At 70.2% G+C, this 55,029-nt stretch carries 53 protein-coding genes and 2 pseudogenes (1 of these 55 cut by a window edge); 25 read left to right on the top strand and 30 right to left on the bottom strand.

Annotation, left to right across the window (positions count from 1 at the left end; translation table 11 throughout):
• The 4 genes and pseudogenes from ACZ6SQ_RS01950 to ACZ6SQ_RS01935 all read right to left on the bottom strand — a co-directional run.
• Positions 1–879 carry the start of a lasso peptide isopeptide bond-forming cyclase gene (locus tag ACZ6SQ_RS01950; RefSeq protein WP_469555637.1) on the bottom strand. 978 nt of this gene lie to the left of the window's left edge, so only the first 879 of its 1,857 coding nucleotides appear in the window; the start codon lies at positions 877–879; the stop codon falls past the left edge of the window.
• A 27-nt stretch (positions 880–906) separates the two neighbouring features.
• The gene (locus ACZ6SQ_RS01945) at positions 907–1,017 is read right to left on the bottom strand and encodes a keywimysin-related RiPP (RefSeq protein ID WP_469555634.1); all 111 of its coding nucleotides are present in this window, start codon (positions 1,015–1,017) and stop codon (positions 907–909) included.
• A gap of 521 nt (positions 1,018–1,538) precedes the next feature.
• The gene (locus ACZ6SQ_RS01940) at positions 1,539–1,742 is read right to left on the bottom strand and encodes a hypothetical protein (protein ID WP_469555781.1); all 204 of its coding nucleotides are present in this window, start codon (positions 1,740–1,742) and stop codon (positions 1,539–1,541) included.
• A 217-nt stretch (positions 1,743–1,959) separates the two neighbouring features.
• Positions 1,960–2,121: pseudogene (locus ACZ6SQ_RS01935) on the bottom strand (SMI1/KNR4 family protein); the annotation flags it as partial.
• 409 nt (positions 2,122–2,530) lie between these two features.
• Between ACZ6SQ_RS01935 and ACZ6SQ_RS01930 the strand changes: the two are divergent.
• The 3 genes from ACZ6SQ_RS01930 to ACZ6SQ_RS01920 all read left to right on the top strand — a co-directional run bounded on the left by ACZ6SQ_RS01930 (position 2,531) and on the right by ACZ6SQ_RS01920 (position 4,692).
• A complete protein-coding gene (locus tag ACZ6SQ_RS01930) occupies positions 2,531–3,529 on the top strand; it encodes an RNA polymerase subunit sigma-70 (RefSeq protein ID WP_469555766.1) in 999 nt (332 codons plus the stop codon).
• A gap of 3 nt (positions 3,530–3,532) precedes the next feature.
• Complete coding sequence (locus tag ACZ6SQ_RS01925) at positions 3,533–4,291, top strand: DUF6069 family protein (protein WP_469555632.1); 759 nt, start codon at positions 3,533–3,535, stop codon at positions 4,289–4,291.
• 86 nt (positions 4,292–4,377) lie between these two features.
• The gene (locus tag ACZ6SQ_RS01920) at positions 4,378–4,692 is read left to right on the top strand and encodes a hypothetical protein (protein WP_469555629.1); all 315 of its coding nucleotides are present in this window, start codon (positions 4,378–4,380) and stop codon (positions 4,690–4,692) included.
• A gap of 197 nt (positions 4,693–4,889) precedes the next feature.
• Here the strand turns inward: ACZ6SQ_RS01920 and ACZ6SQ_RS01915 are convergent, their stop codons facing one another.
• The 3 genes from ACZ6SQ_RS01915 to ACZ6SQ_RS01905 all read right to left on the bottom strand — a co-directional run bounded on the left by ACZ6SQ_RS01915 (position 4,890) and on the right by ACZ6SQ_RS01905 (position 7,643).
• A complete protein-coding gene (locus ACZ6SQ_RS01915; RefSeq protein ID WP_469555626.1) occupies positions 4,890–5,141 on the bottom strand; it encodes a DUF5302 domain-containing protein in 252 nt (83 codons plus the stop codon).
• Between the two features lie 130 nt (positions 5,142–5,271).
• On the bottom strand, positions 5,272–7,053 hold the full coding sequence (locus ACZ6SQ_RS01910) for an alpha/beta fold hydrolase (RefSeq protein WP_469555625.1): 1,782 nt from the start codon (positions 7,051–7,053) through the stop codon (positions 5,272–5,274).
• On the bottom strand, positions 7,050–7,643 hold the full coding sequence (locus ACZ6SQ_RS01905; RefSeq protein ID WP_469555622.1) for a TetR/AcrR family transcriptional regulator: 594 nt from the start codon (positions 7,641–7,643) through the stop codon (positions 7,050–7,052). Before ACZ6SQ_RS01905 ends, ACZ6SQ_RS01910 begins: the two co-directional genes overlap by 4 nt.
• Before the next feature lie 185 nt (positions 7,644–7,828).
• Between ACZ6SQ_RS01905 and ACZ6SQ_RS01900 the strand changes: the two genes are divergently transcribed.
• The 4 genes from ACZ6SQ_RS01900 (at position 7,829) to ACZ6SQ_RS01885 (ending at position 11,973) form a co-directional block, all read left to right on the top strand.
• Positions 7,829–8,161 carry a dihydrofolate reductase family protein gene (locus tag ACZ6SQ_RS01900; RefSeq protein ID WP_469555619.1) on the top strand — a complete coding sequence of 111 codons (333 nt, stop codon included), beginning with the start codon at positions 7,829–7,831 and terminating at the stop codon, positions 8,159–8,161.
• A gap of 421 nt (positions 8,162–8,582) precedes the next feature.
• Positions 8,583–9,638: a M48 family metallopeptidase gene (locus ACZ6SQ_RS01895; RefSeq protein WP_469555616.1), complete on the top strand. Its 1,056-nt coding sequence runs from the start codon at positions 8,583–8,585 to the stop codon at positions 9,636–9,638.
• A 419-nt stretch (positions 9,639–10,057) separates the two neighbouring features.
• Complete coding sequence (locus ACZ6SQ_RS01890) at positions 10,058–11,554, top strand: APC family permease (protein ID WP_469555614.1); 1,497 nt, start codon at positions 10,058–10,060, stop codon at positions 11,552–11,554.
• A gap of 2 nt (positions 11,555–11,556) precedes the next feature.
• Positions 11,557–11,973 carry a universal stress protein gene (locus ACZ6SQ_RS01885; RefSeq protein ID WP_389325037.1) on the top strand — a complete coding sequence of 139 codons (417 nt, stop codon included), beginning with the start codon at positions 11,557–11,559 and terminating at the stop codon, positions 11,971–11,973.
• Between the two features lie 86 nt (positions 11,974–12,059).
• Here the strand turns inward: ACZ6SQ_RS01885 and ACZ6SQ_RS01880 are convergent, their stop codons facing one another.
• Positions 12,060–12,512 (bottom strand): carboxypeptidase regulatory-like domain-containing protein, encoded by a 453-nt coding sequence (locus ACZ6SQ_RS01880; RefSeq protein ID WP_469555611.1) that lies wholly within the window; start codon positions 12,510–12,512, stop codon positions 12,060–12,062.
• 150 nt (positions 12,513–12,662) lie between these two features.
• Positions 12,663–13,166, bottom strand: a complete 504-nt coding sequence (locus ACZ6SQ_RS01875) for a hypothetical protein (protein ID WP_469555609.1) — start codon at positions 13,164–13,166, stop codon at positions 12,663–12,665.
• A 112-nt stretch (positions 13,167–13,278) separates the two neighbouring features.
• Here ACZ6SQ_RS01875 and ACZ6SQ_RS01870 point away from each other — a divergent pair, with 112 nt between their 5' ends.
• Positions 13,279–13,584 carry a hypothetical protein gene (locus ACZ6SQ_RS01870; protein WP_469555607.1) on the top strand — a complete coding sequence of 102 codons (306 nt, stop codon included), beginning with the start codon at positions 13,279–13,281 and terminating at the stop codon, positions 13,582–13,584.
• Positions 13,585–13,725: 141 nt separating this feature from the next.
• On the opposite strand, the gene ACZ6SQ_RS01865 is transcribed toward ACZ6SQ_RS01870, so the two are convergent.
• From ACZ6SQ_RS01865 to ACZ6SQ_RS01855, 3 genes are all read right to left on the bottom strand, one after another.
• Positions 13,726–15,102, bottom strand: coding sequence for an outer membrane protein assembly factor BamB family protein (locus tag ACZ6SQ_RS01865; protein WP_469555604.1), 1,377 nt, complete (start codon positions 15,100–15,102; stop codon positions 13,726–13,728).
• On the bottom strand, positions 15,099–15,650 hold the full coding sequence (locus tag ACZ6SQ_RS01860; RefSeq protein WP_469555602.1) for a SigE family RNA polymerase sigma factor: 552 nt from the start codon (positions 15,648–15,650) through the stop codon (positions 15,099–15,101). Before ACZ6SQ_RS01860 ends, ACZ6SQ_RS01865 begins: the two co-directional genes overlap by 4 nt.
• 168 nt (positions 15,651–15,818) lie before the next feature.
• Positions 15,819–16,721 carry a LysR family transcriptional regulator gene (locus ACZ6SQ_RS01855; RefSeq protein WP_469555600.1) on the bottom strand — a complete coding sequence of 301 codons (903 nt, stop codon included), beginning with the start codon at positions 16,719–16,721 and terminating at the stop codon, positions 15,819–15,821.
• Positions 16,722–16,792: 71 nt separating this feature from the next.
• Between ACZ6SQ_RS01855 and ACZ6SQ_RS01850 the strand changes: the two genes are divergently transcribed.
• Entirely contained in the window at positions 16,793–17,740 is a 948-nt protein-coding gene (locus tag ACZ6SQ_RS01850) for a DMT family transporter (protein WP_469555597.1), read from the top strand.
• Positions 17,741–17,936: 196 nt separating this feature from the next.
• Here the strand turns inward: ACZ6SQ_RS01850 and ACZ6SQ_RS01845 are convergent, their stop codons facing one another.
• Together ACZ6SQ_RS01845 and ACZ6SQ_RS01840 are read right to left on the bottom strand one after the other, a co-directional pair.
• Entirely contained in the window at positions 17,937–19,409 is a 1,473-nt protein-coding gene (locus tag ACZ6SQ_RS01845; RefSeq protein WP_469555596.1) for an MFS transporter, read from the bottom strand.
• A 111-nt stretch (positions 19,410–19,520) separates the two neighbouring features.
• On the bottom strand, positions 19,521–20,006 hold the full coding sequence (locus ACZ6SQ_RS01840) for a MarR family winged helix-turn-helix transcriptional regulator (RefSeq protein WP_469555594.1): 486 nt from the start codon (positions 20,004–20,006) through the stop codon (positions 19,521–19,523).
• Between the two features lie 169 nt (positions 20,007–20,175).
• Here ACZ6SQ_RS01840 and ACZ6SQ_RS01835 point away from each other — a divergent pair, with 169 nt between their 5' ends.
• Positions 20,176–21,378: a low temperature requirement protein A gene (locus tag ACZ6SQ_RS01835; RefSeq protein ID WP_469555591.1), complete on the top strand. Its 1,203-nt coding sequence runs from the start codon at positions 20,176–20,178 to the stop codon at positions 21,376–21,378.
• Positions 21,379–21,545: 167 nt separating this feature from the next.
• Positions 21,546–22,970, top strand: a complete 1,425-nt coding sequence (locus tag ACZ6SQ_RS01830) for a DEAD/DEAH box helicase (protein WP_469555589.1) — start codon at positions 21,546–21,548, stop codon at positions 22,968–22,970.
• A 99-nt stretch (positions 22,971–23,069) separates the two neighbouring features.
• On the opposite strand, the gene ACZ6SQ_RS01825 is transcribed toward ACZ6SQ_RS01830, so the two are convergent.
• Together ACZ6SQ_RS01825 and ACZ6SQ_RS01820 are read right to left on the bottom strand one after the other, a co-directional pair.
• The gene (locus ACZ6SQ_RS01825; RefSeq protein ID WP_469555586.1) at positions 23,070–23,333 is read right to left on the bottom strand and encodes a hypothetical protein; all 264 of its coding nucleotides are present in this window, start codon (positions 23,331–23,333) and stop codon (positions 23,070–23,072) included.
• Positions 23,334–23,579: 246 nt separating this feature from the next.
• Entirely contained in the window at positions 23,580–25,040 is a 1,461-nt protein-coding gene (locus ACZ6SQ_RS01820; protein WP_469555583.1) for a hypothetical protein, read from the bottom strand.
• A gap of 268 nt (positions 25,041–25,308) precedes the next feature.
• Between ACZ6SQ_RS01820 and ACZ6SQ_RS01815 the strand changes: the two genes are divergently transcribed.
• From ACZ6SQ_RS01815 to ACZ6SQ_RS01805, 3 genes are read left to right on the top strand one after another with little or no spacing between them, the layout of a single operon-like run.
• Positions 25,309–25,782 carry a hypothetical protein gene (locus tag ACZ6SQ_RS01815; RefSeq protein WP_469555580.1) on the top strand — a complete coding sequence of 158 codons (474 nt, stop codon included), beginning with the start codon at positions 25,309–25,311 and terminating at the stop codon, positions 25,780–25,782.
• On the top strand, positions 25,779–26,516 hold the full coding sequence (locus ACZ6SQ_RS01810; protein ID WP_469555577.1) for a hypothetical protein: 738 nt from the start codon (positions 25,779–25,781) through the stop codon (positions 26,514–26,516). Before ACZ6SQ_RS01815 ends, ACZ6SQ_RS01810 begins: the two co-directional genes overlap by 4 nt.
• Positions 26,517–26,525: 9 nt before the next feature.
• Positions 26,526–27,434, top strand: coding sequence for a transporter substrate-binding domain-containing protein (locus tag ACZ6SQ_RS01805; protein ID WP_469555573.1), 909 nt, complete (start codon positions 26,526–26,528; stop codon positions 27,432–27,434).
• A 99-nt stretch (positions 27,435–27,533) separates the two neighbouring features.
• Here the strand turns inward: ACZ6SQ_RS01805 and ACZ6SQ_RS01800 are convergent, their stop codons facing one another.
• Both ACZ6SQ_RS01800 and ACZ6SQ_RS01795 read right to left on the bottom strand, forming a co-directional pair.
• Positions 27,534–28,727 (bottom strand): lipase family protein, encoded by a 1,194-nt coding sequence (locus tag ACZ6SQ_RS01800; RefSeq protein WP_469555572.1) that lies wholly within the window; start codon positions 28,725–28,727, stop codon positions 27,534–27,536.
• 148 nt (positions 28,728–28,875) lie between these two features.
• Positions 28,876–29,034: an Arc family DNA-binding protein gene (locus tag ACZ6SQ_RS01795; RefSeq protein ID WP_469555570.1), complete on the bottom strand. Its 159-nt coding sequence runs from the start codon at positions 29,032–29,034 to the stop codon at positions 28,876–28,878.
• A gap of 50 nt (positions 29,035–29,084) precedes the next feature.
• Between ACZ6SQ_RS01795 and ACZ6SQ_RS01790 the strand changes: the two genes are divergently transcribed.
• Positions 29,085–30,368, top strand: coding sequence for an RNA-guided endonuclease InsQ/TnpB family protein (locus tag ACZ6SQ_RS01790; protein WP_469555567.1), 1,284 nt, complete (start codon positions 29,085–29,087; stop codon positions 30,366–30,368).
• On the opposite strand, the gene ACZ6SQ_RS01785 is transcribed toward ACZ6SQ_RS01790, so the two are convergent.
• Positions 30,343–33,957, bottom strand: a complete 3,615-nt coding sequence (locus ACZ6SQ_RS01785) for a CHAT domain-containing protein (protein ID WP_469555563.1) — start codon at positions 33,955–33,957, stop codon at positions 30,343–30,345. The genes ACZ6SQ_RS01790 and ACZ6SQ_RS01785 overlap by 26 nt on opposite strands.
• Before the next feature lie 220 nt (positions 33,958–34,177).
• On the opposite strand from ACZ6SQ_RS01785, the gene ACZ6SQ_RS01780 reads away from it, so the two are divergent.
• Positions 34,178–34,417, top strand: coding sequence for a hypothetical protein (locus ACZ6SQ_RS01780; RefSeq protein WP_469555561.1), 240 nt, complete (start codon positions 34,178–34,180; stop codon positions 34,415–34,417).
• The gene (locus ACZ6SQ_RS01775; RefSeq protein WP_469555558.1) at positions 34,417–34,794 is read left to right on the top strand and encodes a fic family toxin-antitoxin system, toxin component; all 378 of its coding nucleotides are present in this window, start codon (positions 34,417–34,419) and stop codon (positions 34,792–34,794) included. The genes ACZ6SQ_RS01780 and ACZ6SQ_RS01775 overlap by 1 nt, the downstream gene beginning before the upstream one ends.
• A gap of 54 nt (positions 34,795–34,848) precedes the next feature.
• Here the strand turns inward: ACZ6SQ_RS01775 and ACZ6SQ_RS01770 are convergent, their stop codons facing one another.
• Positions 34,849–35,859, bottom strand: a complete 1,011-nt coding sequence (locus ACZ6SQ_RS01770) for an NADP-dependent oxidoreductase (protein ID WP_469555554.1) — start codon at positions 35,857–35,859, stop codon at positions 34,849–34,851.
• 101 nt (positions 35,860–35,960) lie between these two features.
• Here ACZ6SQ_RS01770 and ACZ6SQ_RS01765 point away from each other — a divergent pair, with 101 nt between their 5' ends.
• Positions 35,961–36,932 carry a LysR family transcriptional regulator gene (locus tag ACZ6SQ_RS01765; protein ID WP_469555551.1) on the top strand — a complete coding sequence of 324 codons (972 nt, stop codon included), beginning with the start codon at positions 35,961–35,963 and terminating at the stop codon, positions 36,930–36,932.
• On the opposite strand, the gene ACZ6SQ_RS01760 is transcribed toward ACZ6SQ_RS01765, so the two are convergent.
• Positions 36,908–38,275 carry a glycosyltransferase family 39 protein gene (locus ACZ6SQ_RS01760; protein ID WP_469555549.1) on the bottom strand — a complete coding sequence of 456 codons (1,368 nt, stop codon included), beginning with the start codon at positions 38,273–38,275 and terminating at the stop codon, positions 36,908–36,910. The genes ACZ6SQ_RS01765 and ACZ6SQ_RS01760 overlap by 25 nt on opposite strands.
• Before the next feature lie 359 nt (positions 38,276–38,634).
• On the opposite strand from ACZ6SQ_RS01760, the gene ACZ6SQ_RS01755 reads away from it, so the two are divergent.
• Both ACZ6SQ_RS01755 and ACZ6SQ_RS01750 read left to right on the top strand, forming a co-directional pair.
• Positions 38,635–40,257: a helix-turn-helix domain-containing protein gene (locus ACZ6SQ_RS01755; RefSeq protein ID WP_469555546.1), complete on the top strand. Its 1,623-nt coding sequence runs from the start codon at positions 38,635–38,637 to the stop codon at positions 40,255–40,257.
• Between the two features lie 92 nt (positions 40,258–40,349).
• On the top strand, positions 40,350–41,234 hold the full coding sequence (locus tag ACZ6SQ_RS01750) for a DUF817 domain-containing protein (RefSeq protein WP_469555763.1): 885 nt from the start codon (positions 40,350–40,352) through the stop codon (positions 41,232–41,234).
• 33 nt (positions 41,235–41,267) lie between these two features.
• On the opposite strand, the gene ACZ6SQ_RS01745 is transcribed toward ACZ6SQ_RS01750, so the two are convergent.
• Together ACZ6SQ_RS01745 and ACZ6SQ_RS01740 are read right to left on the bottom strand one after the other, a co-directional pair.
• Positions 41,268–42,872, bottom strand: a complete 1,605-nt coding sequence (locus tag ACZ6SQ_RS01745) for an alpha/beta fold hydrolase (RefSeq protein ID WP_469555543.1) — start codon at positions 42,870–42,872, stop codon at positions 41,268–41,270.
• Between the two features lie 14 nt (positions 42,873–42,886).
• Complete coding sequence (locus tag ACZ6SQ_RS01740; protein WP_469555540.1) at positions 42,887–44,290, bottom strand: alpha/beta fold hydrolase; 1,404 nt, start codon at positions 44,288–44,290, stop codon at positions 42,887–42,889.
• A gap of 789 nt (positions 44,291–45,079) precedes the next feature.
• Here ACZ6SQ_RS01740 and ACZ6SQ_RS01735 point away from each other — a divergent pair.
• Positions 45,080–45,208 carry a hypothetical protein gene (locus tag ACZ6SQ_RS01735; protein ID WP_469555538.1) on the top strand — a complete coding sequence of 43 codons (129 nt, stop codon included), beginning with the start codon at positions 45,080–45,082 and terminating at the stop codon, positions 45,206–45,208.
• Between the two features lie 40 nt (positions 45,209–45,248).
• Here the strand turns inward: ACZ6SQ_RS01735 and ACZ6SQ_RS01730 are convergent, their stop codons facing one another.
• The 6 genes from ACZ6SQ_RS01730 to ACZ6SQ_RS01705 all read right to left on the bottom strand — a co-directional run bounded on the left by ACZ6SQ_RS01730 (position 45,249) and on the right by ACZ6SQ_RS01705 (position 50,881).
• Positions 45,249–45,596: a PRC-barrel domain containing protein gene (locus ACZ6SQ_RS01730; protein WP_469555536.1), complete on the bottom strand. Its 348-nt coding sequence runs from the start codon at positions 45,594–45,596 to the stop codon at positions 45,249–45,251.
• A gap of 182 nt (positions 45,597–45,778) precedes the next feature.
• Entirely contained in the window at positions 45,779–46,165 is a 387-nt protein-coding gene (locus tag ACZ6SQ_RS01725; protein WP_469555534.1) for a hypothetical protein, read from the bottom strand.
• Positions 46,166–46,257: 92 nt separating this feature from the next.
• Positions 46,258–46,758, bottom strand: a complete 501-nt coding sequence (locus ACZ6SQ_RS01720) for a hypothetical protein (RefSeq protein ID WP_469555531.1) — start codon at positions 46,756–46,758, stop codon at positions 46,258–46,260.
• Between the two features lie 276 nt (positions 46,759–47,034).
• Positions 47,035–48,840, bottom strand: a complete 1,806-nt coding sequence (locus ACZ6SQ_RS01715) for a trypsin-like serine protease (protein WP_469555761.1) — start codon at positions 48,838–48,840, stop codon at positions 47,035–47,037.
• A gap of 211 nt (positions 48,841–49,051) precedes the next feature.
• Complete coding sequence (locus tag ACZ6SQ_RS01710) at positions 49,052–49,582, bottom strand: GNAT family N-acetyltransferase (RefSeq protein WP_469555529.1); 531 nt, start codon at positions 49,580–49,582, stop codon at positions 49,052–49,054.
• An 81-nt stretch (positions 49,583–49,663) separates the two neighbouring features.
• Positions 49,664–50,881 (bottom strand): GNAT family N-acetyltransferase, encoded by a 1,218-nt coding sequence (locus ACZ6SQ_RS01705; RefSeq protein ID WP_469555527.1) that lies wholly within the window; start codon positions 50,879–50,881, stop codon positions 49,664–49,666.
• An 81-nt stretch (positions 50,882–50,962) separates the two neighbouring features.
• Here ACZ6SQ_RS01705 and ACZ6SQ_RS01700 point away from each other — a divergent pair, with 81 nt between their 5' ends.
• From ACZ6SQ_RS01700 to ACZ6SQ_RS01685, 4 genes and pseudogenes are all read left to right on the top strand, one after another.
• Complete coding sequence (locus ACZ6SQ_RS01700; protein ID WP_469555524.1) at positions 50,963–51,745, top strand: SCO2525 family SAM-dependent methyltransferase; 783 nt, start codon at positions 50,963–50,965, stop codon at positions 51,743–51,745.
• Positions 51,736–52,044, top strand: a pseudogene (locus ACZ6SQ_RS01695) (SCO2524 family protein); the annotation flags it as partial. The gene ACZ6SQ_RS01700 and the pseudogene ACZ6SQ_RS01695, both read left to right, overlap by 10 nt.
• A 338-nt stretch (positions 52,045–52,382) precedes the next feature.
• The gene (locus ACZ6SQ_RS01690; protein WP_469555521.1) at positions 52,383–53,348 is read left to right on the top strand and encodes an SCO2522 family protein; all 966 of its coding nucleotides are present in this window, start codon (positions 52,383–52,385) and stop codon (positions 53,346–53,348) included.
• A 1-nt stretch (position 53,349) separates the two neighbouring features.
• A complete protein-coding gene (locus ACZ6SQ_RS01685) occupies positions 53,350–54,312 on the top strand; it encodes an SCO2521 family protein (RefSeq protein ID WP_469555518.1) in 963 nt (320 codons plus the stop codon).
• A gap of 113 nt (positions 54,313–54,425) precedes the next feature.
• On the opposite strand, the gene ACZ6SQ_RS01680 is transcribed toward ACZ6SQ_RS01685, so the two are convergent.
• Positions 54,426–54,992: a DUF4291 domain-containing protein gene (locus ACZ6SQ_RS01680; RefSeq protein WP_469555515.1), complete on the bottom strand. Its 567-nt coding sequence runs from the start codon at positions 54,990–54,992 to the stop codon at positions 54,426–54,428.
• Positions 54,993–55,029 lie beyond the last annotated feature (37 nt).

Genomic DNA, 55,029 nt, shown 5'->3' with positions numbered 1-55,029 from the left:
GACATGTTCCACCTCGGGCAGCGAGCCGGCCGCCTGCTCGGCCCAGTACAGGTCGGTGTCCGCGGGGTCACGCCCGGGCCATGTGGAGGCCACGACGCGGGCCGGCGAACGATCGGCGAGGAAGCAGATCGATGTGGAGTCCAGGCCTCCCGAGAGATCGCAGCTGACCACTCCGCCCTGCCGGGTGCGCGCCGCGACCGCCTCCACCAGGGCCTCACGCACGCGAGGCGCGCCCGTCTGAAGCGGCACGACCGGTTCCGGCGGAGTCCACCAGCGTACGTGGCGCGCTCGGCGGCCGTCCGCGGACAGCTCCAGGGCGTCGTGCGGTGCGACGGCGCTGACGCCGCGCCACATCGGGGCCTGGTACAGCGGATGGGGCACCGGCCACAGCAGCCGAACGGCGACCTGCTCCGGGTCGGGCTCCGTTCCCAGCGCCGCGGCCAGGACGTCGGCACGTGTGGCCGCCACCTGTACCCCGTCGACAGGGGCATGGAAGACCAGACGCAGCCCGGAAGCCGTACCGCGGGCATGGATTCTGCCGTCGACACAGGCGAGTAGATGGAAGCTGCCGGGCAGCGAGGACGCCCAGGCGTCGAGGTCCCCGAGGTGGCGCACACGGGCCGCCGTACGCTCCAGGTCCGCCCTCTGCACGGCGCTGCAGCCGATGAGGACCAGGTCGACCGGGCCGACGCGCGCGTGAACCATGTCGTCGTCGTGCCAGTGGCCGATGAGCCAGGGGCGTCCCGAGGCGTGTTCCAGGGTGCGGGTACCGGGGCGGGAGAACGAGCGGGCCACGGCCGCCGCGTCCGCACAGTCCGCGAAGACCGTGCAGTACGCGTCGCCGGGGCCCGCCCCCGCACTCTCGTGCAGTTCAGTCATGGCGTCGGATCAGAGACCGTCGCGCCGTCAGTTCTTGCTGAGGATCAGCCGGTCGTTGCCCGAGCGGCCCAGGAGCCCGGTCTGCTTGCGGAACGAGCCCAGCCGCACCAGCGTCGGCACCTCATAGGCCTTCTTCATAGCATTTCCTCCTCGACGGTGAATTCCTCACCCGTTTCCTTTCCGGGAACGGGTCGTACCCATTCCCTCGAATCGACGGAATCGATTTCCGAGCCGCAGATCCGGGGCGGTACGGCAATCACTATCAGGCAGTCGGGGGGCGACTACAAGCCCTCCAGGGAAAGTCCTACTAATCCTTAATCGCAGGCCAAAGGTGCCGTGCGTGGCCCCTTGGGTCCCGGTCTCGTTCCGGGTGGTCGCTGATTCGAACGGCACCCCGCACTCCCGAAAACTCCGGGCGGATGAGGGCGTTTCGATTCATGGAATTCAAACATCTGTATCGAGTTTCGTCTTCCGCCCTAATTTCAGCGTGGTAGATCCGTGCCCTTGGAAGATGTCCTGGTTTAACGGCGAGGGATTCCGGAAAGCTCTGTTCGTCTATGGGGAGGTGCGGACGGGGTGCCGGCGTGGTGCGTGACGTGAGCTCGATGAAGGGTGAGTGACGGATTCTCTGAGCGCCTGACGCCGTCGGTACACGAGGACTAGCCGTTGGTGTCGGCCGTGCGGCGGGTCGTTTCAAGTGTCTTCTCGGCCGTGTCGAAGCGGTGTATCACCGGCTTCAGCACTTCGTGGAGGCAGCCGAAGTACTCGGTCTCCAACGTGCTGGTGAGCACCGCCAGCAGGAAGGCGACACACCCCATGTCGTGGTGCTCCCACAGGGGGCCGCGTCCCTCGTTGTAGAACACGGTCCAGTCGTCTGGGTGTTGACCGGGCCGCGCGAGCCAGTACAGGAATGCCCCCGTGCCCTCCTCGAACGCCCAGGGGATGACTCTCGCCCCCCGCCTCCAGCAGACTGGCGGGCCTGTCCTCGAACTCCCACAATTCGACCAGGATTTCGGCCCGCTCCCTCGTCTGCGTGTGCAGGTCGCAGTCGCGGTAGGCCGAGTCGGGGACGATCAGCCAGACCGTCTCGTCGAAGACGCCGTCGCCGTATGTCTCGACGAACCGCTTGTAGTCGGTGGGCAGAGGCGCGCCGAGGGCGAGTTCGGCCTGCGCCCAGTCCGCCGCGGGTGGCGGATCAACGGGCGGCGGGCAGAGGCGGACGAGCGCGTCTAGGGCGATCATGGAGCGGACGCTACCGGACGACCCCGGTACGCCGAGTCGTGAGTTCGCCGGGTGGTCGATGAGCGCGCACGTGACGCTGGTGCCTTCAGTGCTCGTCGGCTGGGCTGATCAGCTCGGTGCCGGGCCGGTCCAGCCCGCCACCTGCGCCGCGGACGCTTCGTCGAACGCATGACGGGCGGGGTCCACCTCGTCCCACCTCGGGAATCAAGGGGACAACTCAATGATCACCGCGCAGGCCTGCCATGCCCACCCGGCACCGGTGCCCACGCTCACGGCTCGCAGCCGGTCCCTGCTGAGAGCACGGCCGCACTTGGCGGACAGCCTCAGTGATGAGTTTTCGCGCCCCCGCCCGTCACACGTACGAAGGGACACGACGAGGCGGAAGGATGACGTGATGAGTGCGGAGCCGATGAGCGCGGAGACGTTGCTGGAGGAGCTGGGCGTGAGCGGTCTGGGCGAGGTCGACGAGTCGGCGTTCTCGGGGCTGGCGGAGCGGCACCGGCGGGAGCTGCATGTGCACTGCTACCGGATGCTCGGGTCGTTCGAGGACGCCGAGGACACCGTGCAGGAGACGTTCCTGAGGGCCTGGCGGAGGCGGGAGACGTTCGAGGGGCGGTCGACGTTCCGGGCCTGGCTGTACCGGATCGCCACCAACGCCTGTCTGGACCTGCTCGCCAAATGCCGTCCGGAGCCCGCGACCGGCGGCGAGGTGCTGTGGCTCCAGCCCTACCCGGACCGGCTGCTCGACGAGCTGCCCGCGGGCGACGCGGACGAGCCGGAGACCCTCGCCGTCGCACGGGAGACGATCGAACTGGCGTACCTGGTCGCGGTCCAGCACCTCGCGCCGCGCCCGCGGGCCGTGCTGATCATGAGGGACGTGCTCGGCTGGCCGGCGAAGGAGGTCGCAGAGCTCCTCGGGGACTCCGTCAACTCAGTGAACAGCGCGCTGCAGAGGGCCCGAGCCGGAATGCGGGAACACCTGCCCGCCGAACGGCAGGACTGGACCGGCGGCGAACAGGACGCGGGGACGCGTGAGCTGGTGCGCCGCTACACCGACGCCAGCGTGGCCACCGACGTCCCGACGCTCGCCGCGATGCTGCGGGACGACATCCGGAGCTCGATGCCGCCCACGCCGGGCCTGCACATCGGCCGCGACGCGGTGGTGAACGACTGGGTCGAGGGCGGCTTCGAAGGCATGAAGGGCCTGCGCGGCATCCCCACCTCCGTGAACCGGCAGCCCGCCGTCGCCTTCTACCTCTGGCAGGAGCGGGAGCGCGCGTACCTGCCGCTGACGATCGACGTCCTGCGCGTCACCGGCGGGGCGATCACGGAGATCGTCACGTTCCACGACGACCGGTTCCCGCGGCTCGGGCTGCCGGAGCGCCTGCCCGCGGACGGTACGGAGTAGCCGGTGCGGACGCTCGCGCTGCGCGGCGGCGAGCGTGTGGCGGTGGGCGCGGCGGAGTGGTGCGACGCGTTCGGTGTCGTCACCCACGGGCGGGTGCAGCTGGAGCTGCGCGACGGCTCGCCCGGGCCGGTCCTGGGACGCGACGCGGGGTTCTGGCTCCGCGGCACGGGCGTTCGCGCTCTGCGCAACCCCGGCCGTCGCACGGCGAGGGTGCGCGTCGTCACCCCCGGTGCCAGGACCGTCACCCGTGGGCCGTCACCTCGTACGCCAGTCGCCCAAGGACGGAGGAACGACATGTTCGACATGAACGACACCGGCGTCGCCGCAGGCCAGGCATCGGGCCGGACCATCCGCCGCCAACGCCAACGCCAACGCCTCCGCGGGCTCGTCGGCGCCGGCCTGGTCGCCACACTCGCGGCGATGGTGGCCACCACCCTCGCTGCGGTGCTTGCCCGGGCCGTCGGCGTCGACTTCGAGGTCCCCGACGGCGGCGAGACGATTCCGTTGCCCGGATTCGCCGTGGTGACCGGCTTCTTCTCGGTCGTGGGCGTCGTCATCGCCGCCGCTCTCCTTCGATCGAGCGCTCGACCCGCCGACCGATTCGTGTGGACGGCTGGGTCGCTGACCGCGATCTCGCTGCTCCCGCCCCTCCTCTCCGGAGCGAACGCCGCCACCACCACGGCCCTCATCGGGCTGCACCTCGTCCCCGCGACGGTGATGATCCCCACCCTGACGCGCAGCCTGCGCAGTCGGACCGATTGACGCTCCCACGAACGGGATCGTACGCGGCACAAGGGCGGCCGCGAGCGCACCGGCGCGGCCGTCCATCGGCTCATACTGGGTGTGCGGTGGGTGAGTTGGATGCCGACCGCGTCGAGGCAGGCCCGGATCCGATGACCGAGAAGGAACGCAGCGTTGTCGTGCCCCTCGCCCGGATCGCGTCGATCCGGGGCGAGACGCTGTTCACCCACGAGAAGAAGGACGGCGAACTCACCCTTGCCGTCGGCTCGCAGACCTCCCTCACGCTGCGCCTGACGGAACCGGTCAACGCCCCGAAGTTCCTTGGCGCACCTCACCTCGTCACAGTGATCCGGATCCACGCCGACGACCCGAAGGCGCTCTATGACGCCGTGACAAGCGAACTGAACGCACTCCCTGCCTGAGTACGGCCGAACACATTGACCCGGTCCGGTCCGCAGCACCCGTTGCTGTTCTCCCAGCGCGGCGAGTCGGATTCTGCGTGAGCCCGCAGCCGGAACCCCCTCGGTGGGCGCACCCGTTCGCGAGCCCCTGCGCGGGGCGCGCGAACGGGTGGCGCTCGGAGTTCTGGCAGGGCGGCCGGGCCTCGGGACCGACCGGCTCAGCCACCGCTCTTACGCCGGAACGAGCGCTGGCTCGCGGCCGGGCCGTGCGCCGCGCGCACCTTCGACGCATTGGGGTTGGTGGCGGCATCCGCCGCGTCAGCCTGCGCACCGCGCTTGCGTGCCAGGGCTTCTCGGAACTTGGCCTTGAGGTCGTAGTTGCCGTCGCTGTCCGGCGCCACAGTGGGCGTCTCGGGGGCCGCCGACTCCGAACCATCCGTGGATACGGGCTCTGCGGGCTCTGCGGTCATGGTGACCTCCTGGAATCGGGGGTGGGCACGCACAGCTTGTCACGCCGGGCGCCGGCCTCAACATCCTTTTCCGTGTCGCCGCGCATCTCGTACGCGCCAGGGCGTTCGCGTCGTACAGGCCTCACCGTGCTCACCGATAAGCCTGTTCACCGAGCAGCCGAGCGACGTCTTCCGGATGGGTCAGCTGAGGGTGGTGCCCCGCGTCGGAAATGACCGTCACCGTGGCGTGCGGGAGGGTGTCCAGCAGGGACCGCCCCTCTTCGGAGAGCGGATCGTGGGAGCCCACGACGACGTGGACGTGCCCGGGGTAGCGCCGCAGCTTGTCCCGCAGGTCCGCGCGCCACAGTGGGTTCGCGGTGGCGGCCAGGAGCCGGGCGGTGGTGGCCGCGACAGTGCCGCGGCGAAGGTCGGCGACTGCCGATCGGAGCGCGTTCGCGGGGCCCGTGGCGCCGGTCAGCCGCTCGGCCAGCGCCGCGGGAGTCGTCCGGCTCAGATATCGGCGGGTCAGGTGTGTCCACCTGACGCCGCGGGGCGGATGCGCCTGGAGGAAGAACGGTGATACGAGCGTGAGTCGTTCCACCGCGGTGGGGTGGGCGTTCGCGGCCTCCACGGCGGCCGCGGCGCCGATGGAGTGGCCCACCAGGTGGCGGGCGCCGGCCCCGGTCACCAGTGCGGTCAGCCAGGACGGCCAGTCCTCGTGACGCCCGGCGCTCATGCCCAGGCCGGGCAGGTCGACGGCGCGGGCGTGCCCGGCCGCTGCGATGACCGGTGCCCAGGTGTCGGCGTTGACCGGCAGCCCGGGCAGCACCAGGGTGGGTGCGTCCGCCTCACCCAGTTCGAACGTCCGTACTCCGCCCGGGTTCGTGAACCGTCTGTCACCTGCGGGGGCGTCGCCGAAGCGGTGGGCCGCCAGATGGTCGGCCCAGCGGCGGACGGTCGTGGCCGTGTCCGGCATGGTCAGCCGGTTCCGGGCGGCGAAGGCGTGGGCGGACTCGGTCGGGTAGCGGTCGGCCGACAGGAAGGTGAGGGTCTCCGGGTCGGCCTTGGTCAGCCGGCGGGGAAGCCGCTTGAGCAGGGACACCGGCACCCGTGCTCGAGGCGCCTTGACACCGTAGTGCTCCGCTATGAGCGTGAGCAGGTCGGGCAGCGCGGGCGTGTCGTCGTCCAGCAGCCAGTACGCGGCGCGCTCGGTGGCCGCGTCCAGCGGCAGCAGAGTCATGAAACGGGCGAGGTGGTCGACCGCGACCACCGGGACGAACGTCTGCCCGTTGCCCGGTAGCGCGGGAAGTGAGCCGTGCCAGAGGGCCTTCATGTTGGAGGCGAGTCCCAGGTACTGGTCGGACTCCCCGGTGGCGCTGTCTCCGATGACGCTGGCCGGGTTGACGATGGACCAGGGAACGCCCAACCGCGTTGCCAGGTCTCGGAAAACGGCATCCGCCTCGACCCTGGACGCCTCGTAGGCGCCGAGCGCCCGGTAGGTCTCACGTCGCCGTTCCTCGCTCCACGTGCCGCTGTCCTGCCCGCCCACGCGATAGCCGGAGACCTGGACCAGGCGGTGCAGGCCCGGCATCCGCGCCGCGAACTCGACGACCGTGCGCACGCTGTCGACGTTCGCGTGACGCGCTTCCTCCACCGACATACCGAACCGGAAGGCACCGGCGCAGTTGTAGATCTCGGTGATGCCGTCGCACTCGTCGTCGATCAACGAAGCCTTGGTGAAGTCGACCCGGAGATCGGCCGGGACCCGGTCGTGCCCGCGCCCGGCCAGCCACCGGGCCAGCCGCTGGTAGGACTCAGGGCTGCGGTTGGCCGTGCTCACTCGAACGCCGGCCTGGCCGAGGGCGAGCACCAGGTGGCGCCCGATGAAGCCGCTCGCGCCCAGCACCAGCGCGTGTCTGTTGTCTCTGCTCATGCCGAGGCCTCCGTAGGCTGCTCCAGCAGCACGGCGATCGCCTGGGCGGCGCAGCGCAACGGCTCGATGGACCGCTGGGCTCGCGACACGATCACCGCACCTTCCACCATGCTGACCGCGGCCGTCGCGAGGGCGCGGGCGGCCGGACGAGGACGGCCGTGCTCGGTGAGCAGGTCGCTCACCGGGGCGATCCACGACTCGAAGGCATTGGCGCACGCGTCCCGCAGCCGCTCGCTCTCCGCACCCATCTCCAACGTCACCACGGAGACCGGGCATCCCAGTTGGAAGTCGCTGCCCTCGAGCATCCCGGCCAGTTCGTCGATCACCCGGCGCAGCACCTCGCCCGGCGTGGCCGACCCGAGCGCCGAGTCGGCGACGAGGGAGCTGAAGCGCTCGGCCGCGAGTTCGACGGCCCGCTCCCCGAGCGCCTCTTTCCCCTGAGGGAAGTGGAAGTAGAGCGACCCTTTCGGGGCGCCCGCGTGCTCCACCACCGTGTTGAGCCCTGTACCGCTGTACCCGTGTCGCTGGATGAGTTCCAGCATCGACTCCGCCAGCCGTGAGCTGGTCCTGGCCCCCTTGTTTCCCACCATGAACCAAATAATAGACCGGTCTATATATTTTTCAAGAGTGCGCCGGGCCTTGTCGCGGTGAGGTGCGGCAGAGGTCACCGTGGGGCTCCGGCGAACTCGTGGGCGGTGCAAGCTCGTTGATGACCTCCAGGAAGGGAAGGCGTAGAGGGTTCCGGCCCGCCGCGGGCCACATCAGGCCGTAGTCGATGGTCGAGGCGTCGCGGAACGGCACGTCCACCACCGTCCTTCCCCGGGACAAGGCCGTCGAGGCGATCGCCGAGCCGAAGCGGCGTCCCGGCGGGGACATCCTGATGTACGGCTTCGGTCCCGTGGCCAAGACCCTGCTGGCGCATGGCCTGCTGGACGAGATCCACTTCTGGCTCCACCCGGTGATCGCGGGCGGTGGAAGCCTCGCCGTGGACGGCTTCAAGGGCCGCTTGAGGCACACCCGCACCGAGGTCCTCGACACCGGCGTCGTGGTACTCGTCTACGCGCCCGAAGCCGGGGCGACGGCCGGGGGGTCCGAGTCGGGGCGGTGACGTGCACTGGTTCTCCTGGATTCGCGAGGGGGTTGCTGTACGAGACGATCCGTATCGTCTCGCACATTCAGGATGCGGTCGGCTGCCTCTTGGAGTCAAATGCGATTCCCCGTCGGCGGCCGACGAGTTTCTGCCCGACCCTCTGTCGGACGTGATGGCAGACCGGAGCACGCGTCGGCCGAACGTCGGGCAACCCCATGCGAGTTACCGAGGCATCACCTGCGCACCCCGGCCGGCGGACGACGCAGGTCGCCCGTTCCCGACCGGGCGCCGAGCTGGCACCATGCGGACCAAGGAGTACGGGACAGTCCGTGCCCGACGAGGTGGAGGACAACCGATGCGCACAGTGGGCAGGGGCGAGACGGACCCAAAAGGCCCTGTGCGTGAAGTCTCTGCCTCCCGCGGGCACCGGGTGCGGGCGATGGCCGCCGTTGCCCTTTCGGCGCTGGTGCACCTCGTGACCGGGGCGCTCATGGTGGGGGGAACGCTGCTGATCGTCCTCGGGTGGGAGACGGTCGTGCAGCCTGTGCTCGGATTCGTCGTGGTCTGCCTGGGCGTACAACTGCTGCCTCGTTTCGAGAAGGTCGAGGACGGCGTGCTGCTGCGCAGGGCGGACGCGCCGCAGCTGTTCGGGCTCTTGGACGACATCGCTCAGGGGACCGGCACCCGGGTGGTGGACACCGTGCGGCTCACTGACGACTTCGAGATCAAGGCGGCCCCGTCCGGCCTGCGCGGGAGACGGCTCGACATCGGCCTCGCTCTGTGGGAGACCCTTCCACCGCAACAGAGGGTTGCCTGGCTGGCCCACGCCTTGGGGCACTTCGCGGCCGGCGACGTCCGGTTCAACCTGATGGTGCGCACGGCCCTTCCGATCCTGACTCGCTCCGACGCTCCGTCCGGTGACGCGGCCGCCCTTCGGGAGCAGACGTTCTCTCGGCCCGTCGTGCGCCGCAGCGCGGACGAGATGGCCGAGGCCGCGGGCCGGTTCAGGGTCGACAGCGCCCTGTCCCGATGGGCCTCCTGGATCGCGACCTGGCCGTCGAAGCAGGTGATGCGGCTGGCCGGGCGCCTTGCCGGACGAGTGACCGACGAGGTGGAGTTCCGCGCGGACGCGCTCGCCGCCCGAGTGGCCTCCTCGGAGGCGGCCATCGCCGCTCTCGCCTCGCTCAGCCTCTCCGGGCCGGTGGATGCTCAGCTGCGTCGACTGGTGGTCGAAGCGCGCACGTTCGGCAGGAAGGACATGGCGCAGGGCCTGTGGGGTCAGCTTGCTTCCAACGTTGACGCTGTCCGTTCAGGGGCGCACTCCGCAGATGAGGGCTCGCAGGCGCGAACCAGCGCGCTCACCGTGGGGGTTCAGCACGCGGCGACGGTCGTCCTCGACGCGGAAACCGCTGAGGCAGTGGACCGAGAACTTCAGCCCGCCAAGCGGACCGTTGCCGGGCGTTACATCCAGGACCTTTCCGATGGTGCACGTTGACGGTGGCGGAACGGTGGCTCGGCAAAGGCGAGTTCGAACCGACGGACTTGCCCGTTGCCGAGCGTGTCAGTCCGTCGGGCTGTCGTCTCCGCCGCACACCGTCCACCGAGTCGCGCCGGTGTAGCTGATGCCTTGACCACGCGTCCTTCCCTCGCCCGACGGTCCTACGGCTGGGCACGCGGCCACGCCGTCGCGGCTCGGCCGCCTGCGGCCTCCTCGACCGGTGGACCGGCGTAACTGCCAGCCCCGAAGGTTCCCCGGACGCTCTGGAGTCACCGTCTGGCCGACGTGGTGTACGAGCCGTGGCCATGCGCCGGATCGGCACACGGGTGATATCTGCCGGGACCTGGATGCCGACGCCCGGGCAGCTGCCGCTCCGCCCTGTTTGATGAGGTCACGCACGATCGAATCGAGGGAGCATGGCCCGCGAAAGCACGGACGCCCGTCCGCCCGATGGCTTGAAGGCCGACGCGATCGGGTTCCTGGACGCGATGGTCATCGGCCTCAACTCCACCTCCCCGGCGTACTCACTTGCCGCCGCCATCGGCCCGGTCGTGGCACTCGTGGGTGTCTACGCCCCTGGTGTGATGGTCGCGTCGTTCGTACCGATGCTGCTGATCGCCTCGGCGTTCTACTACCTCAACAAGGTCGACCAGGACTGCGGCACGACCTTCTCGTGGGTCACGCGCGCGATGGGCCCCTGGGCGGGGTGGCTCGGAGGCTGGGCCATCGCGATGACCGGTGTCCTGGTGGTGGGGTCCCTGGCGGACGTCGCGGTGACCTTCGGCCTGCTCGCCTTCGGCCTGGACAGCTGGGCCGACAACGAGTTCGTACGCGAACTGCTGACGGTGCTGGTCATCCTCCTGATGACGGCGGTGTGCGTCATCGGCACCGAACTGTCGGCCAAGGTCCAGAACGTCCTCATCCTCGCGCAGGTGGCCTGTCTGCTCGCCTTCGCCGTGGTGGCCCTGTACCGGGTCTACGCGGACACCAGCACACTCGACTCCGTCAATCCCTCGCTGGACTGGCTGAACCCCTTCGGGGCCGGTGGCGCGTCACTGACCGGGGCCCTGCTGCTGGGCGTGTTCATCTACTGGGGCTGGGAGTCGGCGGTCAACCTCACCGAGGAGGTCGAGGACTCCGCCACGGCTCCGGGCAAGGCTGCCATCTGGTCGACCGTCATCCTGCTGGTGACCTACGTTTCCGTCGCGGTCGCCGTCGTGGCCTACGCCGGAACGGAGTACCTGGCCGAGAACGCCGCGGAGGAGGAGTTCGTGTTCGCCCTGCTCGCCGACGAGGCGATGGGCAGCTGGGACTGGGTCGTCCTGCTCGCGGTCTCGACCTCCGCCCTGGCGTCGACGCAGACGACGATCATTCCGGCCTCCCGCACTGCGCTCTCCATGGCACGCCGCCGTGCGCTGCCCACGCACTACGCGCACATCAACCCACGCTTCCGCACCCCGGACGTGAGCACCTGGTGGGTCGCCGGCATCGCCATCGCCTGGTATCTCGTCGTCCGGCAGATCAGCGAGAACGCCCTGTTCGACTCGCTCACCGCGCTGTCCCTGCTCATCGCCTTCTACTACGCCCTCACCGGCATCGCCTGCGCGGTCTACTACCGTCGCCATCTGACCGAGAGCGTGCATCACTTCGTTCTCATCGGCCTCGGACCGCTGGTCGGCGCGGGGCTGCTGGTGTGGCTGCTGGTGGAGTCGATCGGGGACATGGCCGATCCCGCGAACTCCTACAGCGGCGACTCGTGGTTCGGGCTCGGACCCCCGCTGGTCATCGGGATCGGCATCACCGCCGTGGGCGTGGTGCTCATGGTCGTATGGCGATTCGTGTCGCCCGCCTTCTGGTCGGAACGCCCTCAAGTGGCCGACCCCGACCTCGTCCACGGTGACAAGGAGTTGTGACCATGTCGGTCGTCCTCGGCTACGACGAGTCCCCGGGTGCGGTGCACGCGCTGCGCGTCGCCATCGAGGTGGCGGCCGCCTTCGGCGAACCCCTCGTGCTGGTCTACGGAGCGGCGCCACCGGGCAGCGTGGGCGAAGAGGCCGCCGCCCATCGCGAGGTCCTCCACGAGGCCGGACGCACCGCGCTGGACCACGCCGTGAGCGTGGCCGACAAGGCGGGAGTGACGACCACGGTGGAGATCATCGACCGTAAGCCCCCGGATGCGTTGATCGACGCCGCGGAACGGCACGCGGCCCGGTTCATCGTGGTCGGCAGCTGGGGCGAGAGTCCCCTGCGGGGGGCGCTGCTGGGGTCGACTCCTCACAAGCTGCTGCATCTGTCCCGCACTCCGGTGCTGTGCGTGCCCACCGAGGACTGACCTCACTGGCTCAGAGGGCGACGGCGTCGACGGTCACCCAGGCGGAGGCGGCACGGCGAAGGTCCGGAAGCAGGTCCGACGACGTGTCAGGTCGTCTCGCTGAAGTGCTCGAGGAGTCGTTGCTGGAGCGCCTGGAGGACCAGGCTCGGTTGCTTGAGCATCGCCAGGCGCCTCACCGCCGTAGCGGCGTACTCCGCGGTCTCACCCACAGCCGCCGCGATCACGTATCCGTTCAGGGCGTCCATGTTCGACGCCGCTCCGAAATCATGACCCGTCGGAAGCAGGGACCGGTCCAGGGGACTTTCGTCGCTGGTGACGACGTTTGCGACGACCGACGGCTGCCAGTCCTCGGCGTTGGTGAGCGAATGGTGCGTGTCGAACCGAACGGTGACCGTTTCACCTGCGGCGATCGCCACGCTGTACTGGCCCTCTTCGTCGGTGAAGACGTGATCGATCTCCGTCAGATCACCGCGATAGACGCTGACCTTGATCATAAAGATCGGACTGCTGTCCGGAACTGCTCGCACGTGCCCGAACACCTGAGTCTCCTCCCAGGTCGGACTACTGCTGGACGCCACCCCTGATTCCAGTCTGTGCGTGCACCGTGGCTGCCGCCAGTCGGATGGGCGCCGATCGGTACGCACTCCCCGGCACTCTGCGTGGCACGCGCTGAGGTCCGGCCCGAGGGGTCAAGGCAGCAGTCTGCGGTGCTCTGTCCAGGGGAGAAGCCGGTCGCGGGTGGGGCCGGGGCGGAGATGGCCGATGAGCTGCTCGAGGTGAGCCGTGAGGTTCTTGTGCCGCCGCAGCTCGCGGATCTCCGCGAGGGGAAGCTCGCGCCAGTTGTGCGCGCGGGCTGCGGCGTCCGATGGCGAGAGCGTCAGCGCGGCGAGGGTGTCCGCCCCCAAGGCTTCTGGACTCCAGTCCCGGTTCTCGTCCTGGGGACCGAGGCGGTCGATCACCCACGTCCGCAGTGCGAAGTCCTGCCGGTCCTCGCGTGCCGTACCGTCGGCGCCGAGTTCGCGCATGCGGCTGTTGGCCCGTAGCGACAGTTCCGCCCAGAGCCGACGCACATGGTGGGGTCGGTCGGCGTTGTAGGTGTGTCCCTGCGCGATCATGCGGACCGATTCGAGTTGCCCGTAGTCATGAAGGTCCGCGGCGAATGCCTGGAGTCGTTCGATCGGCCAGGAGCTCAAGTCATGTCCTGGTCCTTCCTGTTCTGCACCGGTGCTCATGGGTCTTCGCTCCTGATGACGGGGATGCCGGGAGTGATGAGGGTCCGGTGCGCTGTCGGCTCCCGCACGAGCCTTGACGGTTCTCGTACCGTCCGGCGGACGCCACACGTACATGTGCCGCCGGGATGCCCACCAGGCCGCGCGCGACCCCGGCCTCCGCGGCCAGATGCGGGAGGCCTACGGCCTGCTGGTGGAGCTGCTGGCCGCAGGCATCCGGCTCGAACGCCCGGACCTGCCGTCCGACGCCCCCACCGAGCAGATCGCGTACCAGATCGTCTGCCTGGCCGAGCACAACGTCGCCATGCAACGGCTCGGATTCCCGCCCGAGCAGGCGAACGCGGCGCAGGCCCTGGCCCGGCAACTCGCCCTGGGCGGTTGACGAACGCAGTCCGGCGCGGGGAGATCCGTGAGGCCCGCCGCGTGGCGCGACGGGCCTTGTACGGGGTGCCGGACTCGCGGCGGCGAGGCGGGTGGGGGCCGTCCCTGGCCCTGGGCCGGTTGCCGCACGTCCCCGGTGGGGCTACGAGAGCGAGTCGGGCAGCGCGGGCCGGACGCGGAACAGCTCGTTGCCGATCTGGCCGACGAGGGTGTGTTCGTGGACCATCAGCTCCGGGGCGACACCTGACACCACCGGGGTCTCCGACGGCATCTCCACCAGGCCCCGCCAGCGCACCTCGCCGGTGTCCAGGTCGAGGCCCACGAGGTTCCCGGACGGATCGGCGTAGTACGCCGTCCGGGTGTCCAGGTCGACCGCGGCGTCGGACGCCAGCTCCGTCATCTCCGCCATGTCCGGGTCCCTGCGCAGTTCCAGCCCCAGGTCCCGGGTCCACAGACGCTTGCCGTCGGCGACCGAGTAGGCGGCCGCGCGGTCGGCGTCGCCGAAGAAGCTCACGACGATGCCGTCTGCGACCACGCCGGCCGGTACACCGTCGACGGGGTGCCGCGACACCTTGCCCGATCCGAGGTCGACGCGGATCAAGGTCGCGGGGCCGGGCGGGCGGAGGTACTTCTGGCCTTCGGCCGGGGCGGCCAGCAGCGCGGCTTCGCCGTCCGTGCCGACGTAGGCCGCGATGCCTTCGAGGGTCGCCACGGTCCGCGGCGCGCCGGTCTCGGGGTCCAGCCGGACGACGGTGCTGCGCTGCGGTGCCTTCTCGCTGTCCGGAGTGCACATCAGGTAGGGGACCTTGTTGATCGCGACCCGCTCGCAGTCGGCCCGCTTCCACGCGTACGACCACAGGGCTCGGCCCGTCGTGTCGTCCAGCGCGACCACACTCTTGTAGGTCGGCGCGTTGACGAGGACACCGCCGCCGAACAGTACGGCCGAGGACCGGTTGCGGCTGTCGTCGGCCAACTGGTGCTTCCACAGCACCCGTTGCGTCTCGACGTCGAGGGCGACCAGGTCGGTGCCGGCGCGCGGGGCCCCGGGGGAGTGGTCGGCGTAGGTGTACAGCACGCCGTCGCGCACACCGGGCAGCGATCCCGCCGGGGCACTGTCGCCGTCGGAACCACCGGCCTCTCGCTCCCACGTGATCTTTCCGTTCTCGACGTCCAGGCCGATGCCGTCGTAGGACGTGCCCCGGCAGTAGACGGCCCCGGGACCGGTGGTGCACGCGTCCCAGGAGGTGCCGGGCAGTGTGGTCCGCCACAGCAGGTCGGTGTCCTTGCCCAGCTGCGTGGCAGGCTCCCGTGATCCGCCGTCGTCGCCGATGCCGGTGGCGAGGGTTCCGCCGAAGACGACGCCGGCCAGGGCGAGGGCCGCGCCGGTGACGCGTACGACGTTGCGTCGCCGTCGGCGGCGCACGATGCGGTCCGCGATGCCCTGGGGAACGTCGGGGCTGTCGGGGGTCCACCTGTGCAGGACGTCCCGGATGGCTTGGTCCAGCTGATCGGCGTTCATGTGTGAGCTCCCTTCGGTACGTTGGTGCCGGTGGCGGGTTCCCCGGGCAGGGTGGGGCCGCCCAGCTCGGGCGCGAGACCGCGCAGCCGGGCCAGCGACCGATGGGTGGTGCTGCGGACCGTGCCCACCGTGCAGCCGAGGACGCTCGCCACTTCCGTCTCGGACAGGTCCTCGAAGTAGCGCAGGACGAGCATCGTGCGCTGACGTGGGGTCAGCCGGGCGAGTGCCTGCGCGACGGTGATGCGCAGGTCCGCGTCGGATGTGCCGTCGGCGACGCCCAGGAACTCCGGCGGCGCGGCGAACGTGGCCTCGCGGTGCGGGCGGCGCAGTCGCCAGCGGCTGATCTGGTGCCGGTACATCACCTTGCGTACGTAGCTCTCCGGGTCGTCGATGTGCCGCCAGCGGCCCAGCGCCTTCATCAGGGCGATCTGCACGACGTCCTCGGCCTCGTGCCGGTCGCCGCCGGTGAGCAGGTTCGCCAGGCGCAGCAGGGTGCTCCACCGGGTGTCGACGAAATCCCGGAAACTCTCCTGGTCCTGTGGGTCCATGGGCCCTCCCGTTCTTCAACGCACACAAGGACGCGTGGGCCATGGGCAATCTATGCCTGCGACTCCGATCTTCTTCCGCCGACACCTCACGCCGGGGCTCGGCGCGGCGGAGCAGGGTCATACCGCTGACGCGCTCGCCGGACGCCGGCAGTGCCGCCCCGTTGGGCCTCAGGCAGGTGGGCGGACCGGCCCGGCGGCGTCCTGAAGCGCCGTCAGCAGATCGCGTACGGCGGGCAGGCCCAGCGAGGACTCCCGCACCGCCGCGTGGATCGAGCGGACCGGCTCCGGGCCCCGGACCTTGCGGACGACCACGTTCGGGTGGCGGTTGCCCAGGCCCAGCAGCGGGATCAGGCTGATGCCGAGCCCGGCGGCGACGAACCCCTGCGCCGCTCCGTACTCCTCGCACTCGACCGCGATGTCCGGGCTGAACCCGGCCGCCGCGCAGGCCTCCAGGACCGCGTCGAGACAGGGTCCGGGCCGCTCGCTGCCGACCCAGGGCTCGGCCGCCAGGTCGGCCAGGTCGACGGCGGCGCGGCGGTCGGCCAGCGGGTGTCCCTTGGGCAGGACGACCCGGTACGGGTCGTCCACCAGGGGGACCAGCCGCACCCCGTCGCCGGACGCGTCCGGCGCGGCATTCCGCGATCGCACCAGGAGCGTGAGGTCCGCCTCCGTGTCGGGACCGCCGTCGGTGATCCTCAAGTCGACCCGGACGCCTGGGTGTTCGGCCTGGAAGCGGGCCAGTGCGGGGGCCACGAGGCCGGCCCCGGCCGTGGCGAAGTACCGGACCGCGATCCGGCCGGTGCGGCCCGCCCGCAGGTCGGACAGCGCCGTCTCGGCCTCGGCGACCTGGCGGCCGATGACGGCCGCGTACTCGGTGAGCAGCCTCCCCGCGGCCGTCGGCCGAACGCCCCGGCCGAAGCGTTCCAGCAGTTCGATGCCCGCCTCCCGCTCCAGCACGGCGATCTGCTGGCTCACCGCTGACGGGGTGTAACCGAGGCTCGCCGCGGCGGCGGTGACGGAGCCGCTGGTGACGACGGACCGGAGTACCTGCATACGCCTCACATCAAGCATGTAGCAGAGCTTAACGCTGATTGCATGATTCTTCGCTTGTCCTGAAACAGGGCCTGGAGGACGGTGGACCCATGACATCGGCGACACGCATGGCCGTGCTGGCCCTGTTCTGGGGCTCGGGCTTCCTCTGGATCAAGATCTCCCTCCAACAGGGCCTGACCCCGGGCTGGATCACCCTCATCCGGTGCCTGCTCGGGGCGTCGGTGCTGCTCGCGCTCGCCCACGGGGCGGGGCAGCGGCTGCCGAGGGATCGCGCGACCTGGCGGCGGCTGGCCGTCGCCGCCTTCTTCTGCAACGCCCTGCCCTTCCTCCTCTTCTCCGTCGGGGAGCAGACCGTCGACAGCGGGGTGGCGGGCGTACTCAACGCCACCACGCCTCTCTGGGCGCTCCTCATCGGCTGGGGTACGGGAACTGACCGCCCGACCCACCCCGCCCGGCTCGGCGGACTGGTTCTCGGCTTCGCCGGCGTCCTGCTGATCTTCGCGCCCTGGAGCACGGGTTCCGGCCTGATGAGCCTCGGCGCGCTCGCCCTGCTCGGCGCCTCCGTGAGCTACGCGGTGGCCTTCGCGTACATGGCCCGCAGGCTCACCGGGCGGGGCACCGCCCCGCTGGCGCTCTCCGCGGCCCAGCTCCTCACGGCGACGTGCCTGAGCGTGCCGGCTCTGGCCGGAGGCGGTCCGGCGCGGGTGACCTGGGCGGGCGCGTTCGCGGTCGTCGTCCTCGGCGTCTTTGCGACCGGGGTCACCTTCCATCTCAACTACCGGATGATCGCGGAGGAAGGGCCGACCAGCGCGGCCACGGTCGGCTATCTGCTGCCGGTGGTGTCCGTGGCGCTGGGCGCGCTCGTCCTCGGCGAACCGCTCAGCGCGCGGGTGGTGACGGGCATGGCGGTCGTCCTGGTGGGGGTGGCGCTGACCCGCGCGAGAACGGGCCCGGATGCGGACGCGAAGCCGCTCCTGGAGCGTTCCCGGCAGGACTCGGAGCGGTCCGCCGTGCCAGGGAGCGGTGCGCCCGGCTGACCAGGAGGCCGCGCGGTTCGCGGTGGGCCCTGCTGCACCTGAGGCCGCGCGCGGTGGGCCCCGTGCGCCGCCGGGATTCCCGCACATGGCCCTCGGGGCGCCGCACCCCTTCCGGGGCGTGGCGGGGCCGACCCGGACGACGGCGAGCGGACCCACCCTGGGGTGGGTCCGCGGGATGTGCGGAGGGCGGAGCCGCTCAGACGGCGGCCGGGTGGGCCTCCTTTTCGACGGCGTTTGCCCGCTGAGTGTCCTGCGGGCGGCGCAGGACGGCGAGGGCGATCACCAGCGCGACGGCGAGGAGGCCGGCGCCGACCCCGAAGGCCAGGTGGTAGCCGCCGGTCAGGGCCTCGGCGGCCGGGCGGCCGTCCGCGGTGAGCGACTCGGTGCGGGAGGCGGCCAGCGTCGAGAGGACCGCGACACCGAGGGCCATGCCGATCTGCTGGGTGGTGTTGAAGAGGCCGGAGGCCAGGCCCGCGTCCTCGGCCTTCGCGCCGGACATGCCCAGCGAGGTCAGGGCGGGCAGCGCGAGGCCGAACCCGGCGGCGAGAAGCATCACCGGCAGCAGGTCGGTGAGGTAGTTCGCCTGCTCGGCGCGGCCGGGCACCCGGGTCAGCAGTGCCAGGACGCCGATGAGCAGCAGCAGTCCGGCGGACAGTACGGTGCGTTCGCCGAAGCGGGCGTTGAGGCGGGCCGAGACGCTCAGCGACACGGCACCGATGACGGCCGCGGCCGGCAGCATCGCGAGACCGGTCTCGGCCGCGCCGTAGCCGAGGACCTTCTGCAGGTAGAGGGCTACGAGGACCTGGAAGGAGAACAGTGCGGCGACCATCAGCATCTGGACCAGGTTGGCGCCGGAGACGTTGCGCGAGCTGAGTATCCGCAGCGGCATCAGCGGGTTCCTCGCCGTGGCCTGGCGGATCAGGAAGCCGGCGATCAGCAGCAGGGCGAGGGTGCCCAGTCCGAGTGTGTGGGGCGAAGTGGCGCCGTACGTCTCGACCTTGACGACCGCGTAGATCCCGGTCATGAGGCCGGCGGTGACGAGCAGCGCGCCGAGGGCGTCCGCGCCCGCCTTGAGCCCGAGGCCCCGGTCGGCCGGGAGGGCGGGGAGCGCGACGAGCACGGCGGCGACGCCGATCGGCAGGTTGATGAAGAAGATCCAGTTCCAGGCGAGGGCGTCGGTGAGGACGCCGCCCAGGACCTGGCCGATCGAGGCTCCGGCGGCACCCGTGAAGCTGAACACGGCGATGGCCTTGGCCCGTTCGCGTGGCTCGGTGAACAGTGTCACGAGGATGCCCAGACCGACGGCGGACGCCATCGCGCTGCCCACACCCTGAAGGAAGCGGGCGGCGATCAGGATCCCGGGTGAGGCCGCTGTGCCGGCCAGCAGCGACGCGGCGGTGAAGACACCGGTTCCGGCGAGGAACATCCGCTTGCGGCCGATCAGATCGCCCAGGCGGCCGGCGAGCAGGAGGAGCGACCCGAAGGCGATGAGGTACGCGTTGACGACCCAGGTCAGGCCGCCCGGGGTGAATCCGAGGTCGCGCTGGATGGCCGGCATGGCGACGGTGACGATGCTGCCGTCGAGGATCGTCATCAGCATCCCGGTGGCCAGGACACCGAGAGCGAGCCAGCGGGTGCGGGTCTCGGGGGAGCGTGTGGCGGCGGACATCGCGGTCTCTCCTGTCGTCGAGGGCAACAGGAAAGACCGTAGCAGATAGTTTTGTTGCAGACTATCTCTTACGGATGCTGGTGAGGGGCGGCCGTCCTGAGCCGGCGGCGGCTATCCCTTCTGTCGCGCCCTGCGGGCCGGTCGCGGGCCTTCGACCGGGGTCTCCAGATGGCCCGTGACCAGCCGGTTCAGTGCGCGCAGGAGGATGTCGCGCTCGTCTGCGGGCAGTGAGTCGAGGGCCTGCTGATGGACGTCGTCGACGATCTTCTGGCTCTCCCCGGCGACCTTCGCCCCTTCCTCGGTCACCGCGATGATCCGCGCCCGCCGGTCGCTGCTGGAGGGCCTGCGCTCCGCGAGACCGGCCTTCTCCAGGGCGTCGACGGTCACGACCATCGTGGTCTTGTCCATGTCGCCGATCTCGGCGAGCTGGGCCTGGGTGCGCTCCTGTTCCAGGGCGTGGACGAGGACGCAGTGCATTCGCGGCGTCAGTCCGATCTCGCCGAGCCGAGCACTCATGCGGGTCCGCAGGACGTGGCTCGTGTGGTCGAGGAGAAACGACAGGTCCGGTTCGCTGCGCCTGGGCGCCATGGCGGTCATGCTCGCCAGCGTAACGAAAGCCGGTCCGTCACGGATTATCCGCAAAGGGAAGGTAGGTGACGCGGTAGGCGCGAGGTGGGGTTCAGTACGCGGCGACAGGCGCCAACTGCCGTGTCCGGTGTGGGTATTGTTCCGCTCGTGGGCGGTGGGCCGCCTCGAAGGGGGAGCTGTGGGGGCGAGTAATGAGGGGTCGCGGCTGGTCGCGACCGGGGGCGATCACCGGGTGACACCGGCCGAACTGTTCTTCGATCTGGTGTTCGTCTATACGATCACGCAGGTCACCGCGCTGATGGCGGCCGGCCCGAGCGGGCTCCGGCTGCTGGGCGGCATGGTCGCGATGGCGTTGCTGTGGTGGTGCTGGTGCTGTTTCGCCTGGCTGGGGAACGTGGTGCGAGCCGACTCCGGCGCGATGTTCACCGTGCTGGTGTCCGTCATGGCCGTCGTCCTGATCGTGTCGCTGACGGTGCCCGAACTCTATGCCGACGCGCCCGGCGGGCTGCCCGCCCCGCTGGTCTTCGTCCTGTGCTACGGCGCCGTACGGGTCCTGCATCTGGTCACCTACTGGCTGTCCGACCCCAGTGACCAGGCCCTGCGTGGTGTCCTGCGCCGTACCGCCCTGCTCTCGGTGGCGCCGCCCTTCGTCCTGCTCCTCGTGGGGTCCGCCTTCACCGGCAAGGCCCAGATCCTGATCTGGCTCGCCGCGGTGGCCATCGACTACCTGGGCATCTTCCTCACCGGAGACTCGGGCTGGCGGGTCGCTTCACCCGGCCACTTCGCCGAACGCCACGGCCTGATCGTCATCATCGCCCTCGGCGAGTCGATCATCGCCATCGGCGTCGGAGTGTCCGGCTTCCCGCTCAGCGCCCCGGTCGTGGGCGCCGCGGCGCTGGGACTGCTCGTCTCCGCCGGGCTGTGGCGTCTGTACTTCCGTCAGCTGGCCGAGCCGGCCGAGCACAGGCTGACCGCCCTGACCGGCGACGACCGCACCCGGCTGGCCCGTGACGCGTACACGTTCCTCCACCTTCCGCTGGTGGCCGGAGTCGTCCTCATGGCCCTCGGTATGAAGAAGGCCCTTCAACAGGTCGCCGACACCCACCACTACGACCTGACCGAACCCCTGCACGGGGTGGTCGCCTGGGCCCTCCCCGGCGGCGTCGGTGTGTTCCTCCTCGCCTCGGCCGCGCTGCTGATGCGCACCACGAACCACCGTTCCCCGGTCCTCCTTGCCAGCGGGATCGTCTGCCTCTTCGCCGGCCCCGTCGTCACCCTCGTCCCGTCCCTCGTCGCCCTGACCTTCCTGGCCGCGCTGGTGACGGCTCTGGTTCTCGTTCCGGACGCGGCGGCCCGGACGCCTGCGACCGCGACCGGCTGAGGCCCGGCGGGGCCCGCCGACGTGGCCGCCGACGGCTCAGGGGGCGGTGGGCCCCGTGCTAACGTTGAGCTTTTGCAGCGTCGCTGTGCCGGTACTCCGTTCGGTGTCCCAGGCCGGTGGCCGCGCCCCGCCTTCCTCGGCCGGGTTCCTTCGGAGGAAGGCTTTCTGTGAGCGATTCAGCACGTGCCGATGCCCGGCAGGCGGACGACGCGTCCGAGGCGCCGGGTGCCGTCCCGGCGCTGCCCACGGCCGCTACCTTCTCGCAGTTGGGGCTGCCGGCCGAGGTGCTGCGGGTTCTCGGCGAGCACGGTGTGACGGTGCCGTTCCCCATCCAGGCGGCGGCGCTGCCGAACGCGCTCGCGGGACGGGACGTCCTGGCCCGGGGCCGTACCGGCTCAGGCAAGACGCTTGCCTTCGGCCTGGGGATGCTCGCCCGGACGGCAGGGCGACGGGCGCAGCCCAAGGAGCCGCTGGCGCTCGTCCTGGTGCCCACCAGGGAGCTGGCGCAGCAGGTCGGTGAGGTGCTCACCCCGTACGCCGACGCGCTGCGGCTGCGGCTCGCGACCGTGGTGGGCGGGGTGTCCATCGGACGGCAGGCAGCCGCGCTGCGGGACGGCGCCGAGATCGTCGTCGCCACGCCCGGTCGGCTGCACGACCTCATCGAGCGCAAGGGCTGCCGGCTGGGACGGGTGCGCATCACGGTCCTGGACGAGGCCGACCAGATGTGTGACATGGGGTTCCTGCCGCAGGTCACCGAGATCCTGGACCAGGTGCGTCCCGACGGGCAGCGGATGCTGTTCTCCGCCACCCTCGACCGCGACGTCGACCAGCTGGTGCGGGACTACCTGCGCGACCCCGCCGTCCACTCCGTGGACCCCGCGTCCAGCGCGGTCACCTCGATCGAGCACCACGTCCTCGTCGTGCACGGCCCGGACCGGTACGCCGTGACCACGGAGATCGCCGCCCGGGACGGCCGGGTCCTGCTGTTCCTCGACACCAAGCACGGTGTCGACCAGCTCACGCGGCATCTGCGGGCCAACGGTGTGGCCGCCGCCGCCCTGCACAGCGGGAAGTCCCAGCCGCAGCGCACCCGTACTCTTTCCCAGTTCAGGAACGGTCAGGTCACCTCGCTGGTGGCGACGAACGTCGCCGCACGCGGTCTGGACGTCGACGACCTCGACCTCGTGGTGAACGTCGACCCCGCCACGGACCCGAAGGACTATCTGCACCGTGCCGGCCGCACGGCTCGGGCAGGCCGTTCCGGCACCGTCGTGACACTCGTCCTGTCGGGACAGCGCCGCGAGACGAGCCAGGTCATGGCGGACGCCGACGTGGCCCCCAAGGTCACCAAGGTGCGGTCCGGCGAGGCGGAGCTCAGCCGGATCACCGGCGCCAGGGCCCCGTCAGGCAAGCCGCTCGACGGCGGGTCCGCCGTCTCGCCCCCCAAGAACCACAACGCCCCGTTCCGCGGCCTGGGCAGCACCAAGGACGCGAAGAGCGGCGGCTCGGGCAGCAGGGCCTCCCGCAAGACCAGCGAGGCACGCAAGCTCGCGGAGGCCCGCAAGGCGGCCCGGGTACGACGCGGCGGCTGAACCCGGCCCCCGGGAGCGTGGGGGCGCCCGAGCCTGCGCCCGCTGTGTCTGAACTCGATCCTTACGATCGAAGGACGTGAAGGGTGCGGTCCAGCTCGGTCACGTGGTGCCGCGCAACCGGACCAGGAGTGGTGCGCACTCGGCCGTGACGGCATGGACCTCCGCCCGGTCGGCCGGGGTGAGGCCGTCGCGCCGGGAGGCCCAGCGGCGCTGCTCCGCCGTCAGGGCTGCCGCTCGATCGGTGTCGTTCGCCGCCTCCGCATCCGAGATCAGCCGCGAAAGGGCACCCACCACGAGGCCGATGCCGTCCAGCGCCACGTCGTAGGCCGTGGCGTCCTCGAACGACCAGGTGGCCGTCTGCATGCTCTGCAAGATCGATTCGCGCTCCGTCATCTGTCTTTGCCCCACGCTTCCTCGTCAGGTCGTGTGGTCGAGCCGGGCCTTGCACTACCGGGCCCTCAAGGGACCAACTGCCATTGGACATCACGGCATTGCGCCCGGGAAGCCTTGATCGGGCCGATTGAATCGCGAGGAGGTCCGGCGGGTTGCGGAGCAGGGAGTCGTTCGCCGCAGGCGGCCGGCGACGCGCGCACCGACCTCTGTGGTGCGTCACGCGGGACAGGCGCCGTCCGGACCGGGGCGGCCCGCACGCGCTGCCCCGTCGGGACCGGTGTCACCCGACGGCAGCTCCGGGACCCCCGCCCGGTCGAGCAGGGCCCGCATCTGCGCGACAGGCAGCGCCGGGTTCGCCGCCGCCACGCAGCCCACCTGCGGGTCGTCGAGCAGCTCGATCAGCCGGGGTACCGGCAGCCGGGGGTCGCGGGCCGCCGCCTCGCGCACGCGCGCGGACCCGTCCCGGCTGAGGCGCTCGACCAGGGACGGCGAGGCGTCCGGGTCGCGCAGCGCGAGGGCCCGCTCCCTCGGATCCTCCGCGTCGGCGCAGCGGGCCGCCAGCCCGGTGGTCGGGAACCCGGGCCGTGTGACGAGCATTTCGACGGCACGATGTGTGCCGTGGAGGTACAGGTCGTACAGCAGCTCCGGCGGCGCCTGAGGATGCCTTTCGGCGAGCAGCAGTCGTACGGCGAAGTCCTCGTCGTCGGCGAGGAGCCGCACGCAGTCCTCGGGCAGCTCTTCGCAGAGAGCGGCGGTGCGCCGCAACCAGGTGTGCGCCGAGTGCGCGCAGCGGCGCAGCAGGTCCTGGTCCCCGCGCGAGCGCCACACCCACTGCAGGGCGTCCAGACGGTCTTCGGGCGCCACCGTCCAGTCGATCGCGGCTCGCTGTTCCTCCGTCAGCTCCGGTCGGGCCGACACCGCGAGTCTCACCTGCGGATCCTCGTGGTCGGCGATCCGGGCGGCGAGGTCCGCGGGGAAGGTCGGATTGAGCGCGAGCCGGGCCAGCTGCCTGCCGCCGTCCATAAGACGCTCGGCCAACTCCCGGGTGAGCAGCCCGGTTTCCAGCACGTCCCCCAACTGCCACTCATACGTGAGGGTTTCGGCGAGCCAGGCGGTGCGCTCCGCGTCCTCGTGCATGACGTGCATCGCGGCGGTCCGGCGGGTCGCGTGGTCCGGGTCGTCGAGCAGCGCGGCGCGCGCGTCGTCGGTGAGTTCGGCCCAGACGCGGCGGCAGGCGGCCAGCCGCAGCACCGGGTCCTCATGGGTGGCCAGCGGTATCAGGACGTGGGCGGGGACATGGGCGGACATGGCCGTCTCGTGCCGGACCATGGGCCGTTCGTGGCTCAGCAGCCGCTCGTACGCCCAGTCCGGCAGGGGAGCGACCGTAGCGCGGTAGGGGAGCGGACCGCAGGCGACGAGGATGGCGTCCGAAGGGGGGCCGTCCAGGAGCCTGGCCTGCAGCGCGGGGTCGGCGTGCCAGCTCCCGGCGACCGCCGAGCGCACCTGGCGGTCCGGGTGGGTGACCAGCGCCTCCCCGACCTCGGCCGGCAGTGAGGTGCGCCAGACGAGCCGGGTCACGATGTCCCAGTCGTGCTCGGACGGCAGGATGCGAAGAAGCACGTCCGCCGGCGCCGACGGATTGGCGGCCAGCCCCGGCACCGCGTCACGTGCGGTCATACGATCCCCTGACGTCTGGAAGCGCGGCCGCACCGCGGGTGGTGCGGCCCGACCTCATGATCCATGCCGGCCCGCTCCCGCCGCGAGGCGGGCCGATCGTCTCATCCCGCCTGAGGGACGGCGCGGCGTGCGGGGCCCGCTCCCGCGTCCATGCGCCCACGATCTGGGCGGAGGTCTGGAGGGCCTGTGAATGTGACATGAAGTGACCCTTGTGGAACGGAGAGTTGAGTAGAATTGAGTGTGTCTTGTGCGGGGGGACGGGGGACAGATGTCCGAGTTACTGACAGCCGCAGCAGTGATCGCACCGTTCGTCAGCGCGGCCGCGACATCGATGGCTGGCGCCCTGGTCGATTCCGCCCGGACCAGGCTGGCGGACAGTGCCGTCGAGCGGGGGCGACAGCTTCTTGACAGAGCACTGCGCCGAACCGACGACGACGCGGCGCCCGCAGAGGACGACAGCGACACGGCGCCCTCAGAAGGCGACAGCGACGCGGTACGGGCGATCGAGGCCCTGTCCCCGGCCGACCGGGAAGCACTGGAGACCGCTATCGGCCGATGGCTGAGCGACAGCGACGATCTGAGTGCTCGTTCGCTGGAGCGGGAGATCATCGCGGCACGGCCCGCGGGCGACCGGTTCCATGTCTCGTCGCACGGGGACAATTCTCCGGCGATCGGCAGGCTGGACAGCGCGAACTTCTACTTCAACGCCCGCCCGGACGACCGAGGCGGCGAAGGCAGTTGAGCGCCGACCCGCCGAGACATCACAGCACCAAGACCCTCGGGGACAATTCCCCGGCGATCGGCTTCGTCAGCAAGCTCTTCCTCAGTGTCTTCGTCGGTGACGTCGTCGAGTTCGCCGCCAAGGCGAAGCGCTGGGGCGGCTGGAACTGGCCGCCGTTCCTGCTGGTCGTCCTGCTGGGCAGTTACGCCTTGATCAGCGCCCCCGACGGCCCGCTGCGTCAGTTCGTCTGGGTGTACCTCGCCATCGCCGGCTCGGTCTGCCTGGCACTCGCCCGACTGGTCCACCCGGGCGGCGAACGGCAAGCCCGTCGCTGGCGCGTGCTCATGTCGGCGGCGGCCGTGATGCTCGCGGTCGCCGGCACCATCGGCATGGACCATCTCGCCGATCACGGCGAGATCGACGTCACCGGCCGCAGTCGCCTCACGGCCGGCGCCGTCACCGACGGCTCCGAACTGCGTCTCGTCGTCGACGGCCCCACCGACCGGGCATGGCTGCGGCTGACGCTCGAGATCCGCGACGCGGCACGGTCCTCGCAGTTCTGCGCACCGGAGACGCGCTACTCCGCCCAGCTGCGGGATCAGGCCAGCACCGGGGTCGACGACGGGAGGAGCGGCCAGACGGTCGACTTTCCGCTGGGCGGGCTCGAGGGCCGGATCGACGTGCGGATCACTCTGCGGACCGACGAGGGGTGCCTGATGAATGTGTTCGTCGCGGACGCCGTACTTCACGACTGAGAGGACCTCGTGCCCGCAACCTCCCCGGACCGGCGCTCGTCCTTCCGGCTGTCCGGCCGGACAGCCGGGATCGCCGCCGCCGTAGCCCTGTTGGTGAATCTCGCCTCCTGCTCGTCCGAGGAACCCGAACCGGAGTTCCTCGGCGTCACGCGCGTCACGGTCGCCATGCACAACGACCTGCCGGGCATCTCCTACTCCGAGAACTACGACCGTTCGGGGCTGGACTTCCTGGTCTTCCAGCACGTCGAGGAAGAACTCGACGTCGCGTTCAGCGATCCCGTGGACGTCTCCTCCGGCGACCGAGTCACCCAACTCCTGGATCACAAGGCCGATATGACGATCGCCTCGTTCTCCATCACGGCGGAGCGGATGGACCTGATCGACTTCGTCGGGCCCTACCTCAAGACCCGGCAGGGCTTTCTCGTCGGCCCGGAGAGCACCGGAGTGCAACGGCTCTCCGACCTGCGCGGTACGAGGATCTGCACCTGGCAGGGCACCACCTCGCGCGAGGCGCTGGAGCACATCAGGGACACCGTCGACGCGGACCCGGTCGTCCTCACGGACGCGTCGGACTGCCTCGAGCAACTGCTGGACGGTCAGGTGCAGGCGATCTCGACGGACCAGGCGATCCTCTACGGATTCGCAGGCCACTACAAGAAGGACCGTCTGCGGGTCGTGCCGGACGTGACGATAGGAGCACCGCAGTACTACGGGATCGGCCTGCAGAAGGGGCATCGGCAGGACTGCCGAAAGCTCGAGGACTGGCTCAAGAGACATGTCGGCACCAGCACCTGGATCAGGGACGTGGAGACGTCGTTGCCCGTTCTCACCGAGGCCGACCCGTCCTGGATCAGCAGCCACAAACCGAGCGCCAACGAGATCGAGGCGCGCTCGTGCCGCGACAGCGTCAGCCCGTGAGCGCCCCTGCCGAGGGTGATGGGCTCGGCGACGACGGTGACACCGACGGCGACGCGCGTGAGGACCACCGAGGGCGTGGCTCGGCGTCCTCGGCTGCCGCTACGCGCCGTTCATCGCCGTGCTGATCTCCGACGCCACGAACGGCATGCCCCAGTAGGCGGAGTGTGTCCACATGCCGCTGCTCGCCGCGTGCGGCACGGACACATCCACGGGTGAACTGCCGTCGTGCAGCCGGAAGACTCCGGCAGCGACGAAGGCCAGCATGTCGAGAGGCTCCCAGAGGTTGGTCCAGCGGGCCAGGGACGCGGGCAGTACGACGGGCCGGCTCCCGGAGTACGGCAGGATCTGACCTCCGCGCGGATCGCAGGCGTGGAAGAACGCCGCCTGGGAGCCGAACGTCACCAGCGAGGACGTCCACAGGGGATCGGCGGCGGTGGCCATGTCGACGGCGATGACTCCGCCCAGACTGTGGGCGACGACCCGTACGGGCCGGTCAGGGGTGCGGCCGAGCGCGGGGTCCACGCTGTCGATCGACTGCCGAACCCGGGCGTGAATGGCGTCCCGGTGGCGCTGGTACACCAGCACGTCGCCGAGGAACCGTGTGGTCGCGGGCCCGAACTCGGTGCGCAGCGCGCTGTTCAGGCGTCCGGCGGCCGCCTGGATCGCGGCGCCGGCCACCCGGTCCAGGTCGCGCAGCCGATTCCGCAGCATCCTGCGCAGTCGCCCCTCGTCCTCACCACCGGCGCGCAGTCCGTCGTACGAGCCGACGCCGTCCGCGCGGAGGTCGTCGGCCTCGATGAGGGCCTCGGCCAGGGACCGGCCCGTCTCGAAGAGGAGGACGGGGTCGTCGGTGCGCCGCAGCCACCGGGTTCGGGGCCATTCCTCGGCCAGGTACTCCAGGAACTCGTCCACGTCGCTGTCATGCGGGCCGTCCCGCAGGCCCGAGTCGCTGTCCTCGTCGGCGAGTCGCTCGCGTACGGCGGTCTCCACGCGGGGCCACTGGTCCGGCGCCCGGGTGTCCGGGGCCAGTGCCGAGGCGAGCCAGGGCTCGGGCCCGGTGGCGTCCGGCGGCCCGTCCGCATCCCGCAGTCCGTCGCCCCTGCGGGCACTGGACGGTGCCCCGGGGCGGGTCGGGATCGCCACGGTCACGAAGCGGTCGTCGGCGCCGAGATCACCCCAGTACACCGGCACCATGGCGTGTCCGGATGCCGCCTGGAGGTCGGCGACCGCTGCTGCGAAGCCCTGCTGGTCACGGTTGGCAACGCCGTGAATGACGAAGACGGGGTCGTCCATATGCGGAAGTTCCTTCATGGGTTGGGTGTGCGGCTGCGGCTGCGGCACTGCGGTGAGTCGGTCACCTGGTTCCTTTGGGGATGCCCGGCCTTCAAGCCGGGGAGGAATCGGACTCCTGCGGAGCAGGGCAGGGTAAGCCGAATCGCCGTCAGGGCGATTGGGCGTCGGCCACGGCGTTGTCACGCTCGGCCTCCAGCCGGTAGACGATCTCGGAGTTGAGGGACCTGCGGGCGGACCTGGCCTGAGCGGTCAGCCATGCGTGCAGGTCGGCGGGCAGGCGGAGCGTGATGCGCTTCTCTTCATCCATGACACCAGAGTAGTAGATTTCAAGTGGTCCACCAGTTGTAGAGTGGTGTCATGACGACACGAGAGACGACTGCGGGGGATACCGGGCACGCCCGGTACACCTACCGGCTCCGTGTGTCGTCGGCGGCCCGCACCGGCCTCATGGCCGAGTGGGCACGCTGCCGGTGGGTGTGGAACGAGTGCGTGGCCGTGTCCCGCAGGGTCCACGCCTTGAACCAGGACGCTGTCGAGAAGGCGACGTGCGGCCCGGCGCAGCTCGACAGGATGCTGACCGAGGCCCGCACGGCAATGGGGTGGCTGCGTGAGGGTGCGTCGGTGCCGCAGCAGCAGACCGTCCGCGACTTCGCCAGGTCCCGTGCCAAAGCGATGAAGGACATCAAGGCGAAGCTGCCGATCCGGCAGCGCGCCGGGATGCCCCGCATCAAGCGGAAGCGGGACGCGCTGCCCACGCTGAACTACACCCGGCGCGGATTCCGCCTGGAAGACGGGCGGCTGCACGTCGCGGGCGGCATCGTCCTGACGGTCGTCTGGTCCCGGGAACTCCCGGCCGCCCCCACCTCGGTGCGGGTCCACCGGGACAGCCTGGGGCACTGGTACGCGTCGTTCGTCGTCGCCACCGAGACCCGGCCGCTCCCGGAAACCGGCGCCGTGATCGGTGTGGACTGGGGCGTCAGGGAGACCGCCACCACCACATCCGACGCCCACGACCTCCCCCACGCCGAGCACGGCAGGAAGGCCCAGGCCAGGCTGACCCGGTACGACCGGATGATGGCCCGCCGCAAGCCGAAGAAGGGGCAGGCCGGATCTAACGGCTACCGCGAGGCCAGGAAGTCGCGCGCCAAGGTCTGTGCGAAGGTCGCCCGGCAGCGTCAGGACACCGCCCGAAAGTGGGCCAAGGCGGTGGTCCGTGACCATGACGCGGTCGCCGTCGAGGACTTCCGTCCGAAGTTCCTCGCGAAGTCGACGATGGCCCGCAAGGCGGCGGACGCGGCGATCGGCGCCACGAAGGCGGCCCTGGTCGAGATGGGCCGCAAGCACGGGCGCGATGTGCGTCTCGTGCATCCCGCGCACACCACCATGGACTGCGCGGCGTGCGGAGCGAGAACCAAGCACGCACTTCCTCTCTCGGAACGTACCTACACCTGCACCGCCTGCGGAGCCGTATCCCCCAGGGACAAGAAATCCGCCCGCGTGATGCTGGTCCGGGCTGGTCTCAACCCGGCTGGTGCTGATCGTGTAAGAGCTGGCGGACCGCTGGTCCCCAGCCGACGTGAGCCAGGAATCCCCGCCCTTTGGGGCGGGGAGGATGTCAAGAGACCGACTCCTCTTGCGTGACGGTGTGTGCCGTGGCCGCGGGACTGCCGTACACGGCGTAGGCCAGCCATGTGGGATCGCCGCCGTGCAGTTCACGGGTGATCTGCCGGGCGGCGAGCGACGCCTGGCCGAGGGGCTGCCTGTTGGTGATGAACTGCTCGTAGAAGGCCTCGGCGAACTGGAGGGCGGAGCGTGACCGTACGGGCCAGAGGGTGCCGATGAAAGCGCCCGCTCCCGCGTTCAGGAACTGAGGCGCCCACCCCAGACTCTCGCCGAACCAGGTGATCTCACCCGCGCTCCGGCACGCGTTGAAGAACACGAGAGGACGATGGGGCCGCAGGGTGCGCAGTTGGGCCGCGGCGGCGAGGTCGATGGGATCGAAGGTGCCGTCGGCCATCTTCACGCAGGAGCCGGACCCCGTGAAGGAGTTGTGGCACGCGAAGTGAAGCAGGCCCGCATGCCCGTCCTGGACGAGTGCGGCCAGGGCCGCACCCTCGGTCAGGACACCGGCGTCCGCCACGGACGTCCCCAACCGGGCGCGCAGCGAGGCCACTTCCGTGGTCGCGTCCGCGGGTGAGTCCGGCGGGACGACGAACGCCACGCCGGGAAGGCTGAGGCTGCGCACCCTCTCCTGATTGTGGACCCGGCGTACCACGGGCAACCACTCGGCCAGAAAGCCTCTGTCCTCGCGGTTTTCATCGAGGGGATAGAGCAGTTCCCAGGGGATGCTGTCGTGTTCGCCGACGACGGTGATGGCCGAGAAGCGGTCCGCCTCCATCCAGAACTGGCGTTGGACGGCGTCGGGCACGGCGGACGTCCAGAGCTGTACGCCCTGGTTGCGCAGGCGGTTGCGCAGCCGTCGAGCGTCGACGTCGCTCTCGTCGGCGGCCGCCTTGGCGGCGCGTCTCAGCTCGGCGTAGATCTGTTCCGCGGCCCCTCGGAAACCGGCCGCCACGTTGATGGTTTCCGGTAGGTAGGTCGTCTCTGCCAACAGCTGGAAACTGATCGTGCCGGCGGCTTTGTCCTTGAGGACCTGAAGGGTCACCTCACCGGGATCGGACGCCATCGACGGCAGCGACGCCTGGCGCTGCGGGCCGTCGCGCGTGACACTGCCGTGCCCCACCGCGACCTGGCAGACGACCTCTCCGAGGAACGTGCCGCCCCGGTAGGCCCGCACGGTCACCCGATGGAGCCCCGGCATCGAGGCCTTGAGCCGAAACCGCAGCACATCCGAGTCCCGGCCGGGTACGACGTGCAACTCCTTCTGCAATTCGTCGAGCACCGTGAGACCGGGCGCGTGGATGGTCACCACGACCCGGGCACCCCCACGGGGCAGAGCGAAGGGGCGCAGTTGCACGCCCGTCCCCTTGGTGCTGCCCCGAACGATCTGCACCTGGAGGGGCATCTCACGCCCTGGCGCGATCTGCTCGACCAACTCCGCCACCAGCGAACGCGGTTCGGCCGTGTCGGGGTCGCTGTCGGGCGTCATGGTCGGGGAGATGGCCTGGGCGGGCGGCGGCGTTGGCTCCCGCGGTGGGGAGGTCTCCCCTTTCGGCGCGGGGAGCGGTTCGTACGCCCACTCCAATCGCGGCCTCTGCTGGTCGTCCTGGGTGCGAAGCGCGCGCCTGCTCCGTGGTCCGCGTTCCTGTGTGGCTGTCGGCGCTGGCTGCCCCGAGGGGCCGGCCGCGGTGATGCGTTGCCTCACCAGCATGAAGACTCCCGCCGCGCAGAAGGCGGTGAGCAGGGCGGCGGGGTAGACCGTCGGGTAGCGCAGCCATGGTCCAGGCTCTGGAGTGACCCAGATCGACTCCGCGGACCGAAAGAGCATGCGGTTGTAGTCCGTGGCGTCGGCGACGACGTAGGTGCCGACAAGTCGGAGTCCCTCGCCGAGACGATCTCCGAAGGCGTCCGCCGACGCGACCTTGACCGTGACTTCCCGAATGCTCTGCTCGCCGGGCGCGACCGTGATCTCGTTCGGGGTGATGGAGAGGAGTCCGGGAAGGATGTCCTTGATGGACAGCCGCAGGGTGTGCGGGACGGTGGCTAGGTTGTTGACGGTCAGCTTCGCGGCGATCTCGCCTCCGGCGTGGGACTTCGGCCGGGACAGTGCCAACCTGGCCTCGGTGGGCTGTTCGCCCGACGCCACGGCGGTGACCAGAGGGCGGGTGTCGGTCGTCAAGCCTGGAGCCGTGAGGTCCACGCCTACCCTGAGCGCCCCGGTGGCCGTGTCAGGCACCGTCGAGGAGCCGCTGAAGAAGCCGATGTCGGTTTCGACGTAGGGGTCCTGGCCCCTGGCGGTGAAGCCGATGCGTCGCGGAGAGAAGCCGTCGCCCGTCAGCTCCGCACGGATGCGCAGTCCCGCATAGTCCGCGGGGTCCTCGATCGCGTAGCCCTCACGCGTCTGCAGCCGCAAGGTCACCGTCACCTTCTCGCCGGGCCGCGGTGCGGGCGGGTCCATGACGATGGCTCCGCGCACCTCGCCCCGCCATAACAGGCTGACGGAGACGGGCCGGGATTGGTGTCCTTCCGGGGCCTCCGTCCTGACGGTCCACGTTCCGGGCAGCGGATCCCTGATCCTCAGTGCCTCGACGGTGCCCGTGCCGCCCGCCAGCTCGACGCGGGACTTCTTGTGCCACCCCGCCTTCGGTACCTCGTCACCGCGGGGGTCGACATAGGTGATCCGTACCGCCGGGTCGCTCTTGTCGACGACGATGGTGGCCGAGGTCGCCAGCGGAGAGACGTCGATCTCCATCGAGGCGGGCGGCCGTTCGCCGGGGCCTTCGACGTGGCGCTGGGAGCACTGGGCCGCGGCGAACATGCTCTGCAGCGTGGCGCCGATCTCCTCGGCTCCTTGAACCATGGAGGCCGTGGGAGAGGAGGCGGGCAGCAGGTCGACGCAGCCCACTTGATAACCGCCGACGGCGATCGGGTCGAGTTGCTGCCTGTCCGCCCCGGGCCCGAAACCCAGCGGCCACACCTGCACCTTCTGTGCGCGGGCGTCGGCCAGCGCCAGTGTCGACTGCCTTGCGGCCTCGCTGTTCCGACTCACGACGTCTGGGCCGTACAGGGGGCTGTCGCGGATGTCGAGTTTCCCGTCGGTGAGGAGGAACAGCACGCGCGGCTCCAAGGGGTCGGAGTCGGCCAAGTCCTCCACGCCCTGCCGGATCGCGCTCGGGAAGTCCGTTCCGGTGCCCTGGCCCGCTTCCCGGCCCCGGAATCCGTCCACGCATTCGGCAATCGACTCGCGGCCCGGTCCGTCGAGGACGGTGCGTGGGCAGAGCGGTTCCACCGCGCTCTGGCCGGGCCTCTCGGCCGAGGCGTAGCCGAAGACCGAGACCGTGGACGACGAGGAGACGTCGCCGAGTGCGATCCGCTTGACGGCGTCCTTCTCGGCTTCCAGGTCCTCGGCTGTGACGCTGGCCGAAATGTCCAGGGCCACCGCGTAGTTGACCGCTGACAGAGCTGGTTGAGAGTCCGCCGCGGGCGCCAACTCCTCGTGGCGGGCGGGCGACAGCAGCGAAACGGCGATCGCGGTGGCCACGAGCATCGCGACCACACCGTGGCGCACCCGTCCCCGTCCCGACCGCCGTCTGCCCGTGACGTCGTCCACGGTCGTCCCCCAAGTGCGCTGTCAGAGCATCTGCGTGCCGGGTGTGAAGGGTGCCGTGCGCGTGACCGAACACTGGCGCGGTGTGTTCCGCAGCCTACGCTCTGTGACCCCTGGGGTGCGGCCGTTCGCTCGGGCAGGGGAGATGGAGACCGTCTTATGGCACCGGAGATTCGAGTGCAGAAGGCGCCCACGGCATGGTAACGGCTGTTACCATGCCGGTATGGCGAAAACACAGCTGGGTGCGCGCGTGGATCAGGACGTGGCGGAGCTCGCCAGGAAGCGCGCCGCCGACCTGGGGTTGAGTGTCGGGGACTACCTCGCCAGGCTGGTGCAGGATGACACCAGCGGGCTGCGTGCCCGTGCGGTGGACGCGGCCGCCCGGTTCCTGGCCGAACACCAGACGATCTTCGACGAGGCGGAGGAAGCCCAGCAGACGGGTGGGGGAGCGCGCGCGGCCTGATGGAACTGAACATCGACGTTCCCTGGATCCTGCAGGTCGCCGAAGCCGCCGGAGCGGACGATCCGGCACCCGACGACTACGGCGTGCCCGTCTCAGCGGTCGCCCGCCACCGAGCCGGGCTGTTCGAGCAGCCCGTCTACGACGGCCCCTATGCCAAAGCCGCCGCCCTGGTACACACCCTGGGCCGGTGCCGCTGGCTGGAACGCTCCAACATGGCTGTCGCCGCTGCCACCGGTGTCATGTATCTCGAAGCCGCCGGGGTCCGGGTCAAGCCTGCCCGTGAGGATGCCGTCGCTCTGAAGGACCTGCTCCTCGATCCCGCCTGTACCGCCGGGAAGATCGCCGCATTGCTGCGGACCTGGCCCACCGCCACCTGAGACGACTCGATGGTCGGCCCCGCACGTCGGGGTCGGCCCCGCTGCGGCAGGGCATCAACTGTCAAGGGTGCCCTGCACGATGATCTTTCCCGTGTTCTCGCCACGCAGCATGCCCAGGAACGCGTCCACGATGTGCTCGAACCCGTCCACCACCGTCTCGTCCAGCGCGAGCCGGCCGCTCCGCAGATGGGGGACCGCGAACTCGTACAGCTCGTCCTGCAGGTCGCGGTAGTTGCTGACCAGGAAGCCCTCCATGCGGAGGCTCTTCTCCACGATGTCCGAGTAGTTGAAGTGCGGCGGGGGAGCGTCCGGGGTGTTGTACCGGCTGATGGTGCCGATCCGGACGATGCGCCCGAACTCGCGCAGTGCGCCCACCGCGGCGGCGAGTTGCTCGCCACCGACGTTGTCGACGAAGACGTCGATGCCGTCCGGCGCTGCCTCGGCGAGCAGTTCCGCGGCGCATCCGTCGTGGTAGTCGAACGCCACGTCGTAGCCCACCTCCCGGGTCAGGTGGTCGACCTTGGCCGCCGAGCCCGCACTGCCGACAAGTCGGCCGGCGCCCAGCAGTCGGGCGAACCGGGCGGTCGCCGTGCCGACACCTCCTGCCGCTGCGGAGACGAAGAGCTCGTCGCCCTTGCGGAGTTGGGCGATACGGGTGAGACCCACATAGGCGGTCAGTCCGGTGCCGCCGAGGACACTCAAGTAGGCCGTCAGGGGAACACCGTCGAAGTGGGGGAGTCTGCGGATCTCCTCGGGTCGGACCACGGAGTGCGTGCGCCAGCCCTGCCTGTGGAACACGATCTCGCCCTCGGTCAGCCCCGGTGTCCGCGAGGCGACGACGCGCCCGAGGGTCCGGCCCTCGAGCGGTGTGTGAAGCGCGAAGCCGCCGGGCACGTCGTCCATCATCTCGCGGTGGTAAGGGTCGACGGACCAGTAGACGTTCTCCACGAGCGCGGTGCCGACCTCGGGATCGGGAACCGTGGACTCGACGAAGGTGAAATCCCCGGCGGTGGGGAAGCCGTAGGGTCGGGCGGTCTGCTGGACGGTGATCGCGTTCTCGGTCATGCCCGGACCGTAGGACGGGAATGGAGGCCTCGGGCAGGGGGTTGGGCTCATGTACACCCCCTGTTTCATGAGCAGTTCTCATACTCCGAGGTGAGCGCCCTGTGACACGCGCGACCGGCACCGATCTCGCTCCGAACGAACTGCGCATCCTGGTGGCGGTCGCGGACGCGGGCGGGTTCTCGGCCGGGGCCGAGGCGCTCGGCCTGACGCAGTCCGCGGTCTCGCACTCGGTGCGCGGCAGCGAGCGCAAGATCGGCGCCGTTCTGTTCGAACGCGGCCGCGGCGGTGCGAGCCCCACGGGGGCGGGGGACAGGGCCGTGGCGCATGCGCGCCGCGTACTGCACCTGCTCGACGTGCTGGTCGCCGAGGCACGGGACGCCGCCCGGTCCGAGGCGTCGCAGCGCCCGGAGGGACCGCTGCGGATCGCGGCCTTCCGCAGTACCGCGCTGCACCTGCTGCCACCGGTCCTTCGGCGGCTGCGGGCGCGGTATCCCGGGATCGAGCCACAGGTGCGGATCGTGCGCGAGCTCGGGCGCGGCACTGCGGGCGAGGTGGCGGACGGGAGGGCGGACCTCGCCATCGCCACCCTGGACGGAGCGCGGTTGCCGGCGGGGCTGGTGGTGAGCGGGCTCTTCGAGGAGAGCTACTCCCTGGTGCATCCGGCCGGACACCCGGCTCCACGCTCGCTGCCGCTCGTCGACTGGGCCGAGAACTGCGGCTCGTACACCCGCGCCTGGTGGGGTGCGCAGGACTGGATCCCCAGGGCCACGATCGAGGCCGAGGACGACGGAGCGGTGCTCTCGCTGGTGGGTGCGGGGCACGGGATGGCGATCATGCCGGCACTCTCCCTGGTCGGAGCACCGGACTCGATCGAGATCACCGATCTCGGTCCGGAGCGCCCGAGGCGCCGAGTCGGCTATGTGACCACCCCGGAGCTCGCCGGCTCCGCGGTCGTGCGCGCCCTGGTACGAGAGCTGCGGGCCGTCGACTCAGCCACGACATCGGCCGCGCCACCAGACGCAGTCGTCAGCAGCGGGCAGCAGCGGCATCACCCGCACGTGCCCCGCTCGTAGACGGTGATCACCGCACCGTGCACGGCCTTGCTGCCGCAGCGTTCGAAGTGTTCCGCCAGAACCTGCCGCTTGGTCACTTCCCGCGGGAAGGCGTCGAGGGGCTGGCCGACAGGATCTGTGAGAGCGATGATCCTGTTCTCATCGAGCATCTTCCTGCGGATAGCCCGTGCGGATATCTCCGTACCGTGCAGTGTGCGTGACTCCGTTGGAGAGCGGTCGAGGGCCAGATCATCGACCTCGCCGTAGGCCGACGGTGCCGACAGCAGCCACTCACGGCGTCGTGCCGGCATGAAGAGGACCGCGTCTCCCTGGCGTGCGTGAACCTCGACTGCGTGCGCGACAGCCACCGTGTCGTCCTTACGGCTCTCCGGAGACCGCAACAGCAGCGACCAAGGCACCAGGATCGCGAGACTCGTCAGGGCCAGGGAGCAAGCCCCGAGGCGTACCCTCGCCCGGCGCCATGCCACCCTGCGCACCGCGGTCTCGGCAGTGGCGCCGAGGAGCAGCGCGAGACCGGCCATGCTGTACAGCACGTAGCGCTGCACGTACCACGGATGGATCAGGGAGACAGTCATCAACAGCCCGCCTGGCAGCACCAGGAGGGGGATCGCGACCGACTGAAGTGTCGGCCTGTGCGGGACATGCGCAACGGGTAAGGCATTGGATCGCGAGATATAGAGGCTCATGAGCAGACCAGCGAGCGAGATGCCGAGGAACTGCAGCCAGGCCGCAATTCCCGGCCTGCCCAGCCAACCCAGTTGCTGACTTGACTGGCCGACGCTCAAGGCGGCGAGGGGTGCGACGGCCACGCCGGAAACGGAAACGGAAGCGATCCAGGACCGCTTGACAGATGGTGCCACAATCCCGCCCAGACACAAGGTGACGGCGTGCGCCGACAGCACCAGAACAGCGAATTCGTGCAGCCATCCCGCAGCGGCCACGAGCAGCGTATAGCCGACCCACACCCGCGTCGATCCGCGTTCAAGGCAACATAAGAAGAGATACGTCGACCACACCACTGCCGCTGAAACCAACGCGTATGAGCGGCCCTCCTGGGCATATTGCTGCACCACGGGATTCGCTGCGTAGGCCAGACCCGCCAGGACCCCGGTTCTCGTTCCACGCAAACGCCTGCCGATAGCGCCCACGCCGGCCGCCGCCAGAGCGCTCGCTGCGACCGAGGGAAGCCGTAGTGCGAGTAGACCCCCGTCCCACAGGGCGAACACCCCGTGCATGATGAAGTAGTAGAGGCCGTGTACGGCGTCGATACTGCCAAGCAGGGCCCAGATATCTGCGAGCGAGCGGTGCGCCACCTGGTAGGTCGTCGACTCGTCGCGCCACATGCTTCCTTGACGGGAGGTGCCCCAAAGGCCCAGAGCACCAGCCACCGCCGCTGGGACCACTGTCGCCGCGGCAGCGGCCGTTTTCGGCAAAGTCCGTTTCGGACGTGATGATGTCTCAGCCTTCTGTGGGTCGGTTTCCACTCGAGTCAAGTCAGTCGCGGAAATGGGTCAGTCCCTTCTCTCGCCCCAGAGCTGCTGCGGTGCTGATGAGCGGGTTCGTCTCACTGGTGGATCACCAACACCCACCACTCCACAGGGCGATCCATTGATGGTCACCCCGGTCCCGGGTCGGCTATCAATCTCCTCGTCGGCTACGTTGATCAGGCAGGAGGAGACCTCGAGGGGAGTGGAAAGGGACTATGGGGCGGCGGGAGAAGGAACTGGATCCACAGGACGGCCCCGTTCAGGCCTTCGCGTACGAACTGCGCCAGTTGCGCTCTGCCGCCGGGAATCCGCCCTACCGGCAACTGTCCGAGAGTGCGGGATTCTCCGCTCCGACACTGTCCGAGGCGGCGTCCGGTCGGCGTCTACCGACCCTCCAGGTAGCCCTGGCGTATGTCACAGCGTTAGGAGGGCAAGCCGAGGAATGGGAACGCCGTTGGCGCTCGGCCCACGAGGAAACCGCACGGCTACCTCTTGCGGAGCAGAGTATTGCCGCCTCGCCGTACAGGGGACTGCAGCGCTATGAGACGAGCAACCAGAACTTGTTCTTCGGGCGGGACTCACTCGTGGAGGAGTTGCGAACGCTGACGACAGCGAGCCGGTTCGTCGCCCTTGTCGGAACCTCTGGTAGCGGTAAGTCGTCGCTTCTCCGCGCCGGGCTGATTCCAGCCTTTCGCACTTCTGGCGCGGTTCCTGCCCCAGCGGTCATTCGCATCTGCACTCCGGGGCCGCGACCTCACTCCACGGTGATTCCCCTGCTGAAGCCGGCAGAGGGCGAAGGTGACACGCTGCTGATCATTGACCAGTTCGAGGAACTCTTCACGTTGCAGGACAAGGTCTCCGAGCAGACCGCACTCATCGACCAGCTTCTGAGCGCCTGCGAGACCGGCCGTTTTCGAGTCTTGATCGCCGTCCGGGCCGATTTCTTCGGTCGGTGCGCCGCACATCCAGGACTCGCGCGCGTGATCAACCAGGCCCATCTGCTCACATCAAGCATGACGCGCGAACAACTCCGGGAAGCCGTCGTCAGGCCGGCGGCCACCACCGGCCTGGTCGTGGAGCGTGCCCTGACGGATCGCATCCTTGATGATGCGGCGCATGAACCGGGTGCATTGCCCCTCATGTCACACGCACTGCTGGAAGTGTGGCGGCGCCGGTCCGGCAAGACCCTCACGCTCGACGCCTATGAAGCAATCGGGGGCATACGTGGGGCGATCGCTCACACGGCGGAAACAGTCTTCAGCGGCCTGACGGAGAACGAGTCCGAACTGGCCCGCGCCATGCTGCTTCGACTGATCTCACCGTCACGCGACGGTGCTGACACTCGCCGACCGGTCACACACTCCGAGCTGAGCAGCGACAGACGCCAGACATCGATCCTTGAACGCTTGGTCGCCGCACGCCTCGTCACGACGGACGCCGAGAACGTCGAACTCGCCCACGAAGCTCTCATCACGGCCTGGCCCCGGCTGAACCACTGGGTCGACAGCGAACGAGACCGACTCCATGAACACCGACGCCTGACCACGGCGGCCCGGACATGGGAGGACCTGGGCAGAGACCAAGGCGCCTTGTACCGGGGCCTGCTGCTCGCTGCGGCACAGGGCCACTTCCTCGCCGAGGATGCCCAACCGTCCGACAGGCTCAACGACATCGAGCGAGAGTTCCTGATCGCCAGTCACCGTGCCCACGAGGACGACGCCGCGCAAGCGTTGAGGACTGTGCGACGTACACAGATCCTGACTCTCTTGATCATCGTCCTCATAACCTCGGGAGTCGCAGTCTGGATTACGTGGTTTCTGACCCGAGAACATCCGTGACAGCATCCGGACAACCCAGGTATTTGAACGCGTTCAACAGCCCTCTAGGATCGGGAGCCACAGCGGCGTTCGAAAGAAGGGGCATGCGTCGAATGTTGAGGCGGCTGAGGCACGGCCTGGAGCAGTTGGTGCGGTTCGGACTGGTCCAGGCACGCTGCTGCACCTTCGCCGTGCTCCTGCTGGCGGGCATCGGCGCCTCCCGGCTCCTGCCCGAGCTGCCGGTCGCGCGCTACGACCTGGTGCTGGTCTACGGGTTGCTGCTCACCCTGGTCGCCCGCAAGGCGGGCTGGGAGACGGGCAGGGACGCCGCGGTGATTGCCGTGTGCCACGTGGTGGGGCTGCTGTTCGAGCTGGTCAAGGTCCGTATGGGATCGTGGAGTTACCCGGAGGACGCGCTCACCAAGGTCGCGGGGGTGCCGTTGTACGGCGGCTTCATGTACGCGGCCGTCGCCAGCTATGTCTGCCGGGCCCGACGGCTGATGAGGTTGAGTCTCAAGCGCTACCGTGCCACCGCCACGACCGTGGTGGCCGCCGCGATCTACCTCAACTTCTTCACCCACCACTGGGCCCCCGACCTGCGCTGGCCGCTCGCGCTGGCGATGGTCGCCGCGACCGCCGGAACCTGGGTCGGCTTCCGGGTGGGCGACCACCGCTACCGTATGCCGCTGGCCGTCTCCTTCGTGCTGATCGGCTTCTTCCTCTGGGTCGCCGAGAACGCCGCCACCTACGCCGGCGCCTGGAGCTATCCCCAGCAGCTCGACGGCTGGCAGCCGGTACCGCTGACCAAGTTCGGCGCCTGGTCTCTCCTGATCAGCGTGACGTTCGTGCTGGTCGACCATGCCTCGGCGAATGTTTTCGGCCGCACCGCCGGCCGCCCGCAGGACGGCGGGCCGACGGTGTCAGCTTCCACCAAAGGCTTGGCAGGCTTGTCTGCCCGCCCGCAGCGGCGGAGTTCGCCTGCGGACCGCCGTCACTGACCCGGTGCGGTGGGCGGCGGTCGCAGGGTGCTCCTATGGTGCGATCTCGAACCGCGGTGGCTGGAGTCCCGCCAGGCAGCTGGTGTCCGGCGCGGTCGGCCGGGCGAAGAACGACGTGGTGATCGTCTGCGCGCACTGCGAGTCGGCGAACACCACGTGGGCGACGTAGGGCACCGTGACAGTGGTGGAGCGGCTCAGCGTACGCGCGACGTACGCCCCGTTGCTCGGGGCCGTCTGCGCGTCGAACCCGCCGGACAGGGCGAGCGTCGGGATGTCGCTGCGGGTCACGTCCCGGACCGACGGAGGCGCCGGGGGGACGTCCCAGGCACGGCAGTCGTCGTGGAGCCAGGCGAGTTGCGGGGCGTTGGGCAGCATCGACCGGGGGAACGACGGGAACGCCCGGCGCCCGCCGCGGACGATGTCGGCCCGGCTCTCGTACGGTGTCCACTGGCTGCAGAAGATGCCGTAGACCAGCCCGTGGGCGACGCGGCCGATGGCCTGCGGGCTGTACTTGCCGCCGGCGAGCTGCTCGGCGATCCGCTGCCCGTTGCCGTGGGCCAGCTCGTCGATGGAACGCGGCACCCCGGCCGCCACGTGGGTGGCCGAGGTCAGCCAGGTGACGAGGTTGCTTCCGTCCAGCACGACCTGCACCGGATCGGGGTGCACCGGAACTGTGACGGTGACGGTGAGCGGGTTCGCTTCCAGCTCACCGACGAGGCGGAGGAAGGTTGCCTTCAGGTTCGGGTAGCGGTTGTTGCAGTCGGGCTGTTCCTCGCAGGCCTTGAACAGGCCGTCGAAGCCCTCGCGCGCGGCCTTCCAGGTCACGGCCCCGCCGGCGATGGACGGCGGCAGGATGCCGTCGATGCCGACCGAGCGGATGCCCTTCGGGTGCAGGCGCATGTAGTTGAGCGCCAGGTGGGTGCCGTAGGAGATCCCGAAGACGTTCCACTTCCGCACGCCCAGCGTCCTGCGCAGGGCGTCGTAGTCGGCCGAGCTCTCGATGTCGTTGTAGGTGCTGCGGTCGGCCTTGGCGTCCACACGGTCGCGGCAGGCCCGGGTCGCCTCGACATGCAGGCGCCCGGTGGACCGCGCGTTGGAGACGAGGCCGAGGGCGCGGGCGTTGAACTCGTCGATGTTCGGGCAGGTGAGCTCCGGGTCGGCCGAGTACGTGCCGCGCTGGGACATGAAGATCACGTCGCGGTCGCGGTTCAGGTTGCCTGCGAGCGCCATCGGGATCTCGGAGACGGCGTCGTCGCCGGGGCCGCCTGCGAACCACACGATCGGGTCGGGCGCGGGGCTGCTGCTCTCCGCGGGCATGATCGCGACGGCGAGGGTGATCCTGCGCCCGTCGTGGCCCCTGGGTCCCCAGGCCTTGGAGCGCTTCTCGGGCACGGTGAGCGTGCCGCAGCGGGCACGTGCGAGATCGGGGATCGGGTCCGCCGTCCTGGGGCAGGGGCCCGGTTCGAAGTGGGCGTCGCCGACCGTACGGGCGACCGTGCCGATCGGGCTTTCGGTGCCGGACTCGGCGTGGGCGGGCATCGCGGCGAGGCCGATGACGAGCGCGCCGGCCGTGGCTCCGGCCAGCGTCGCCGGGAGCCGTCGCGCGGGGCGACTGCTTCGGGTCGTACCAGGGGACATCGTGCGTACTCCGGTCAGGGGATGATGGTGAACGGCTTGGGTTCGACTGCCGGCACGCAGCCGGTGTCGGGCGCGTTCGGCCGCGCCAGGAAGGAGCGCAGGACCGACGCGGCGCAGGGGTTCTGCGGCACCACCCAGTGGGTGATTCCGGGGATCACCACGGCGGTCGAGCGGGGCAGCGTACGGCCGGCGAACGGCCCCCAGCTCGCCCCGGTCTTCGCGTCGAAGGTTCCGGTGACGATGAGCGCGGGCACGTCGCTGTGGGTGGCCACGCGCTGGACCGCGGTGCGGTCCGGGACGTTCCAGACGCGGCACAGGTCGTGCTCGAAGGGCAGCTGCGGTGCGTGGGCCAGCACCGAGTCCGGCCATCCGGGGAAGGCCCGGCGGCCCGCCTCCAGCACGTCGCGCTTCGAGAAGCCCGGGGCCCACTCGGCGCAGGCCACCGAGTGCGTGAGTCCGTGGGCGAACTCTCCGACGGCGGGCGTCGCGCCGGCGGCCTGGGCCTGCGCGAGGCGCTGCGGATTGCCGTCGGCGAGTTCGTAGAGCGCCGCGGGGACGTCGACGGACGGTACCAGTCGGCCGTCGGTGACGAGGAGGTTCACCAGCGTGCCCCCGTCGAGGACGACCCTCACCGGGGTTCCGCCACCGGGCGGCGGTACGGTCAGCGTCAGGGGGTTCGCCTCCAGCCGCCGGACCTGCCGCGTGAGCGTGCGGGAGAGGTCCGGGTAGCGGGACTTGCAGGCGGGCTGGGCCTCACACGCCGCGAAGATCGCGTTGATCCCCTCCTGGGCGCTGTCCCAGGCCCACGGCAGGCTCACGATCTGCGGCGGCACGACCGAGTCGATCGCCAGCGAGCGGATGCCCTGCGGGTGTCGGCGCAGGTAGGTGAGCCCCAGGTCGGTGCCGTAGGAGTAGCCGTAGACGTTCCACTTCCTGATGCCCAGGGCCTTGCGGAGGGCGGCGAAGTCCGCGGCGTTCTCGGTGGTGTTGTAGGCGGCGAGGTCGTTTCCCTCCGCCGTCAGGCGGTCCCGGCACTCCTTGGCCGCGCGTACCAGCCCTCGGCCGGTGGACGGCGCGTCGTACGGCAGACCCACTGCCGTCGCGTTGAACCGGTCGATCTCCGGGCAGGCGAGGCTCGGCTGTGAGTGCAGGGTGCCGCGCTGGGCCACGACGATCAGATCGCGGTCGCTGTTCACGCCGGAGTCGATCAGGAAAGGGATGGCTCCGAAGGCGTCTCCGCCAGGGCCCCCTTCCATGAACACCACTGGGTCGGCGGCCGGCGTCCGCGACGCTGCCGGGATGATGGCGACGGCCAGCCGGATCGTCCGTCCGGCGCGGCGCTCGCGGTTCTCGGGGACCTCCAGGAAGCCGCACCGCCCGGGGACCGGCTCGGGCGTCCGGGGGCAGGGGCCCGGCACGAACCGTGCAGGATGTCCCGGCGACGGCCCGCCTGAAGGCGGCGACTGGGCGCTGCTCGGCGCGGTCCCGACCACGCCGAGTACGCCCAGGCATGCGGCGAGGAGCGCCGCCTTCGCGCGCGCCCCCCGTTTTGGTCGTGGTCGGATGCTTCGAGCCCGGCTTCCTACGGGCGTTCCGGTCCCGGAGCGGGAGGGCAGGGGCCCGGGACCGATGTCGTGTTCCGCCATGTGATCTCGTCTCTCTGACGTCCCTGGCCACTTCGGTCGGGGGACGGGGTGGCATGGCTGCGCCCCGTCGCACGGGGCGGGGCAGGGCGCGTACGTCAGCCTGCGTTCGGGCAGGGGCGTCCACCACTCGTCGCCTCCACTTGGAGCAGCCGACCTCGGATCGGGGCTGTCAGTGGTCGGCGGGTCACCCGGTCGGGGGCGGAGCGGAGCCGCACCCGCTCCGGCGGTGGTCATTCAGGGACAAGCCGGAGGCATACGGCGCGGGCTTGGTCGGCGCTCGGCGCCCGGCAAGGAGTTCTACAGGCTCGTGCGACCCGCCACTGGCCTGTGCACTCACCGGGTACTCGGGAGAGATACAGCCCGCCCGCAACCGGAGGAGTGGGGAACCGTGCTGTTGTCTCATTCACTCGATCACGGAGTGCTGGTCATCGATCCGTCCTTCGTGGATACCCCGGCCTTCAGGCCGGGGTGGGGCCCAGGCTTGAGCAGCCCGCTGTGGACGCCGCGGAGGTCGGCGCCGTCCTCGAACTGCATCGAGCATGCAAGGACCTGAAGGTCCTCATGTCTGTCGTCAGTGCCAGCGCACCTGCCCGGCGCGTGCTGGCGGCCGGCGCCGACAGCAGCGGAACGCACCTGGTCATCCACGCTCGTGCCAGTACGGCGGTGGCCGCCTTCGCCGTCCTTGCCTGACGGGGACGCCGGGGACGCTTCCCTCCTCGGGATGCCGCTGTCAGTGCCCAGCTCCATGGCGGCCGCCGAGCTGGTCACGGTGGCGCGGATCGCCCAGGTACGTGTCCTTGTCGAATACGGGAGCCGACTTCGTCCGGGCCTTCGTTCGGGCCACGTTCACGATGCGGGCGACATGGTCGACGCCCATGACCGCCTCCGACGGGACCACCACGTCCTTGCCGAAGAACCATGGGCCGGTGTGCACCACCAGGAAGCGGGGGCCGAGGTCCCTGGAGTACTTGCTGACTGTGCCGACACGGCCGTCCGTGGCGTTCACCTGATACCCGGTGAGGTCGTCGTCCGGGGTGTGGCCGGCAGTGGGCACATGATGGGTACGGTGTTCGGTCACGAAGTCCTCCCTTTCGTCCTCCCGTACGTGTGCCCGGCGAAGCGCGCGGCAGACGTGTCGGACGTGCCGATCCGCTCGGAGGGCGCCACACGCAGGCACTCGTCGGGCCGGGGGAGTGGGCCGCCAACGGTTCCGACGAGCAGGCCGGAGCATGGAGAAGGAGGTCTGCGAGTGCAGGGGGACTACCTCACACGGTAGCCGTCGTGAGAGGCGGACAGCTCGTTGAAGCGGGCGAAGTCGTCGATCCACTGGCCGACATCTCGGGGCGCATCGTCGTAGAAGGACATCAGCTCCGCAATGAGGTGCTCACTCGCCGCAAGCCGCAGTCGCGACGCGATGAAGAGCGCTTCTTCCGCACTCACGTGCCAGTTGGAGTTCGACAGGAACTTTTCCATGTCCACGGTCCGATTCTCCGGCTCGAATCCCGGCATGCGCAGGGCCTGTTGCAAACCCTGTCCCGCTGCCGCTCCGGCCTCGCGCATGATTTCGCGGACAAAGCCCATTTGGTAGGTGTTCAAACCGAACGAGCCGCCAGGAGCAGGACGTTCGAACTCAAATGCGTATCCCATGAGGGGCAGAGTATGCGATCACCAAGCGTCGTGAAGACGCCTGGTGTCGCAAGCGGGAGGGGCAGCCCTCCGGATCCCGCCCGTGGCTCCGATCAGGAGGTAGCCAATGAGGCCTGGATCCGACTTACGGTACGCAGGATCTCCTCCCGGTTCTTCGCTCGCTTGAGCCATGCCGGAAGGCGGGCCACCATCGTCATCTTCTGCCCGGTGTCGTACCAGGGCGCGCGCTCCCGCAGCGAGGCCTCGACGAAACGGCGGATCAGGTCGAGGTGTTCGGGGTTGTACGCCCACAACCATCCGTGCCGGGTCTCGGTCTGGAGCCACAGCGGCATACCGAAGTACGGGTCCGTCGCCTGCCGGGCCGTGCCGCGAGACAGCGTCACGGTACGGCCGCTCCACTCCCGTGACAGTCCGCAGCCACGACAGACCATTCGGCGCGCCATGAACAGAGTCCGGCCTCCGGGATCGACGTCATCGGGTGCCGGAACGACACGGGCGACGTTCTCGCAGCCTGGACACTGCACCATGATCGAGCCGAGGAAGTCGTACTCGGTGCTGCGCGGATCCCGGAACCGACTGGTGAACGAGGCCATGCGCAGAGTATGCAACTACCCCGCGGAGCAGTGCATCTCGATTCGACGTCCTACGCTCAGGCCTGCCGATCACCCGATGAGCCGGTCACCCGTTGCGCAGCGACGGCAAGCGGCGGGAGCGGACTGTCCGGCCGGCGGTGTGCGACGCCGAGGGCCTCGGTCTGGTCGAGTGACTCGGGGCCGGAACCGATGACGCGCCGTGCTCGCCCGGGGCTCGGGTGGGCACGGCGCGTCGTGGTGGTGGGTGCCGGGTGTCTGCCCGGCTCACCCGCGGTGTCAGGCGAGGATGTCGTACCCCTTGAAGTAGGTCCCGACCGAGACCCGTGCGGTGAAGAAGGAACCCGTGGAGTTTCCGGTGCCTCGGTAGAGGTAGAGGATGCCGCTGGGTGTGCGGGCCAGGAGGTCGGCGCGGCCGTCGCCGCTGACGTCGCCGACCGTGGCGACCGTGTTGTACGCCGAGCTGCTCCAGGTCGCGATCTTGATCCTGCTGGCGAACGCCCCGGTGCCGGCCTTGCCCGTGCCCTTGTAGAGGTAGACGTAGCCGCTGCTCGCGTTGCGGGCGATGAGGTCGGTGCGGCCGTCGCCGGTGAAGTCGCCGTGACCGCGGATCCAGTCGTACTGGTTCCAGCCGGTGCCGACCTGCACGCGCGCGGCGAAGGTGCCGTTGCCCTTGCCGGGGTAGATCCACAGCGCTCCGGCCGAGTCGACCGACAGCAGGTCGGGCAGGTAGTCGCCGGTGACGTCACCCGGGATCGCCATGCGGGTGCGCGTCTTCCAGTTGTCGGCGAGCAGCTGGGTGATCCAGGTGTCGCGCGACGCGGAGTAGTGCGCCCAGAAGACGTCGCCGTCGCTGCTGCGGCGGTAGACGAGGTCCTGGTAGCCGTCCCGGTCGAGGTCGGCCTGCACGACGGTGTTCACCCCGGCCCAGCTGCCCCAGTTCTCACCGGCAGCGAACGACGTGCCCCGGGAGTACCGGGAGTATCCGGTGCCCGTGGAGGCGCTGCGCAGCCACAGGTCGCCCCGGTGGTCGCCGTCGAAGTTGGTGTCGTCCAGGCGCGGGTAGGCAGCCCCGACGTACGAGGTCACCTTGGTGAAGACGCCGTAGGCGCCGGCGGCGACGCAGTCCACCACACCCCAGGAGACGATGCCGACGATCCGGTTGTTGACGATCAGCGGGCCGCCGGAGTCGCCGTTGCAGGCGGTCGTGGTGCCCGCGTCGCTGCCGGTGGCGGGCGTGCCCGCGCAGACCATGTGGCCCGTGACGAAGTCGGATCCGTAGGCGTTGGCGCAGGTGGTGTCCGACTGGAGGGGCAGCGTGGCCGTCTTCAGCGTCTCGGAGATGTTGTCGTTGGTGGAGCTGGTCCGGCCCCAGCCGTACACCTTGGCGCTGGTGCCGGCGGTGTACGAGGTGGTGTCCCCGGCCGTCGTCATGCGGATCGGGGTCGCCTTGACCGCGTTCGGCAGGGTGAGGACCGCGATGTCGGAGTCGAGCGTGGACGGGACGTACGACGAGTGGTGCCACTGCCGCCATACGCCGCTGATGGCGCCGCCGTGCAGGTCGGTGATGTAGCCCTGGTCGTCGACGGTGGGCAGCTGCGCGGTGCTGGTGATCACCGAGCCGTGGTTGTACCAGTCGTAGCCGGCGACGCAGTGCGCGGCGGTGAGGATCTTGGTCGGCGCGACGACCACTCCGCCGCAGAAGAAGCCGACGTCGTCGGCGGTGTCGGTGGTGCCCTTGTCGTCGCCGTACCAGAGCTGGGCCATCCACGGGGCGGCCGTGATGGTCGTGGTGGTCCCGCCGATGATCTTGGGGTCGATGCCCTGCTCGGTGGTCCCGGCGCTGTACGACGACTTCGCCGACGTCTTCCCGGCCGTGTCGTCACCGGCGATCGCGGTGGCGAGCCGCTGCTCCAGCTCGGCGGCCGAAGGCGCGCTGGTGGCGGGCTTCACGGTGGGCTGCGGCAGCGGCGTCGCCGCCTCGGCGGACGAGGTCAGCAGCGCGGCCGCGACCGCGACGGCGACACCGGCCGCGGAGACGGGCAGGGCGATTCGTATCCGGCGTCTGTGCCGACCGCCGGACATGCTGGTGAACAAGTGGGTCCCCCCAGGGGTCCATGGGTGAAAGAGGGCGTGCTGATACGCCCCTCCTCTCAGCGCCGAGAGGCCCGTTCTTGTCACCCTCGGCCCTGCACGGAACCTGGCAGCATCTCGTCGGCCGACTGCGCGGTCGCGTGGCGGCGCTACGGCCGGCGGGCGGTGGAGACGCCTCGGCCGGGAGCCGGGGGCCCGGGAGTCACAGGGTGAGGGTCATGAGGAGGCGGTGCTCGCCCGGGCCGAAGTAGTCGAGCCTGGGGCCGCCCGGGGACGCTGTGAAGCCGAGGGAGCGGTAGAGCGCGATCGCCGGGTCGTTGGCGGGGTCGACGGCCAGGTTCACCGTGGCGGTGCCCTGACGGCGCAGATGGTCCAGCATCGCCTCCATCAGCAGTCGTCCCCAGCCCTGCCCGTGCAGCGTGGGCGCGACACCGAGGGTCAGGATCCAGGCCTGCGGCCCGCCCGCCCCGGTCGACATGACATAGCCGTGCAGCTCGCCCGAGGAGTCGTCCAGGACGAGCATGTGTTCCTGGAGGGCGTCGAGGAACTGACGCAGGACGAAGTACGGGTAGGGCATGTGGGGGAACACCTCCCCGTCGAGGCTGACGAGCTGCGGCAGGTCCGGCTCCCTCGCGTGCCGGATCCGCAGGTGCCGCTCGGTCGGCTTCAGCTGGTCCAGCAGGGACCGCGCTGACGACGGGGGACGCTCTTCGGGCCGCGGCGGGGGAGGCATACCGACCATCATCGTCCTCGACGGCGGAAAGCGGGCGAACGGCGCCCACGCTGGTGGTTCTTCCGTGGTGGCGGCCCGCGGCTATTCCCTGATCTGCCAGTGCCGGCGCCGGGACGTGCCCGCTTCCGGGCCCCGGCGGAACAGATACAGCCAGGTGCGCGCGGCCAGCGCCGCCGCCAGCGCGGCGGTCCACGGCCAGCTGGTGGCGTCGGCCGCGACCAGGCCGGCGCCCACGAGGGGCGAGACCGTGGTGCACACGATGAGCACCGTATCGGTCGCGCTGCGCCGGAACCGGTGGGCGACGGAGAACTCCGACCGCTCGTACCAGGCTATGCCCAGGCTCAGCAGGCCCGCGAGGACCATGGTCGTCCAGGGATCACCGCTGGCCTGGGCGTAGGTGACGGGCAGTGAGATGAGGAACGGCAGGACTCCGCCGTACTCGGAGATCACGTTGCCCCATTTCATGATCCGCCCGAAGGAGTTGGCGCGGATGCGGGCCAACTCGCCCGCCGCGCTCGCGTAGACCATGAGGGAGAGCACGGTGCTGAACGTCGCGCCGATCAGGAGCAGCCGCACATCGTCCGGGAAGCGGCTGGAGGTGAAGGCGAAACCGAGCAGGAAGGTGATGGCCGCGAGGACGGACCCGGCGAACGCGATGCCCGCCGCGGCCTCCCCGGACTGAAGCGTCGCCGGGTCGTCCTGCTCGAACGAGGTGACCTCGAAGGCCGGTTCACCGCCGAGCGACACCAGCGAGGTCACCGCGTAGTCCGGTGTCGCCAGCGACTCCACCAGCTGCGCCCGCGCGCTCAGCGGCACCAGATGACGGGTGTCGGGGTCGATGTACTCGACGCGCACCTTGTGCTGGTAGTGGAGGCAGATGTCACCGGTGTGCCGGCTGGTGCGCATCACCCGGGTGCCGATGAAGCCGTTCCTGAGGAGCAGTCCCGCCACGGGCAGATCGGCCGCCTCGGCCACGGCCGAGAGCAGCGGTCCCGTGCCCGGCGTCCCGGAGGCCTTCGCGGCCAGCTCCTCCAGAAGCCGGGAGGCGACTCCCCGGCGGCGCAGGGCGTCGCGCACGGCGACGACGGACAGCCGCACATGGCCGGGCGCGGGCATCTCCGCGCTGACGCAGCCGACGAGTTCACCGTCCGACTCGGCCAGGAGCACCAGCCCTCGGTCGATCGACTCGGTGAGGGTCTGTGCGGTGGGGACATCCGAGGCGTGGCACGACTCGGCCAGGAAATCGGCGAGTCGGCTCAGGTCAGCGGGTTGAGCGTCACGCGTGGACCATCCGCTCATCGCGATCGGACCTCCCCCTCGGCCGTGGGCGAATCCTACCGATCATTGCCGCAGCGGTCAGCAGCGCCGATACTTCTCGTCATGACGAGCGATTCGGCTGAGGGTCGGTTAATCCTGAACCGTGATGTGTCGTGGGACTCGTTCGATCCGCAGGCATATCTCGATGCGAATTACCGCCTTCTCCTCCCCGAGGACGCCTGCCTCCTGAGAAGGACGGCCGACCACTTCATCGCCCACCTAGGGTCGGAATCAAATACTCCCCTATCCGGTATCGATGTGGGCAGCGGCCCCAATCTGTACCCCGCGCTCGCCATGCTGCCCTGGTGTGCGGACGTCACGCTGCTGGAGCGCTCCCGGCGCAACCTGAGCCATCTGCGCGACCAGGTGTCCGCGTACGCCCAGCAGTGGGACCAGTTCTGGGACATCCTGTGCGAGCGCCATCCCTATCGCACACTCGCCGGGGAGTCCAGGGAGCGGTTCCGTCGGGCGGCGCGGATCCGGCCCGGTGATCTCTTCGACCTCACGGGGCACGACAAGAAATGGTCCGTCGGCACCATGTTCTTCGTGGCCGACGGAATCACCGGCTCACTCGACGAATTCCGGCGCGGACTGCAATGTTTCCTGCGGGCACTGGCTCCGGGCGCGCCGTTCGCGGCCGCTTTCATGGAGCACTCCGAGGGATATGCGGTGGGCGATCGCCGGTTCCCGGCGTGCGACATCGACAAGTCCGATGTGTACGACGGTCTTTCGCCCTACGCGGACAGTCTCGATGTCGGTGACCTCGGCGAACACCGCCGCGTCAGAGACGGTTACACGGGGATGATTCTCGCGCTCGGCGTCAGGGGGCACCAGCCGTGCAGCTGAAGCCACGTCAGCAACTGCTGGAGATCTGGCAGTCGATCGCCCGCCACTCCTTCACCGACGGCGTCTGGGACTGGGGCGAGGAGGGCGGCCGCAGCAGCGTCGCCGACGCCGAGAGGCTGCTCTGTTTGCTGTACCCCGCCACCGAGATCGCCGAGTTCCGCCTCGACGACGCGGACACCACCCAGGACGACGTGGAGCGGGCGCTCGGGCCCGCCCTCGAACTGCCCGGCCGGCTCCTGGACGCCCTCGACACGTTCGTGGAGCGCCACCTGACCGACGACGGCCCCTCCTTCGCCGGTGCAGCACTCGGCCACGACCCGGCCGCGCTGTCCGGAGCGATCCGCTTCGTCCGGACCGCCGTGCCGGACCCGTCGTCACCGATGTGGTCACAGGTCCGCCCCGCCCAGATCGCCTGGATGATCGAACGCCACCGCCGGCTGGAGGAGATGGCCGCCCGGCTCGGCATCGGCAGGTCCCGCGTGGTGGCGTCCGTCCCGCTGGAGCCCGTCCTGCAATGGCGCGAACAGCTCATCACCGACGAGGACGTCCTCGACACCGGCATAGCCAACCTCGAGACCTGGCAGGCGCCGGGCGGACTCGCGCGACGGCTGGGCGACGACACGCACTGGGAGCAGCCGTGACCGATCCCTCCTATCGCGAGACCGGCGCCGAACCGCGCACCGAATCTGTGCCCTTCTCCCATCTCTCCCTGGAACTGGGCCACTTGTACATGGAGGACTTCACCGAGGGCCCCGACCGGCTGCGCCGCCACTTCGCCGCCGTACGCCCCTGGGCGGACGCGGCCCGCGGGGCGCTCGACACCCGCCATCCCCGGATCAGCACCTGCTTCCTCGTCGACGACTACTTCAGCAGGCTCGCCACCCCGACCGAGCTGATCCCGCCGCTGCTGACAGCCGCCGAGGAGGCGGGGCTGACCATCGACTACCTCGCCCGGGAGTCGGGCTGCGCCGCACCCGACGCCGCGCGGCGCGGCGGAGCGCCGCTCGCCGAGTGCGTTCTGGACCGGCTGGTGGAGTCCCCTCCGCCCGGCACGACCGGGTACCGCCCGCCCGTGGGCCGCACCGGCTGGCTCAGCAACGGCCGGCGCAGCCCCTCCCGGCGCTTCACCGCGGCCCTCGACACCGACGACCGCTGGCGGCCGCCGGCGGAGACCCTCGCCCGCGGCCACTCGGTCTTCATGGACGTCGAGCTGTTCGACCGAGCCGAGGACCGGCGCACGTGGTCCTGCGCCTTCCTTGCCGCCGTGTGGCAGCTGGTCCGCCTCGGCCTGTTGCGCGACAGCGGCCGTGCAGTCCTGACCCCCGTCCCCTGGGACACCGGCACCTTCCCTGCCGACTGGGACGCCCTGCCACCCGTGATCCGCCTCCAGCCGTCGGCGCAGCCCTTCACCGCCTACGGCACGTGCAGTGTGCTGCCCGCCCGCTTCCTGCCCGTCGAGCACGCCGTACGGGTCGTGCTGGACCAGGTGCAGATCGACCTCGAGGCCCTCGACCAGGTGGCCCGGCGCTCCGAGGCCGAGCGGCACACCGTGCCCGCGGGCGTCGTCGAGCGAATCTCCTACGTCTTCCCGCCGGGACTGTGACATGGGCGGCCCGCCGACGGCCCCGCCCGCGGTCCTGCTGTGCGGAGAGGTGCGCACCGGTCTGCTGGCCGCCCGGGACGCGGTCGACGAGCGCACCGCCGCCCGGCTGCTGCGGCTGCGCGCCGACGAACGCGTACGGCTCTCCCGGCGCCCCGTGCGCCACGCGGTCTCCCCGGACGTCCTCACCGGCGTCGACTGCCGACTGCCCGCCGTCGGCGCCCGGATCCGCGCGGTGGGTACAGTCGCCGCCCGGGCGGTACTGGTCGAGGGCCGGGTCCTGCAGACGACGGCCCACTTCCGGCTGCCGTCGGCCGGCGACGACCGGCGCCGGCCCTGGGGGCACTACCTCGAGCGGCCCGGTCTCCTCGTGCCCGTCGGCCGCTTCCGCGTCGGCGCGGTCGCCGACGGCCACCTGGTCGGCCGCCGCCCCGACGAACTGGACGCCGGCGCGATCGCCGAGGCCCTGGCGGCCCGGATCTCCAGGCGTCGCGAGCTGGACCACGACCCGCCGCTGCGCACCCCGGTCACCGTCCTGCGCTGGTGCGCGCAGCCCGCCACCGAGGGCACGGGACCCTCGCTGAGCCTCACCGTGGACGACCGGCTGCGCACCCTGCGGCTCCGCATCCCCGGAGACCTCGCGCCGGCCGGCGTCGCCGCGTTCTGCGAGGACCTCGCCCTGCACGACTGGCTGCTGACCACCGTGAGCGACCGCCTCGACGGACTGCGCCCGGCCACCGCCGACGACACGGCCCTCCTCGCGACCCTGCGCCCCCTCGTCGACCACCTGCTGCACCTGTGGCTGCCGAGCGCCCGCCTCGACTCCACCCTGGCGCCCCTGTGGGACGTGCTGGAGGACACCACAGGCTTCACCCGACAGTGGGAGACCCTCGCCCAGCGCATCCGGGACCAACTGGCGATGAGGGCTCTGACGGGACGGACGACGGCTGAAGGAACCCACCGATGACCGAGAAGCCGCCGTTGCCGGTCCCCGCACCTGGAGGCCGCTGATGCCGGTCCCGGCGTGCGTCGGCGCCACACCGACCGCATGCCTCGTGCGTCGGCAGAAGTGTTCGCCTGTCATCTCCCCGTGGAAAGGCGGCTTTCCAGGGCCCGTGGCAGTGGATACACCCGCTCTGCGGGAAACAGCCGCTGGGCCTTGGCGGCGTGCCCGGTCTGCGTCAGCGCCGCGGCTTTGCGCACCTGGGGCGTGAGGTCCGTGAGGCTGACGATCCAGTCGTCGGTGAAGGTGCGGATCAGACCGCGACCGATGCCGACCTGGATGCTGTAGTGGTTCAGTGCCGCTCCCCGCGAGGACCGTTCCGGGTCCCACTGGACATGTACGGCCGCCCGGGCCACAGCTGCCGGATCCGCAGTCGTGAGCACAGCCCGGGACAGTGCCTCCTCCCAGCCCTCCCGGGACATCCGCACCGCGAGAACGCGCTCCTGGCCCGGTTTGCGGGCCCAGTTGCTGCGGTGCATGAGCCACAGGAACGAGGGCTTGATCCAGGTCATCCGGTGAAAGGAGAACGGCTCGACGAAACGGCCCGCACGCAGCGCCGCGTCGGCTATGGCGGGCGCGTACGCCTGGTAGACCACGATGGTGTCGGCGTCGTAGGCGGCGCGAATCTGGTACTGGGGTGCCATGCGCGGCACCCTGCCATCCGCTCGACGCGCATCGCGA

It is taken from the genome of Streptomyces sp. NPDC048600 (genome assembly GCF_055587025.1).
This window is presented reverse-complemented; position numbering and strand designations above follow the sequence as displayed.

Coding starts and splice junctions, on each gene's coding strand:
- ACZ6SQ_RS01945 (WP_469555634.1), bottom strand. CDS start 1,017: ATGAAGAAGGCCTATGAGGTGCCGACGCTGGTGCGGCTGGGCTCGTTC.
- ACZ6SQ_RS01930 (WP_469555766.1), top strand. CDS start 2,531: ATGAGCGCGGAGACGTTGCTGGAGGAGCTGGGCGTGAGCGGTCTGGGC.
- ACZ6SQ_RS01915 (WP_469555626.1), bottom strand. CDS start 5,141: ATGACCGCAGAGCCCGCAGAGCCCGTATCCACGGATGGTTCGGAGTCG.
- ACZ6SQ_RS01910 (WP_469555625.1), bottom strand. CDS start 7,053: ATGAGCAGAGACAACAGACACGCGCTGGTGCTGGGCGCGAGCGGCTTC.
- ACZ6SQ_RS01905 (WP_469555622.1), bottom strand. CDS start 7,643: ATGGTGGGAAACAAGGGGGCCAGGACCAGCTCACGGCTGGCGGAGTCG.
- ACZ6SQ_RS01900 (WP_469555619.1), top strand. CDS start 7,829: ATGGTCGAGGCGTCGCGGAACGGCACGTCCACCACCGTCCTTCCCCGG.
- ACZ6SQ_RS01895 (WP_469555616.1), top strand. CDS start 8,583: ATGGCCGCCGTTGCCCTTTCGGCGCTGGTGCACCTCGTGACCGGGGCG.
- ACZ6SQ_RS01890 (WP_469555614.1), top strand. CDS start 10,058: ATGGCCCGCGAAAGCACGGACGCCCGTCCGCCCGATGGCTTGAAGGCC.
- ACZ6SQ_RS01885 (WP_389325037.1), top strand. CDS start 11,557: ATGTCGGTCGTCCTCGGCTACGACGAGTCCCCGGGTGCGGTGCACGCG.
- ACZ6SQ_RS01865 (WP_469555604.1), bottom strand. CDS start 15,102: ATGAACGCCGATCAGCTGGACCAAGCCATCCGGGACGTCCTGCACAGG.
- ACZ6SQ_RS01860 (WP_469555602.1), bottom strand. CDS start 15,650: ATGGACCCACAGGACCAGGAGAGTTTCCGGGATTTCGTCGACACCCGG.
- ACZ6SQ_RS01855 (WP_469555600.1), bottom strand. CDS start 16,721: ATGCTTGATGTGAGGCGTATGCAGGTACTCCGGTCCGTCGTCACCAGC.
- ACZ6SQ_RS01850 (WP_469555597.1), top strand. CDS start 16,793: ATGACATCGGCGACACGCATGGCCGTGCTGGCCCTGTTCTGGGGCTCG.
- ACZ6SQ_RS01845 (WP_469555596.1), bottom strand. CDS start 19,409: ATGTCCGCCGCCACACGCTCCCCCGAGACCCGCACCCGCTGGCTCGCT.
- ACZ6SQ_RS01840 (WP_469555594.1), bottom strand. CDS start 20,006: ATGACCGCCATGGCGCCCAGGCGCAGCGAACCGGACCTGTCGTTTCTC.
- ACZ6SQ_RS01825 (WP_469555586.1), bottom strand. CDS start 23,333: ATGCAGACGGCCACCTGGTCGTTCGAGGACGCCACGGCCTACGACGTG.
- ACZ6SQ_RS01820 (WP_469555583.1), bottom strand. CDS start 25,040: ATGACCGCACGTGACGCGGTGCCGGGGCTGGCCGCCAATCCGTCGGCG.
- ACZ6SQ_RS01815 (WP_469555580.1), top strand. CDS start 25,309: ATGTCCGAGTTACTGACAGCCGCAGCAGTGATCGCACCGTTCGTCAGC.
- ACZ6SQ_RS01800 (WP_469555572.1), bottom strand. CDS start 28,727: ATGGACGACCCCGTCTTCGTCATTCACGGCGTTGCCAACCGTGACCAG.
- ACZ6SQ_RS01795 (WP_469555570.1), bottom strand. CDS start 29,034: ATGGATGAAGAGAAGCGCATCACGCTCCGCCTGCCCGCCGACCTGCAC.
- ACZ6SQ_RS01790 (WP_469555567.1), top strand. CDS start 29,085: ATGACGACACGAGAGACGACTGCGGGGGATACCGGGCACGCCCGGTAC.
- ACZ6SQ_RS01780 (WP_469555561.1), top strand. CDS start 34,178: ATGGCGAAAACACAGCTGGGTGCGCGCGTGGATCAGGACGTGGCGGAG.
- ACZ6SQ_RS01775 (WP_469555558.1), top strand. CDS start 34,417: ATGGAACTGAACATCGACGTTCCCTGGATCCTGCAGGTCGCCGAAGCC.
- ACZ6SQ_RS01770 (WP_469555554.1), bottom strand. CDS start 35,859: ATGACCGAGAACGCGATCACCGTCCAGCAGACCGCCCGACCCTACGGC.
- ACZ6SQ_RS01760 (WP_469555549.1), bottom strand. CDS start 38,275: ATGTGGCGCGACGAGTCGACGACCTACCAGGTGGCGCACCGCTCGCTC.
- ACZ6SQ_RS01755 (WP_469555546.1), top strand. CDS start 38,635: ATGGGGCGGCGGGAGAAGGAACTGGATCCACAGGACGGCCCCGTTCAG.
- ACZ6SQ_RS01750 (WP_469555763.1), top strand. CDS start 40,350: ATGTTGAGGCGGCTGAGGCACGGCCTGGAGCAGTTGGTGCGGTTCGGA.
- ACZ6SQ_RS01745 (WP_469555543.1), bottom strand. CDS start 42,872: ATGTCCCCTGGTACGACCCGAAGCAGTCGCCCCGCGCGACGGCTCCCG.
- ACZ6SQ_RS01735 (WP_469555538.1), top strand. CDS start 45,080: ATGTCTGTCGTCAGTGCCAGCGCACCTGCCCGGCGCGTGCTGGCGGCC.
- ACZ6SQ_RS01725 (WP_469555534.1), bottom strand. CDS start 46,165: ATGGGATACGCATTTGAGTTCGAACGTCCTGCTCCTGGCGGCTCGTTC.
- ACZ6SQ_RS01720 (WP_469555531.1), bottom strand. CDS start 46,758: ATGGCCTCGTTCACCAGTCGGTTCCGGGATCCGCGCAGCACCGAGTAC.
- ACZ6SQ_RS01715 (WP_469555761.1), bottom strand. CDS start 48,840: ATGTCCGGCGGTCGGCACAGACGCCGGATACGAATCGCCCTGCCCGTC.
- ACZ6SQ_RS01710 (WP_469555529.1), bottom strand. CDS start 49,582: ATGCCTCCCCCGCCGCGGCCCGAAGAGCGTCCCCCGTCGTCAGCGCGG.
- ACZ6SQ_RS01705 (WP_469555527.1), bottom strand. CDS start 50,881: ATGAGCGGATGGTCCACGCGTGACGCTCAACCCGCTGACCTGAGCCGA.
- ACZ6SQ_RS01700 (WP_469555524.1), top strand. CDS start 50,963: ATGACGAGCGATTCGGCTGAGGGTCGGTTAATCCTGAACCGTGATGTG.
- ACZ6SQ_RS01685 (WP_469555518.1), top strand. CDS start 53,350: ATGGGCGGCCCGCCGACGGCCCCGCCCGCGGTCCTGCTGTGCGGAGAG.
- ACZ6SQ_RS01680 (WP_469555515.1), bottom strand. CDS start 54,992: ATGGCACCCCAGTACCAGATTCGCGCCGCCTACGACGCCGACACCATC.